General features: G+C 71.6%; 54 protein-coding genes (1 of these 54 cut by a window edge). 33 read left to right on the top strand and 21 right to left on the bottom strand.

Annotated elements, in window-relative coordinates; translation table 11 throughout:
- On the top strand, positions 1-844 hold the 3' portion of the coding sequence (gsmA, locus tag CHC05_RS28945) for a sporangiospore maturation cell wall hydrolase GsmA (RefSeq protein ID WP_089253770.1). Its footprint begins 260 nt before the window's first position; the window shows 844 of its 1104 coding nt (coding positions 261-1104); the start codon falls outside the window, past its left edge; it ends in the stop codon at positions 842-844.
- Here the strand turns inward: gsmA and rsgA are convergent.
- Positions 835-1896 (bottom strand): ribosome small subunit-dependent GTPase A, encoded by a 1062-nt coding sequence (gene rsgA / locus CHC05_RS28940; protein WP_089253769.1) that lies wholly within the window; start codon positions 1894-1896, stop codon positions 835-837. The genes gsmA and rsgA overlap by 10 nt on opposite strands.
- Positions 1897-2004: 108 nt before the next feature.
- On the opposite strand from rsgA, the gene CHC05_RS28935 reads away from it, so the two are divergent.
- Together CHC05_RS28935 and CHC05_RS28930 are read left to right on the top strand one after the other, a co-directional pair.
- Entirely contained in the window at positions 2005-2703 is a 699-nt protein-coding gene (locus tag CHC05_RS28935) for a maleylpyruvate isomerase family mycothiol-dependent enzyme (protein ID WP_089253768.1), read from the top strand.
- A gap of 11 nt (positions 2704-2714) precedes the next feature.
- Positions 2715-3371: an MBL fold metallo-hydrolase gene (locus CHC05_RS28930; protein WP_089253767.1), complete on the top strand. Its 657-nt coding sequence runs from the start codon at positions 2715-2717 to the stop codon at positions 3369-3371.
- 25 nt (positions 3372-3396) lie between these two features.
- On the opposite strand, the gene CHC05_RS28925 is transcribed toward CHC05_RS28930, so the two are convergent.
- Together CHC05_RS28925 and CHC05_RS28920 are read right to left on the bottom strand one after the other, a co-directional pair.
- Positions 3397-3903 (bottom strand): hypothetical protein, encoded by a 507-nt coding sequence (locus CHC05_RS28925; protein WP_144022819.1) that lies wholly within the window; start codon positions 3901-3903, stop codon positions 3397-3399.
- 97 nt (positions 3904-4000) lie between these two features.
- Positions 4001-4453 carry a hypothetical protein gene (locus tag CHC05_RS28920; RefSeq protein WP_089253765.1) on the bottom strand — a complete coding sequence of 151 codons (453 nt, stop codon included), beginning with the start codon at positions 4451-4453 and terminating at the stop codon, positions 4001-4003.
- Between the two features lie 97 nt (positions 4454-4550).
- Between CHC05_RS28920 and CHC05_RS28915 the strand changes: the two genes are divergently transcribed.
- On the top strand, positions 4551-5099 hold the full coding sequence (locus tag CHC05_RS28915) for a YciI family protein (RefSeq protein ID WP_089253764.1): 549 nt from the start codon (positions 4551-4553) through the stop codon (positions 5097-5099).
- Here CHC05_RS28915 and CHC05_RS28910 read toward each other — a convergent pair.
- Both CHC05_RS28910 and CHC05_RS28905 read right to left on the bottom strand, forming a co-directional pair.
- Entirely contained in the window at positions 5096-5842 is a 747-nt protein-coding gene (locus CHC05_RS28910; RefSeq protein WP_089253763.1) for an SDR family NAD(P)-dependent oxidoreductase, read from the bottom strand. The two genes, CHC05_RS28915 and CHC05_RS28910, sit on opposite strands and share 4 nt — an antisense overlap.
- 3 nt (positions 5843-5845) lie before the next feature.
- Positions 5846-7057, bottom strand: coding sequence for an MFS transporter (locus CHC05_RS28905; protein WP_089253762.1), 1212 nt, complete (start codon positions 7055-7057; stop codon positions 5846-5848).
- Between the two features lie 80 nt (positions 7058-7137).
- Here CHC05_RS28905 and CHC05_RS28900 point away from each other — a divergent pair, with 80 nt between their 5' ends.
- The 4 genes from CHC05_RS28900 (at position 7138) to CHC05_RS28885 (ending at position 9704) form a co-directional block, all read left to right on the top strand.
- Positions 7138-7719 carry a CGNR zinc finger domain-containing protein gene (locus CHC05_RS28900; protein ID WP_089253761.1) on the top strand — a complete coding sequence of 194 codons (582 nt, stop codon included), beginning with the start codon at positions 7138-7140 and terminating at the stop codon, positions 7717-7719.
- A gap of 73 nt (positions 7720-7792) precedes the next feature.
- Positions 7793-8554 (top strand): siderophore-interacting protein, encoded by a 762-nt coding sequence (locus tag CHC05_RS28895; RefSeq protein ID WP_089253760.1) that lies wholly within the window; start codon positions 7793-7795, stop codon positions 8552-8554.
- Positions 8551-8883: a YnfA family protein gene (locus tag CHC05_RS28890; protein ID WP_089253759.1), complete on the top strand. Its 333-nt coding sequence runs from the start codon at positions 8551-8553 to the stop codon at positions 8881-8883. Before CHC05_RS28895 ends, CHC05_RS28890 begins: the two co-directional genes overlap by 4 nt.
- Before the next feature lie 8 nt (positions 8884-8891).
- On the top strand, positions 8892-9704 hold the full coding sequence (locus CHC05_RS28885; RefSeq protein WP_089253758.1) for an SDR family oxidoreductase: 813 nt from the start codon (positions 8892-8894) through the stop codon (positions 9702-9704).
- On the opposite strand, the gene CHC05_RS28880 is transcribed toward CHC05_RS28885, so the two are convergent.
- Positions 9701-10564 (bottom strand): endonuclease/exonuclease/phosphatase family protein, encoded by an 864-nt coding sequence (locus CHC05_RS28880; RefSeq protein ID WP_089253757.1) that lies wholly within the window; start codon positions 10562-10564, stop codon positions 9701-9703. The genes CHC05_RS28885 and CHC05_RS28880 overlap by 4 nt on opposite strands.
- 143 nt (positions 10565-10707) lie before the next feature.
- Between CHC05_RS28880 and CHC05_RS28875 the strand changes: the two genes are divergently transcribed.
- Positions 10708-11448 (top strand): helix-turn-helix transcriptional regulator, encoded by a 741-nt coding sequence (locus CHC05_RS28875; RefSeq protein ID WP_089253756.1) that lies wholly within the window; start codon positions 10708-10710, stop codon positions 11446-11448.
- Here CHC05_RS28875 and CHC05_RS28870 read toward each other — a convergent pair.
- Complete coding sequence (locus CHC05_RS28870; protein ID WP_144022818.1) at positions 11441-11962, bottom strand: hypothetical protein; 522 nt, start codon at positions 11960-11962, stop codon at positions 11441-11443. The two genes, CHC05_RS28875 and CHC05_RS28870, sit on opposite strands and share 8 nt — an antisense overlap.
- Positions 11956-14193 (bottom strand): hypothetical protein, encoded by a 2238-nt coding sequence (locus CHC05_RS28865; protein WP_144022817.1) that lies wholly within the window; start codon positions 14191-14193, stop codon positions 11956-11958. Before CHC05_RS28865 ends, CHC05_RS28870 begins: the two co-directional genes overlap by 7 nt.
- Before the next feature lie 267 nt (positions 14194-14460).
- Here CHC05_RS28865 and CHC05_RS28860 point away from each other — a divergent pair, with 267 nt between their 5' ends.
- From CHC05_RS28860 to CHC05_RS28820, 9 genes are all read left to right on the top strand, one after another.
- Positions 14461-16158: a HEAT repeat domain-containing protein gene (locus tag CHC05_RS28860; RefSeq protein ID WP_179266425.1), complete on the top strand. Its 1698-nt coding sequence runs from the start codon at positions 14461-14463 to the stop codon at positions 16156-16158.
- 23 nt (positions 16159-16181) lie between these two features.
- Positions 16182-16559, top strand: coding sequence for a YccF domain-containing protein (locus tag CHC05_RS28855; RefSeq protein ID WP_089253752.1), 378 nt, complete (start codon positions 16182-16184; stop codon positions 16557-16559).
- 123 nt (positions 16560-16682) lie between these two features.
- Complete coding sequence (locus tag CHC05_RS28850) at positions 16683-17018, top strand: hypothetical protein (protein ID WP_089253751.1); 336 nt, start codon at positions 16683-16685, stop codon at positions 17016-17018.
- 84 nt (positions 17019-17102) lie between these two features.
- Positions 17103-18320 carry a poly(ethylene terephthalate) hydrolase family protein gene (locus CHC05_RS28845; protein WP_144022815.1) on the top strand — a complete coding sequence of 406 codons (1218 nt, stop codon included), beginning with the start codon at positions 17103-17105 and terminating at the stop codon, positions 18318-18320.
- A 92-nt stretch (positions 18321-18412) separates the two neighbouring features.
- Positions 18413-19285, top strand: coding sequence for a LysR family transcriptional regulator (locus CHC05_RS28840; protein WP_089253749.1), 873 nt, complete (start codon positions 18413-18415; stop codon positions 19283-19285).
- Positions 19282-20160, top strand: a complete 879-nt coding sequence (locus tag CHC05_RS28835) for a LysR family transcriptional regulator (RefSeq protein ID WP_089253748.1) — start codon at positions 19282-19284, stop codon at positions 20158-20160. Before CHC05_RS28840 ends, CHC05_RS28835 begins: the two co-directional genes overlap by 4 nt.
- 96 nt (positions 20161-20256) lie before the next feature.
- Complete coding sequence (locus CHC05_RS28830; RefSeq protein WP_089253958.1) at positions 20257-20472, top strand: DUF3311 domain-containing protein; 216 nt, start codon at positions 20257-20259, stop codon at positions 20470-20472.
- Complete coding sequence (locus tag CHC05_RS28825; protein WP_089253747.1) at positions 20463-22094, top strand: sodium:solute symporter family protein; 1632 nt, start codon at positions 20463-20465, stop codon at positions 22092-22094. Before CHC05_RS28830 ends, CHC05_RS28825 begins: the two co-directional genes overlap by 10 nt.
- A gap of 26 nt (positions 22095-22120) precedes the next feature.
- A complete protein-coding gene (locus CHC05_RS28820; protein ID WP_089253746.1) occupies positions 22121-23029 on the top strand; it encodes a phosphatase PAP2 family protein in 909 nt (302 codons plus the stop codon).
- Here the strand turns inward: CHC05_RS28820 and CHC05_RS28815 are convergent.
- A complete protein-coding gene (locus CHC05_RS28815) occupies positions 23026-23835 on the bottom strand; it encodes an SAM-dependent methyltransferase (RefSeq protein ID WP_089253745.1) in 810 nt (269 codons plus the stop codon). The two genes, CHC05_RS28820 and CHC05_RS28815, sit on opposite strands and share 4 nt — an antisense overlap.
- Positions 23832-24602 carry a class I SAM-dependent methyltransferase gene (locus CHC05_RS28810; protein WP_089253957.1) on the bottom strand — a complete coding sequence of 257 codons (771 nt, stop codon included), beginning with the start codon at positions 24600-24602 and terminating at the stop codon, positions 23832-23834. Before CHC05_RS28810 ends, CHC05_RS28815 begins: the two co-directional genes overlap by 4 nt.
- A 252-nt stretch (positions 24603-24854) precedes the next feature.
- Here CHC05_RS28810 and CHC05_RS28805 point away from each other — a divergent pair, with 252 nt between their 5' ends.
- The 3 genes from CHC05_RS28805 to CHC05_RS28795 are packed head-to-tail and all read left to right on the top strand — an operon-like array spanning position 24855 to position 28480.
- On the top strand, positions 24855-26834 hold the full coding sequence (locus tag CHC05_RS28805) for an ATP-binding protein (RefSeq protein WP_089253744.1): 1980 nt from the start codon (positions 24855-24857) through the stop codon (positions 26832-26834).
- Positions 26835-26856: 22 nt separating this feature from the next.
- Complete coding sequence (locus CHC05_RS28800) at positions 26857-28071, top strand: alpha-hydroxy acid oxidase (protein WP_089253743.1); 1215 nt, start codon at positions 26857-26859, stop codon at positions 28069-28071.
- Positions 28072-28087: 16 nt separating this feature from the next.
- Positions 28088-28480, top strand: a complete 393-nt coding sequence (locus CHC05_RS28795; RefSeq protein WP_089253742.1) for an OsmC family protein — start codon at positions 28088-28090, stop codon at positions 28478-28480.
- On the opposite strand, the gene CHC05_RS28790 is transcribed toward CHC05_RS28795, so the two are convergent.
- Together CHC05_RS28790 and typA are read right to left on the bottom strand one after the other, a co-directional pair.
- Positions 28477-29673 (bottom strand): NAD(P)/FAD-dependent oxidoreductase, encoded by a 1197-nt coding sequence (locus tag CHC05_RS28790; RefSeq protein ID WP_089253741.1) that lies wholly within the window; start codon positions 29671-29673, stop codon positions 28477-28479. The genes CHC05_RS28795 and CHC05_RS28790 overlap by 4 nt on opposite strands.
- A 108-nt stretch (positions 29674-29781) precedes the next feature.
- The gene (gene typA / locus CHC05_RS28785) at positions 29782-31650 is read right to left on the bottom strand and encodes a translational GTPase TypA (protein WP_089253740.1); all 1869 of its coding nucleotides are present in this window, start codon (positions 31648-31650) and stop codon (positions 29782-29784) included.
- Positions 31651-31779: 129 nt separating this feature from the next.
- On the opposite strand from typA, the gene CHC05_RS28780 reads away from it, so the two are divergent.
- Together CHC05_RS28780 and CHC05_RS28775 are read left to right on the top strand one after the other, a co-directional pair.
- Positions 31780-33243 carry a VTT domain-containing protein gene (locus tag CHC05_RS28780; protein ID WP_089253739.1) on the top strand — a complete coding sequence of 488 codons (1464 nt, stop codon included), beginning with the start codon at positions 31780-31782 and terminating at the stop codon, positions 33241-33243.
- A gap of 47 nt (positions 33244-33290) precedes the next feature.
- Complete coding sequence (locus tag CHC05_RS28775) at positions 33291-34157, top strand: lytic transglycosylase domain-containing protein (protein ID WP_089253738.1); 867 nt, start codon at positions 33291-33293, stop codon at positions 34155-34157.
- On the opposite strand, the gene CHC05_RS28770 is transcribed toward CHC05_RS28775, so the two are convergent.
- Entirely contained in the window at positions 34126-34815 is a 690-nt protein-coding gene (locus tag CHC05_RS28770) for a class I SAM-dependent methyltransferase (RefSeq protein WP_089253737.1), read from the bottom strand. The two genes, CHC05_RS28775 and CHC05_RS28770, sit on opposite strands and share 32 nt — an antisense overlap.
- A 73-nt stretch (positions 34816-34888) precedes the next feature.
- Between CHC05_RS28770 and CHC05_RS28765 the strand changes: the two genes are divergently transcribed.
- Positions 34889-35689, top strand: a complete 801-nt coding sequence (locus CHC05_RS28765) for a serine hydrolase (protein ID WP_089253736.1) — start codon at positions 34889-34891, stop codon at positions 35687-35689.
- 17 nt (positions 35690-35706) lie between these two features.
- On the opposite strand, the gene CHC05_RS28760 is transcribed toward CHC05_RS28765, so the two are convergent.
- Positions 35707-36501: a tyrosine-protein phosphatase gene (locus CHC05_RS28760; RefSeq protein WP_089253735.1), complete on the bottom strand. Its 795-nt coding sequence runs from the start codon at positions 36499-36501 to the stop codon at positions 35707-35709.
- 47 nt (positions 36502-36548) lie between these two features.
- Between CHC05_RS28760 and CHC05_RS28755 the strand changes: the two genes are divergently transcribed.
- Positions 36549-37622 (top strand): mandelate racemase/muconate lactonizing enzyme family protein, encoded by a 1074-nt coding sequence (locus CHC05_RS28755; RefSeq protein WP_089253956.1) that lies wholly within the window; start codon positions 36549-36551, stop codon positions 37620-37622.
- Positions 37623-37862: 240 nt separating this feature from the next.
- Positions 37863-38726, top strand: a complete 864-nt coding sequence (locus CHC05_RS28750; RefSeq protein WP_089253734.1) for a C40 family peptidase — start codon at positions 37863-37865, stop codon at positions 38724-38726.
- Positions 38727-39048: 322 nt separating this feature from the next.
- On the opposite strand, the gene CHC05_RS28745 is transcribed toward CHC05_RS28750, so the two are convergent.
- Positions 39049-40050 (bottom strand): TerC family protein, encoded by a 1002-nt coding sequence (locus tag CHC05_RS28745; RefSeq protein ID WP_425426861.1) that lies wholly within the window; start codon positions 40048-40050, stop codon positions 39049-39051.
- Between the two features lie 347 nt (positions 40051-40397).
- On the opposite strand from CHC05_RS28745, the gene CHC05_RS28740 reads away from it, so the two are divergent.
- Positions 40398-40697 carry an antibiotic biosynthesis monooxygenase family protein gene (locus CHC05_RS28740; RefSeq protein WP_089253733.1) on the top strand — a complete coding sequence of 100 codons (300 nt, stop codon included), beginning with the start codon at positions 40398-40400 and terminating at the stop codon, positions 40695-40697.
- Positions 40698-40806: 109 nt separating this feature from the next.
- Here CHC05_RS28740 and CHC05_RS28735 read toward each other — a convergent pair whose 3' ends face one another.
- Positions 40807-41319 carry a GNAT family N-acetyltransferase gene (locus CHC05_RS28735; RefSeq protein ID WP_089253732.1) on the bottom strand — a complete coding sequence of 171 codons (513 nt, stop codon included), beginning with the start codon at positions 41317-41319 and terminating at the stop codon, positions 40807-40809.
- Between the two features lie 51 nt (positions 41320-41370).
- On the opposite strand from CHC05_RS28735, the gene CHC05_RS28730 reads away from it, so the two are divergent.
- Positions 41371-42132: an SDR family oxidoreductase gene (locus CHC05_RS28730; protein WP_245871274.1), complete on the top strand. Its 762-nt coding sequence runs from the start codon at positions 41371-41373 to the stop codon at positions 42130-42132.
- Between the two features lie 337 nt (positions 42133-42469).
- On the opposite strand, the gene CHC05_RS28725 is transcribed toward CHC05_RS28730, so the two are convergent.
- Both CHC05_RS28725 and uvrB read right to left on the bottom strand, forming a co-directional pair.
- Positions 42470-43309 (bottom strand): helix-turn-helix domain-containing protein, encoded by an 840-nt coding sequence (locus CHC05_RS28725; RefSeq protein ID WP_089253730.1) that lies wholly within the window; start codon positions 43307-43309, stop codon positions 42470-42472.
- A complete protein-coding gene (gene uvrB, locus CHC05_RS28720) occupies positions 43306-45441 on the bottom strand; it encodes an excinuclease ABC subunit UvrB (protein ID WP_089253729.1) in 2136 nt (711 codons plus the stop codon). The genes CHC05_RS28725 and uvrB overlap by 4 nt, the downstream gene beginning before the upstream one ends.
- A 322-nt stretch (positions 45442-45763) precedes the next feature.
- On the opposite strand from uvrB, the gene CHC05_RS28715 reads away from it, so the two are divergent.
- Positions 45764-47353 (top strand): hypothetical protein, encoded by a 1590-nt coding sequence (locus CHC05_RS28715; protein WP_089253728.1) that lies wholly within the window; start codon positions 45764-45766, stop codon positions 47351-47353.
- Here CHC05_RS28715 and coaE read toward each other — a convergent pair.
- On the bottom strand, positions 47350-48522 hold the full coding sequence (gene coaE / locus CHC05_RS28710; protein WP_089253727.1) for a dephospho-CoA kinase: 1173 nt from the start codon (positions 48520-48522) through the stop codon (positions 47350-47352). The two genes, CHC05_RS28715 and coaE, sit on opposite strands and share 4 nt — an antisense overlap.
- Positions 48523-48697: 175 nt before the next feature.
- Positions 48698-50194, bottom strand: a complete 1497-nt coding sequence (rpsA, locus tag CHC05_RS28705; protein ID WP_089253726.1) for a 30S ribosomal protein S1 — start codon at positions 50192-50194, stop codon at positions 48698-48700.
- A gap of 261 nt (positions 50195-50455) precedes the next feature.
- Between rpsA and CHC05_RS28700 the strand changes: the two genes are divergently transcribed.
- Genes CHC05_RS28700 through CHC05_RS28685 form a run of 4 tightly spaced genes read left to right on the top strand, consistent with a single transcriptional unit; the run spans position 50456 to position 53369 of the window.
- A complete protein-coding gene (locus CHC05_RS28700; RefSeq protein ID WP_245871273.1) occupies positions 50456-51259 on the top strand; it encodes a class I SAM-dependent methyltransferase in 804 nt (267 codons plus the stop codon).
- A 52-nt stretch (positions 51260-51311) separates the two neighbouring features.
- Positions 51312-52814, top strand: a complete 1503-nt coding sequence (locus tag CHC05_RS28695; protein WP_089253724.1) for an amino acid permease — start codon at positions 51312-51314, stop codon at positions 52812-52814.
- Positions 52815-52849: 35 nt separating this feature from the next.
- Positions 52850-53053 carry a hypervirulence associated TUDOR domain-containing protein gene (locus CHC05_RS28690; protein ID WP_089253723.1) on the top strand — a complete coding sequence of 68 codons (204 nt, stop codon included), beginning with the start codon at positions 52850-52852 and terminating at the stop codon, positions 53051-53053.
- The gene (locus CHC05_RS28685) at positions 53046-53369 is read left to right on the top strand and encodes a DUF3140 domain-containing protein (protein WP_089253722.1); all 324 of its coding nucleotides are present in this window, start codon (positions 53046-53048) and stop codon (positions 53367-53369) included. Before CHC05_RS28690 ends, CHC05_RS28685 begins: the two co-directional genes overlap by 8 nt.
- Positions 53370-53437: 68 nt before the next feature.
- On the opposite strand, the gene polA is transcribed toward CHC05_RS28685, so the two are convergent.
- Positions 53438-56125: a DNA polymerase I gene (gene polA, locus CHC05_RS28680; RefSeq protein ID WP_089253721.1), complete on the bottom strand. Its 2688-nt coding sequence runs from the start codon at positions 56123-56125 to the stop codon at positions 53438-53440.
- Positions 56126-56380: the final 255 nt, after the last annotated feature.

Here is a 56380-nt window from a genome sequence, read left to right as displayed (position 1 = left end):
GTCCAACGGAAACTACGTCTCGGACGGCTACCTGCGCTGGTCGCCATCGCGTCCCTGGCTGCCCTGGTGCACCCCGAAGGGTGCCAGCGTCGCCACGGTCAGCAGCGGCGGCGGCTCGATCAACGTCCGCGAAGGCGCCACCACGAGCAGCGCCCGCATCGGCACCCTGACCAACGGCACCGGGCTGGCGATCAACTGCCAGGTGTGGGGCCAGAAGGTGGTCGGGCACGTCCGGACCACCTACGCCTGGGACCGGCTGACCGACGGCCGGTACGTGTCGGACGCACTCGTCTCGTACAGCAAGGGCATGCCGAACCTGCCCTGGTGCGGCCAGGCACCGCCGACCGTGCCGGCGTCGGGTGCGGCGCAGTTCCTCGCCCGGGTCGCCGAGCCGGCCAAGCTGGGCTTCCAGAAGTACAAGGTGCCGGCCTCGGTGACCATCGCGCAGTCGATCCTCGAGTCCGGCTGGGGCCGCTCCTACCTGACGCGGCGCGACCACAGCTACTTCGGCATCAAGTGCTTCGGCAACCCCGGGACGATCGCGTTGGGCTGCCGGACGTACGCGACGCAGGAGTGCGAGGGCAACAGCTGCTACGACACCTCGGCGACCTTCCGGGCGTACCGCAACGCGACCGCGTCCTTCGCCGACCACGGCTACTTCCTGACCGTGAACAGCCGCTACAAGCCGGCGTTCAAGTACAGCAACAACCCGAACCAGTTCGCGAAGGAGATCCACAAGGCCGGCTACGCGACCTCTCCCTCGTACGCGAGCGACCTGATCGAGATCATGAAGGCGTACAACCTCTACAAGTACGACCCGGTGGCCAAGAAGCCTCAGGTGTGACGGCTCGTGTCGCGGACCCGGTGTTGTTTGAGCCGGGCCCGCTCCACGGCCGCCTTGCGGGACTCGCGCCTGCGGGTCTCGTAGGCGATCTCCCGGGCCAGGCGCTGCCAGCTCTCCCATCGGCGGGGGCTCAGCTCGCCGGACTCCAGCGCCGCGCGGACCGCGCAGTTGGGCTCGGCCTGGTGGGTGCAGTCGGCGAAGCGGCAGGCCGCGATGAGCTCGGCCACGTCGGCGAACGCCTGGCCCAGACCTTCGGCGCCGTCGAGCAGGCCGACCTGGCGCATGCCGGGCGTGTCCAGCACGGCGCCGCCACCGGGGATCGGGATCAGGGCGCGGTAGGTAGTCATGTGTCGGCCCTTGCCGTCGCTCTCGCGGACGGCCCGGGTGCCCATCACGGCCGCCCCGGCGAGGGCGTTGACCAGCGTGGACTTGCCGGCGCCGGACGGACCGAGCAGGCCGAGCGTGCGGCCGGCCGCGACCAGCGGGCGCACCTGGTCGAGACCCGTGCCGCGCTGGGAGCTGACGCAGAGCACCTCGACGCCGGGCGCTGACCGGGCGAGGTCTTCTGCCACAGCGGCCGGATTGGGCACGGTGTCGCACTTCGTGAGCAGGACCAGCGGGCGGGCGCCGGAGTCCCAGGCGAGCGCCAGCAGCCGCTCGACGCGGCCCACGTCGGGCGCCGGCTCCAGCGGCTCGACCACGGCGGCGACGTCGAGGTTGGCCGCCAGCACCTGGCCGGACGAGTCCTTGTCGGCCGTGCGCCGGACGATCGCCGTGCGGCGGGGCAGCACCGCCTCGATGGTGACCCGGTCGTCGGGCCAGGCGCGCACCAGCACCCAGTCGCCCGCGCAGGGCAGCCGGGCGGGGTCGCGGGACGCCGCGGCCAGCACCGCGCCGGCCAGGCTGGCCCGCACCGGGCCGTCGGCGCACAGCACGGTGCAGACGCCGCGGTCGACCCGGGCCACCCGGCCCGGCACCACGTCGGCGTCGAACGCCGGCAGGCCGGCGGAGTACGCGGCGTCCCAACCGAGGGACGCGAGATCAAAGGTCATGGGTGCCTTTCGTCGTTGGCATCGACGGTAAGGCCGACCCGGTGGGGCCGAAACCGAATTTGGCGCCGGCCCGGATAGGGTTTGTCAGGCGAGGCGAAAGGGGCCGCTGTGAGCACGGATCCGCTGGCATTGATGGCCGAGGTCGACCGGGCCACCGAGCGCCTGATCACGACGGCCGCCGGGTTCGACGACGCGGCCGTCGCGGAGCCGTCCGCCCTGCCCGGGTGGACCCGCGGACACGTGCTGGCGCACGTCGCGCGCAACGCCGACGGCCTGCGCAACCTGCTGGTCTGGGCCCGCACCGGCGTGGTCACCCTGCAGTACCAACCCGGCCAGCGCGACCGCGAGATCGCCCGCGACGCCGACCGGCCGGCCGCGGTGCACCTCGCCGACCTGCGCGAGTCGACCCGGGCGTACGCGGAGGCGGCCGAGGCCCTCACCCCGGAGCAGTGGTCGACCATCCTGGACGTGCCCGGCCGGCCGCAGCCCACCCTCTACAGCACCTGGCGCCGGCTGCGCGAGGTGGAGCTGCACCACGTGGACCTGGCGGCCGGCTACGGCCCCGACGACTGGCCGGACGCCTTCGCCCACCGGCTGCTGCGCGACGTGGTGGGTGGCTTCGACGGCACCACGCCGCTGGTGCTGCGGCCCGCCGACATCGGCCACCCGCTCGAGGTGGGCACCGGCGGCCCGGTCGTGTCCGGCTCGGCGTGCGAGCTGGTCGCGTGGCTCACCGGCCGCTCCGCCGGAGTCGACCTCACCGTGACACCCGACGGTCCACTGCCCAACCCGCCCGACTGGATGTAAGGATTCCGCCCATGTCGTCGTACACCGGAAACGTCGAGACCGGCGGCGCGCCGGACGTCCGGGAGCTGCCCGGCCTGCGCATCACCAAGGTCTCGGTCGGCCCGATGGACAACAACGCGTACCTGCTGGAATGTCTGTCCACTGGAGACCTGCTGCTGATCGACGCCGCCAACGAGGCGCCGCGGTTGCTGGAGCTGGTCGGCGATCGCCCACTGTCCACGGTGGTCACCACGCACCAGCACATGGACCACTGGGTCGCGCTGGAGGAGGTCGTCGCGGCGACCGGCGCCCGCCCGCTGGCCCACCCCGACGACGCCGAGGGCCTGCCCATCAGCACCTCGCCGGTGGTCGACGGCGACCGGATCCCGGTGGGCGACTGCGAGATCGAGGTCATCCACCTGGTCGGCCACACGCCGGGCTCGATCGCGCTGCTCTACCGCGATCCGAAGGGCACGCCGCACCTGTTCACCGGCGACAGCCTCTTCCCGGGCGGCGTCGGCAACACCCACGACGACCCGGAGGCGTTCGCGTCGCTGATCGGCGACGTCGAGACCAAGCTGTTCGGCGCGCTGCCGGACGAGACGTGGTTCTACCCGGGCCACGGCAAGGACTCCACGCTGGGCGCCGAGCGCCCGTCGGTGCCGGAGTGGCGCGCCCGCGGCTGGTAGCCGGGTGGGGGCGCGCCCCCACCCCTCAGCTGGCCGGCCGGAAACAGACCGCCCAGACGGTGCCCTGACCGACCGTGTCGGTCGGGTTGGTGAAGCTCGCCCGCCAGGCGACGAGGCCACCCTGCGGTCCCACCACGGGCGCGCTGGCGACGACGGACAGGTTGCCCTGGTCGACCTCGAACCCGCCTCCGCTGAGCAGGGTCCCGTCCGGGCAGAACGCGAGGATCGACTCGTCGGACGTGTTCGCCGGGATCGGTGCCGTGTCCGCGATGACGCCGGGGGTCCCGAGCTCACCGGGCGGGCCCTGGACGTTCCAGCTCACCCGCTGCTCCCCCCGATCGCAGCCGCGGCCGGCCTCCCGCGCCTCCCGAGGCGGGTTCGGGATGCGCACGTCACCGGTCTTCCGGTTGACGCAGGCGTTGATGACGGAGGCCGCCTCGGGCTCGGCCTGGGCGAAACTGCCGAAGGCCAACAGCACCGTGGCGACCAGTCCGCTGACGGTCAGCACCCGGTTTCGGGTCGCAGCTTTCACGTTCGCTCCTCGATGACGTCGAGATCCCCCCGTGTGGGAGCTCAAAGCCGGTTATATCGAGGAGGCGGCCGCGCGTTAGGTCGCCACTCCGTGACCGTCAGTGCTCGTCGTAGTGACCCTCGTGGGCCGCGTGGCGGTGGTCCTCGTGCAGGTAGTCGACGTGGTCGCCGTGTGCCACCGACGGGTGTCCGCAGCCGTCGCCGTGCACGTGGGTGTGTGCTTCCGCTTCGACGTGGTCCTTGACGGAGCATTCGTCGTAGTGGTCGCCGTGCTTCGTGTGCGCGTGGCCGTCGTGCAGGTAGTCGACGTGCCCGTCGTGCTGCAGGCCGATGTGGCCGCAGCTCTTGCCGTGCTGGTGCTGGTGGCCCTCGGTGCTCGTGTGGTCCTGGGCCAGGCACTCGTCGTAGTGGCCGTCGTGGGAGTGGTGCCGGTGGCCGTCGTGCAGGTAGTCGATGTGGCCCACGTGTTCGAACGCCTCGTGGCCGCAGTCGATGCCGTGGATGTGCTCGTGGGTCGCGAGATGCGCCTGGTGTTCCGTGTCGACCGACATGGCTCCACCTCCGCTCGTCAGGGTTGTCCCCTACGCCGCAATTATCCTCCTGCCCGGCCGGTGATCATGGGCCTTGCGGGATGTCAGGATCGGTGGCATGGAGTTCCTCTGTTACCACCGTGACCGGCCGGGATCGATGCCGTTGCGCGCCGAGCTGACCGAGGCGCATTGGTCCTACATGGACGGTTACGCGGCCGAGCTGATCGCCCGCGGACCGACCCTGACCGACGACGGCGAGACGGCCACCGGCAGCGTGCACATCGTCGACCTGCCCGACCCCGCGGCCGCCCGGGCGTTCGCCTTCGACGAGCCGAACTACCAGGCCGGCGTCTACCGCGACGTGCTGCTGCGCCGGTGGCACAACGCCCTGGGGCGCACGATGTGGGACTTCCCGGGCGGCCGCACGGAGGAGGCCTGCTTCCTGGTGTTCGGCTTCGGCGCGGGAGAGGCCGTGGACCTGTCGGTGCCGCCCCGACCCGACGACCTGATCGCGTACGGGCCGCTGCTCTCCGACGACGGCACCGCCTGGTTGGGCACCGCCGCCCTGGTCCGGGCCGCGGACGAGGAGGACGCACGCACCGTCCTCACAGGGGACCGGTACGCCGCCGTCGAAGTCCACAACTGGACCTTCGGCGGGCGCCGCTAGACGAGGACCGCCCCGCCGGCCACGTCCACGATCACGCCGGTGATCCAGCTCGACTGCTCCGAGGCCAGGAACAGCGCGGTCTCGGCGACGTCGGCCGGGGTGCCGAGGCGGCGCAGCGGGTGGGCTTCCGCCAGCGCGCGCTGCGTCTCCTCCGGGATCCAGCCCCGGTTCGTCTCGGTCAGGATCGTCTCGGGTGCGATGCAGTTGGCCCGGATGCCGAACGGACCGACCTGCGCGGCCAGGTCCTGGGTGAAGAGCTGCACACCCGCCTTGGCCACGGCGTACGCCACGATGGTGCGCTCGCTGGGTTTGCGCCCCGCGGCCGACGACAGCGTGATGATGGTGCCCGCGCGGCGCTGCTTCATGCCCGGCAGGTACCGGCGCACGGTGAGGAAGGTGCCGGTCAGGTTCTGGTCGAGGTCGGCGCGCCAGCTCTCCTCGGTGATGTCCTCGATCGGCGCCGGCCGGCTCGTGGTGTTGCCCGCGTTGGCGACCAGGACGTCGACCCGGCCGTGCCGCTCCATGATCTGGTCGTGCATCCGGTCGAGGTCCGCGGCGACGGTGACGTCGCCGGTCACGACCAGGGCGTCACCACCGATCCGCTCCCGCACTTCGGCCAGCGCGCTCGCCGAACGGCCGTGCAGCACCACGTCGGCTCCCGCTGCGGCGAAGGTCTCCGCGATCGCGGCACCGATCCCGCGCGAGCTGCCCGTCACCAGGGCCACCTGATTCGAAAGGTCCATGCCTCACAGCGTGCGCGCGCCCCGCGGCACCGTCGTCGGTTCGGGAGCGACATCGGGCGTACGCGAATCCGCGTAGGGCAGGAGTCGTTCGGCGAGGGCCAGGGCCAGCGCGACGAGGCCGAGCAGGGCGCCGACCAGCACCGCTCCGCGCGGGCCGTGGCTCGGCAGCACGAGGCCACCGAGCCAGGCGCCGGCGGTGATGCCGACGTTGACCGCGGCGGAGAGGGTGGCCGCGGCCAGGTCTGAGCGGCCGGGCGCCACCCGCAGCACCAGGCCGCCGAGCGCCGCCGTGAACGCCGCGAACGCGAGCCCGGACAGCGCGAGCAGGGTGACGGCGGCGGCCGGCCACCCGCCCAGCGCGTAGAGGCCGACCAGGGCCACCGCCTGCAGCCCGACGGTGAGAACCAGGGCGGGCCACGGCCGGCGGTCGACGAACCCGCCGAAGGCCAGGATCCCGAGCACGCTGGCGACGCCGCGGACCAGGAGGACGGCTCCGAGCGACGCGGCGGCCAGCCCGCTGACCTCGGTGACGAACAGGGCGACATAGGTGTACGCGGCGATGGCGCCGGCGGTCGTCAGGACGGCGACACCGACGAGCAGCCAGAACCGCCGTGCGTCGGGGGTCGCGCCCCGGGCCGCGTGGCCCTCGTCGGGCCGGGTCGACGGCAACAGCGCGGCCACGGTGACCAGCACGATCGCCCCGAGCCCGGCCACCGCCAGGAACGACGCCTGCCAGCCGGCCCGCTCGCCGAGCCACGTGCCGGCGGGCACGCCCAGCACCAGGGCGACGTTGCCGCCGGCGAACACGACCGCGACCACCCGCCCGCGCACGCCGGGCCGGAACAGCTCGGCCGCGGCCGGCACCACGACGGCCCAGAACAGCGCATGGGTCGCGGCCGTCGCGAGCCGGGCCACCAGGACCAGGGCGAAGCCGCTCGCGAACACCGTGGTCACGGTGCTGACCACGAAGCCGGCCAGGAGAGCCGACAGCAGGCGCCGCCGGGGAATCCGCCTGGCCAGCGCGGTCAGCGGGATCGAGAGGGCGACGACCACCGCCCCGTACGCGGTGACGAGCGCACCCACCCGGGTCGGCGGGACCCCGAGGTCGGCGGCCATCGGCAGCAACAGGCCGATCGGCAGCGCCTCGGCGGTGGTGTAGAGGAACGTGCCGCCCGCCAGGCCGATCAGGGCTCCTACCGCGCGCCGGTTCCTCATGAGTTACCCCCAAACGACGTTATGGTGGAAACAGACTAACGGGCACGTTCGACGCGGCGCTACTGGTAAAGTTCGTTTTGATGGAAACAGTCGAGCGGATGCGTCTGGTGGGCGGCAACGTCGCCCTGGACTTCGTCAACACGCGCAGTGGGCCACCCACCGGCCCGCCGGACGACGACGTGCTCACGAGCTACCGCGACCTGGTCGCGTGGGCCGCGTACGCGGGCGTGGTGGAGGCCGCCGTGGACGAACCGGCCGGCGAGGCGGCCGCCCTCGAACGGGCGCTGCGCACCCGCGACTACCTCGACGAGCTGTTCCGGTCGCTGGCCGACGGCGGCACCCCGAGCGCCGCCGCACTGGACCGGCTCCGCGACGACGAGGCCGAGGCGATCGCCCACGCGCGCCTCGACGCCGGCTTCGCGTGGAGCTGGCACGACGACCACAGCGCTCTCCGGCCACTGTGGCCGGTGGTGCACGCGGCGGTCGACCTGCTCACCGCCGGGCCGCGCGAGCGGATCAAGGGCTGCGGCGGCTGTCGATTCCTGTTCGTCGACGAGAGCAAGAACCGCAGCCGCCGCTGGTGCAGCATGGAGGACTGCGGCACCACCGAGAAGATGCGGCGCTACGTAGCGGTGCGCCGCACCCGAGCAACAAGGGGTTAGGGTGGCCTTAGGGCCTGTCCTGCCGTTCAACGCGGCCTGCGACGGGCCCTAGCGATCCGACGGAAGGTACGGCATGACAGCGCCTACGCGGCAAGGCCGCCCGCAGCACGTGCTCGCGGTGGAGTCGACCGAGCAGGTCGGCCCGCACCTGGTGCGGGTGGTCCTCTCCGGCGAGTCCCTGGCCGACTTCGGCGGCAACGGGCACACCGACGCGTACGTGAAGCTGCGGTTCACCGACGCCGACGAGCGACCGGTGACCCGCACGTACACCGTCCGCTGGCATGATCGGGCCACCAAGCGGCTGGCCATCGACTTCGTGACGCACGGTGACACGGGCATCGCCGCGGTGTGGGCCATGCGGGCGGTGCCGGGCGACGAGCTCGTGCTGTCCGGCCCGGGCGGGGCGTACGCGCCGGACCCGGCGACCGCCTGGCACGTGTTCGCCGGCGACCTCTCCGCCCTGCCCGCCATCTCGGCGGCTCTGGAGGCGTTGCCCGCCGACGCGAAGGGCGCCGCCTATCTCGAGGTCGCCGCCGAGGCCGACATCCTCCACCTCAAATGCCCGGCCGGGGTGGCCCTGAACTGGCTGGTCAACCCCGACTTCGACGACGTGGCCTTCCTGGCGCGCGCGGTCGACGGCGGGCCGTGGCCGGACGCGAGCGGGGTCCAGGTCTTCGTCCACGGCGAGCGGGAGTCCGTCAAGGCGATCCGCGCGGTCCTGCGCACCCGCGCGGTCCCCCGCGAGGCCATCTCCATCTCCGGTTACTGGGCGCGCGGTCGCACCGAGGACGTGTTCCAGGCCGAGAAGCGGGAGCCGATCGGTCGCATCGAGTGACGATCGGCAAGTCCATCGCCCTGTACGTCGCTGCCGCCCTCGCCGAGATCGGTGGCGCCTGGCTGGTGTGGCAGGGCGTACGCGAGCACCGCGGGCTGCTGTGGGTCGGTGCCGGCGTCGCCGCGCTCGGCCTATACGGCTTCGTCGCCACCTTCCAGCCCGACGCGCACTTCGGCCGGGTCCTGGCCGCGTACGGCGGTGTCTTCGTGGCCGGCTCCCTCGCCTGGGGCGTGATCGTCGACAAGTTCCGGCCGGACCGCTACGACATCGCCGGCGCGATCCTGTGCCTGGCCGGCGTCGCGGTAATCATGTACGCGCCGCGGGTATAGCAACCCGCATGGCGAAGACCTGGCTGATCACCGGCGCCTCCCGCGGGATGGGCCGCGAGCTCGTGGAGCAGGCGCTGGACCGCGGCGACCGGGTGGCGGCAACGCTGCGCCGGCCCTCGCACCTCGACGACCTCGCGCGAAAACACGGCGACCGCCTGTGGCGCGCGGCGCTGGACGTCACCGACACGGCACGGCTGCGCGCCGTGGTGGCGGCCGCGTTCGCGGAGCACGAGCGGATCGACGTGGTCGTCTCGAACGCCGGGTACGGCGTGTTCGGCGTCGCCGAGGACCTGACGGACGAGCAGATCGACCAGATGATCGCCACGAACCTGACGGCGTCGATCCAGCTCGCCCGCGCGGTCGTCCCGGGCCTGCGGGCGCAGGGCGGCGGCCGGCTGATGCAGCTGTCCAGCATGGGCGGCCAGATCGCGTTCCCGGCCTTCGCGCTGTACCACGTCTCGAAGTGGGGCATCGAGGGCTTCTACGAGGCGCTGGCCACGGAGGTGGCCCCGTTCGGCATCGAGACCACCCTGATCGAGCCGGGCATGGTCCGCACGGGCTTCTTCGACGCGGCGACCCGGGTGCCGGTCAGCGAGCCGTACCGGGGTGGTCCCGCCGACCGGCCACCCGTACCCGAGGAGCAGTTGACCGACAGCCTGGAGAAGACGGTGGCAGCCATCATCGCGACCGCCGACTCCCCCGACCCACCCCGCCGGTTGGTGCTGGGCTCCGACGCGTGGCACCTGATGACCACGACGCTCCGCGAACGCCTGTCGGCCATCGAGGCCCAACAGGCGTCCGCGGCCACGGCCGATCTCTAGGCCTGCTCGACGGAGAAGGTCGCCACGACACCGTTGTGGTCGGACTTCGTGCCGCCGACGATGTCGTAGCCGGTCATCCACATCAGCTGGTACGCCGGCAGGCGCTTCCAGAAGTAGACGTAGTCGATGTGCCGGTTGCCGTGCGTGCCGGTGCCCTGCTCGCCGTACAGGTTGTAGTTGGAGCGCAGGTTGGGCAGCTCGTTGGCCTCGAAGACCTGCCATGGGAACTTCGCGTACCCGTACGCCCGGTCGGCACTGAAGTCGACGTTGAGGTCGCCGCTGACGATCACCTGGCCCTCGCGCTGCTTGTCGACCGCCAGGTCTTTGAGACCCTGGAACTGCGCCTCCGCACACTTCGTGCGGGGCAGGTCCTCCGGACGCCCGGCATTCTCGATGCTCGCCACGGCGTGCGCGTTGATGTGGACGACGTTGCGGCCGCTGGCCTTGTGCCGGTACTTGACCCAGTTGTTGTAGCGGGCCGGCGGCACCTCGCCCGGCCCGTTCGTGTCGCACACGAAGATCGAGCCCTGGTCGACCACGTCGAACGCGCTCTTCCGGGCGATCAGCGCCTCGCCCGCCTGGTTGGTGCCGCCCGGCGCGTACAACCACCAGCCGTTGTCGGTGGCCCAACTCTGCAGCAGCGCCTTGCGGTTGCCGACCTCGTTGAGGCCCACGAGGTCGGCCTTCCCCGCGATCAGGTTCAGGTCGTGGAGGAAGTCGGCCTGGTCAAGTCCGTTGTAGATGTTCAGGGTGGCGGCCTTGAACGTCACGCCCGCCGCGGCCGCCGGCGTGGCGGGCAGGAGGCCGACCACCAGCGCGAGCACGCCGGCCAGAGCGAACCATTGTCTCTTCTGTCGCATCGCGCCAAGCTATCGATCAAACTCGACGCGTCGGCGAACGGCTCACTGCCAGTTGATGTCCACACCATCGATCTTGTGACGCAAAGCCGACCGCTGTCCAATCGGTGACCGGGCGGGCGGCGCGCGGTTCTTATGGTCCGGCCGTGACCCAACACAGCGACCAGTCGTGGGTACGCGCCACCGCCGCGGAAGTCAGTGCGTTGCGCGGCCGGCCGCTCGCCGACGCCGCCATCGCCGCGATCGGCGGCCGGCTCGGCACCGACCTCGCCACCTACGCCGAGCTCGACCTGGCCACCCTGCGCCTGCCCGACCTCGCCGCCGACCGGCCCGTCGAGCGGGCGCTGCTTCGGCAGATGCACGACCGGCTCACCGCCCATCCGCTGTTCGCGGCCACCGTGCGCGGGTCACGCCCGTACCCTGGGCCGCCCTTGCAGGTCACCGACGTGCTTCCCGAACGCCAGTGGCGGCAGCACGCGGTCTACCGCGAGATCCATGCCCCGCAGGGCATCGGGGCGCACACGGTCGCGCTCGTGGTCGGGTCGCCGCCGTTGCTGAGCTGGTACCAGTTCAACCGCGACCGCGCCTTCGACGCCCGGGAGATGGACCTGCTGGAACGCATCCAGCCCGCGCTGATCGCCCTCCATCGGCCGAGGCCGGCTTCCGACAGCGCGCCCTTGACCGCGCGGGAGGTCGAGGTCGTCCGCGGCATCGCCGACGGGCTGACCGTGCCGGCCACCGCGCGCCGGTTGGGGCTCGCGGCCGGCACGGTGCGCAAACACCTGGAGAACGTGCACCGCAAGCTGGGCACCTCCGGGCCGGTCGCCACCGTGATGAGGGCGGTCGAGCTCGGCATCCTGGAGGTGCCCGGCCGGCGTCCTACATGACCGCGCAGGGCAACGGCTTGCCCTGGCATGCCTGGAGCAACGAGCCCACGTCGATCGTCCCGATCACCTTGCGCCCGAGGACCACGTCGACGGTCGCGGTGGTGTCGACGAACGGCAGGTCGACCACGACCTCCGCCTCCTCGAGCCGCCGCAGCCCGTGCGCGTTCTGCTTCGAGTCGTACGTGCGCACGGCGAGCGGGTCGTCCATCGTCAGGGTGTCCAGCACGGCACCGGCGCTGTCCCGCAGCCGCACCGAGAACGGCCCGGTCGAGCCACGCAGCGACGAGGTGAAGCCCCGGTCGATCTCCATGAGAGTCGGCGTCACCGCCGACGCCGAGACGCGCAGCCCGAGTCGCACGTGCGCGCCCTGAAGCGGGTCGGTGAAGTCGACCGACGGTGCCGGTTGGACCGGAGCGGCCCGCATCGGCGCGCCCTGGGCCGCGATGGCACCCATCCCCAGTGCCGCTGCGGCCAACACCACGACGGCGACCAATCGGGTACGTCGGCTCAGCATTGTGCCCTCCCACACTTCGCGAAGGCCGCCTCGGCCGCCCGCAGGTCGTCGGCGCGTTCCACGGTGTTGCTGATCATCACGTCGGACGTCGGCCCGTCGCTGCGCCACCAGCCGGTCCGGCCCGTACTGTCGGCGATCTCGTTGCAGGTGCTCGCGTTCGAACCGTCGCGTTGGCAGGCGGCCTGCGAGCTGTAGGTGTTGATCCCCGCTCCGAACGAGTAGCCGCCGTCGCAGCAGTACTCGTCGCCCTCGTGGTAGGCGTCGTGATGGAACTCGTGCCATCCCACGGTCGGCGAGTCGGCCGTGAAGATGTTGCCGGTGGCGTTGTCGCGGCAGTTGACCGTGTGCAGGATCCCGTTCGCCTCCGCGAAGCTCACCGGGCTGAACTGCCCGCGCTCGCACAGCGCGTCGGTGTCCGAGGTGACCTTCACCTCCACCGGGATGTTCTGCACCCAGATGCCCACCTGCGACCAGTGCGTGGCGACCGAGCTAGGGAAGATCCGCCCGCGTACGCCGAGCAACTGCCACGCGTTGTCCTCGACGGCGGCGCCGAGCTGCCGCGCGCCCACGAGCGTCGAGGTGTTGTAGCCGCTTCCCGGCGCGTACGCCACGTCGAGGGTCTGGTTCAAGGGTCTGTTGGCGAGTTGGCCGTTCTTGTTGACCGCGGCGGGCACGCTGGCCCGCCACAACGGCACCAGGGTGACCTCGGGGCCCTGCGACGGCTCGGGCGAGTTCAGGTCGGTGATGCGCCAGTCGGCCGTCGCGGTCGCCGGGTCCGGCACACCCTCGGCCTCGCTCGCCGTGATCCGGTAGGCCACGGCGTCGCCGGCGAGGATGTCGGACGGGATGACCGCCTGGCACTCGGCGGTCTGCACGCAGGTCTTGACCACCCGCGGTGCCAGGGGCAGCGGCCGGGTGATCCAGCCCGCCGGGCTCATCTCGACGGTGATCCGCGCCGCCGGCCGGGGGTTGTGGTCGCCCGCGACCACCTTCGCGCGGATGGAGGTGCCGGGCACGGCCTGCGGGTTGACCGCGGGGACGCCCGGCTCGGCCAGCGCGTACACCTCCAGGCCCGGAGGGGGGTCGACCGCGCTCGTCGTGAGCGAGACCGGCGGGAACGGCCGCCCGTCGTCGGCGTTGCCCTGCAGGGTGAACACGTACGAGCCGGGCAGCGCCCAGGTCCCGTCGGCGTGCCGGCCGTTCCAGAGGAACGAGATCGGTCCGGCGGCCCGGCGCTGGTCGCCGGTGCGGAAGACCTCCACGCCGGCCCGGAACACCACCATGCGGAAGGTGCCGGTGGCCGACGCGACCGCGCTGACGGTGATCGGCCCGCTGCGGTACTGCCACTGCGACACCGGCTGGCTGGCCATGTTGGTCAAGGTCAGCCCGGCCCGCTGGATCACCCGGGCATGGCCGACGCGCGCGGTGCTCGCGTCTATCGGGTCGACGACCGTGACGTCGTACGCCCCGACCGGTGCGAAGGAATAGTCCGGCATCCGCCCGTCCCAGGTGATGTTGAAGGCAGTGCCGTAGAACGGCGCCTCGTAGAGGACGAACGCGGCGCCGGTGCTCAGCGAGGTGACGACGAACCGCAGCCCTGAGGGCACCGACAGGTTGCCGCTGATCGTCAGCGTCTCCCCGAGCCGCGGGTCGAAGTCGCGGGGCACGCCCGCGGTGGGCGGCGAGTTGAGCGTGATGGTCGTCGGCCGGGCCGTCACCGTGACCGTGAACAGGGCCCACGACGGCCCGCCGCTGGTGCGCCACGTCGAGGTGTTGTTGCGCCCGCCGAGCAGGCTGTAGGTCGCCCAGTCCTTGGCCGTGCCGGGGTTGAGGTCGGCCTGCTCGCGACTGCCACCCTCGGTGGAGTCGTCCTCCCAGAGCTCGAAGTTGACCCGGAAGTCCCCGGTGACGGTCCGCGGGGTGGCACAGATCGTGTTGGGCGTGGTGATGTCGGTCCCGCCGGCGGCCGGAAGCGCCATCTCACACCGGAACTGCTGCCCGTTGTCCTGAGTGATGATCGCGACCCCGAAGAGCTCCGGAGTGTCACAGATGACGAGCCAGACCCGGTCGAGGCATTCCGTCGTATGCATCTCGTTGGCCGTGACGGAGACGGTCGAACCATAACTGGCCGCCGCCGGCGTGACCGGCAGACCAACCAGGACGGCCGCCCCCACGACCGTCGCCAGCGCGACCGCCAACAGCGACCGCACCCTCTTCCGCATGCGCTTCACGCACAATCCCCCCTCGAACCGAACCCACAGCGGGATCGGTGGGGATAACTGTGCGGAGCGGTCACGGGGTTAGCGATACGCGGATGCGCGTACCCGAATCGGGGTCGCCTATAGTGACCCGCCGTGCTTGAGGATCTCGACCGCTTCGACTGGAAAGGGCTTGGGCCCTACGGCGGGTACGCGGACATGCCGCGCGTCATTCGGGGCGTGGCGGCCGGAAGCGAAGAGGAGCTTGACGAGCTCACGAACCTTGTCTGGCATCAAGGTATGAGCACCGATGCCACCACGGCGGCGATTCCGTTTCTCGTGGAGACGCTGGACTCGCCTCGTGTCGACCGGGTCGCCGTGTTGGGGCTGCTCGCCAGGATCGCTGTCGGGAGTTACCACTCGCCGTTCCAACCCGAGGGCGACCAACAGCACGCCGTCGTCTGCGCCGGGCGGCCGGTGTTCCTGCGGTTGCTCCAGGAGGATCCCGGCCCGGAGGTGCGGCGCGCGGCGGCTCAGACGATCGGCCTGCTGTTCGCCGACGATCCTGACGCTGCCGGCACGACCGCGCGGCTGCGGCGGGCCGCGAAGTCCGACCCGAGCGACGAGGTGCGTGCCGACGCGGTCATCGCGCTCGGTGACCTCGGTGTGCCGGTGGACGGCTTCCTCGCCGACCCGGCCGACCTGGTGCGGCTCGCCGCCGCGCTGGTGCTCGTCTCGACGCGTGCCGACGACGCGGTCGTCGCCGTCATCGAGGGGACGAGGCCGGAGGCGATCCCGTGGGTCAAGTCCCGCCCCGGCGTCGGGCGGCTGCCGTTCCTCTGGCTGCTCGGCTGCGTCGAACCCCACTGGGACGTCCAGGTCCGACTGGTCACCTCGTGGCTGGGTCATCCGGACTTCCGGGTACGCGCGAGCGCCGCCCACGCCGCCATCGCGCCGATGTCCGCGTGGCGACCCGCCCCCGCGAAGCTGGCCCCGGCGTTGGCGGCCGCATTGTCGGACAGCTCCGAGATCGTGCGCTTCGCAGCGGCCTGCAGCCTCGCGGCCGCCGGCGTCGGGCCGATCTCCTCCGCGGCGGACGAGCTGTGGGCCACCGTGCTCGGTGGCGGGGGTGCCGCCACCTGGGCGCTGATCGCGCTGGCTCGGATCCGCGATCCGCGCGCCGACACATACCTCGCCGAACGGCTGTCCGGCCCTGGCGAGGCGGACCTCGGCGATCTGAAACACGCGGTCGACGCGTTGGGGTCCTGGGCAATCGCCTGTGCCGCGGTGATCGGCGGCACGATCGAGCGCACCGACGACCAGCACGAGCGCATCATCATGCTCGGGGCCGCGGGCCGGATGAAGTCGCCCGACCTGCTGCCGATGCTGCGGCGCGAAATCGTGCGGCAGACGCGCTTCGCGGTGCGGCCGGTCGGCAAGCTCGGGCCCGCGGCCGCACCCGCCCTCGCCGAGCTCACCGCACTGCGCGACACGGCGCGCGACGAGGTCGACCGGCTCAACGCGGCCTGGGCCATCTGGCGCATCACCGGCGACACACAGCAGCTCATCGAGGTCGCGCGGGTCGACCTCGAGAACGCGCGGGCATTGGACGCCCTGGCCGACGTCGAGACGGCGGCGGCCGATCTGGCTCCGTCGCTGGTCCCGTTGTTCGACGGGTCGCGTTACGAAAGCCTTCCGGTGCCTGAGCGCAACGGCATCGCCCGCAACGCCGCCATCGCGTACTGGTACCTGACCGGGAACGCCGAGCCCGTCGTGCCGTTCCTGGCGAGCCAGCTCGAGCGGGGGCAGGGCGACTTGGCCGTGGCCCGCTGCCTCGCGGAGATCGGCCCGGCCGCGGCGGCCGTGCTGCCGCAACTGCGCCGCATCGTCGCTGACGAGGAGCGCACGTTCCGCGCGATGGACGACGAGACCGCGGTCTTCCATGACGACCTGTTCGTGCACACGTGCCGGGAGGCGGTCGCCCGGATCAGCGGGTAGCGGGGGTCGGTCATGCTGGGGGTATGCGGTTGATCCTCAATGTCCTCTGGTTCGTCTTCGGCAGTGGGTTTCTGCTCGCGATCGGGTACGGCATCGCCGCCCTTCTCTGCTTCGCGCTCGTCATCACCATTCCGTTCGGCGTCGCGGCTATGCGGCTCGCCGCGTACTCCTTGTGGCCCTTCGGGCGCACGGTCGTCAGCAAGCCCGAGGCCGGCGTGGCCACCGGTGCCGCCAACATCGTGTGGGTCGTCGTCGCCGGCTGGTGGCTGGCGCTCGCCCACATCGTCGCCGGGGTCGCGCAGTGCGTCTCGATCATCGGGATTCCGTTCGGCATCGCCAACTTCAAGCTCGTCCCAGTCGCGTTCTGGCCCCTCGGTCGCGACATCGTCGACCTGGACTAGGCCCGATCGGGCGACCCCGCGCAGGTGGAACGCCCGAGGCCCGTCGGTCATCGGACAGAGCCGCCGCACCCGCCGACATAGCCTGCGGGACCGGGAACACAGGCGCGGCGTTGGGAGACGGCCATGGCTCGCTCGATCCGCTTCATCCTCCGCAACCGGCAGGGCCGGACCCGCCACAACCACAACTGGGACGCCATCTCGCAGGAGTCCGCCGTCCTCATGACGGCCGCGCAGTGGCAGTTCTCCGGCGGGATCTTCGGCGCCGCCGGTCGTCCCGTCCTCGGCGAGCCCGGGCAGGAGCCGAACGTCTACATCACCAACATCGGTCCGCACGGCCAGCCCGGCGGCGAAGCCGGCGGCGTCGAGTTCCTGCTCCACGCGGAGTCCACCACCCCGATCGACGTCATGATCACCATCACCGTCTTCGACCCGGTCGAGAGCTTCGACGTCTTCGGCTGACCGGTGATTTCGCCGATCCGCACCGGCGAGAGTCCCGCTTGAATCGATGGCTACAAATCTCATCGATGACGGAGGGATCTCGACATGTCTCGGACCCGAATACTCGGGGCGGCGGCCCTGAGCGTGGTGACACTGGCCGCACTGGCCACCCCGGCGTCGGCGGCGACCACGGTCTACAGCGAGACCTTCGCCGCCGGCCTCGGCACCTTCACCGCGTCCGGTTCCGTCGCTACCGGCAGCTACGGGGCCCGGTTGCGCGGATCGGCGGCGGCCATCACCTCCAGGACCATCGACCTGACCGGGTACGGCGACGCGACGCTCTCGTACACCCAGGCGACCTCGGGTCTGGATCTCGGTGAGTCGTTCACCGCCGCCTACTCCGTGGACGGCGGCGCGTTCACCACGCTGGAGTCCGCGCGGACCGCGAGCGGCGCGGCGTCGTTCGACCTGCCCCCGGCGGTCGACGGCCGCGCGCTGCGGCTGCGCTTCTCGCTCAACGCCAGCAGCGTGCTGGAGACCCTGACCGTCGACAACGTGCTCGTCGTGGCCGAGGACGGCGACGACCCGGACCCGCCGGGCGGCTCGCTGCCACCGGTCAGCGACGTCACCCGGCCCGGGCCGTACGCCGTGACCGTCGACCAGACCGCCGGTCCCGACGACGACGGATGGTTGGTGTATCCGACCAACGCCGGCCAGAACGGGGTCGACCACCCGATCCTCGTGTGGGGGCCGGGCGCGGGGTCCGGTCCCGCCGACTACTCGGACATGCTGCGGCAGTGGGCCTCGCACGGGTTCGTGGTCTACAGCGAGGTCTCGTCGAGCAGCGGCGCCTACATGGTCGCCGCGCTGGACTGGTTGGAGGACCAGAACGCCAGCCCGAGCAGCCCGCTCTACCAGGACCTCGACACGTCCGCGGTGGCGTTCGGCGGCCACTCCCGCGGGTCGATCGGCACGTTCGACGTGGCCGACGAGCCGCGCCTGACGACCACCATCCACGTGGCCGGCGGCTCCTTCGACGGCAACGGCCCGGACAACCTGCGCAAGCCGACCCTGTACATCGGCGGTGACGAGGACTTCGCCACCGCCAACATGGAACGCGACTACACGAACACCGACGTGCCGGTCTGGTTCACCGTCCTCGACGGCACCGACCACATCTACGCCACCCGCAATGGCCAGCACATCATCACCGCCTGGCTGCGGTGGCAGCTGGCCGGCGAGAGCTTCCGCCGCACCACGGACTTCCTGAGCCCCACCTGCACGTTCTGCGCCCTCGGCGACGTCCGGTTCAAGGGACTGTGACCGACCCGCCGCCCCGCCCGCGCCGTGCGACGGCGGGGCGGCACCCGGTCGGCCCTTCCGTGCGGCGACACACTGCCGTAACACTGGTCGCCATGGATCCGCGTCAGGTGCGCTACTTCCTGGCGGTGGTCGAGCACGGCGGGTTCGGTCGCGCCGCCGCCGCACTCGGTCTCGCGCAGCCGACGGTGTCGCAGTCGGTGAAGGCCCTGGAGCGCGAGCTCGGTGTCGCGTTGTTCCGCCGGGACTCCCACGGTGTCGTGCCCTCCGGCGCGGGACGCCGGTTCGTGGGACCGGCCCGGCAGCTCATGCACGACCTGGCGCGGCTGGGCGCCTCGGTGGGCGGGCACAGGCGTCCCGTGCTCCAGCTCGTCGCCGGTGCGCCGCTGGCCACCCATCCCGGCGCCGAGCTGGTCGGGTCCTTCGTCGCGGAACACCCGGACGTCCTCGTGCACATCGACCGCGTGCCGGACCGGTCGGCGGGCGACGACGACACGGTGCTGGCGAGAGTCCGCAGTGGAGCGAGCGAGCTCGGCCTGGCATACCTGTCCGGGCCGGCCGTCGAGCTCCGCACGGTCGAGCTCGGCCGGCACGCGTTCGTCCTGGCCTTCCCGCCCGGCACGCGGCTGCCCGACCGGCGGGTGCCGCTCAGCATCCTGGACGACGGACCCCTCATCGGCGTGCCGCCCGGGGCGAGCCAGCGGAGGCTGATCAAGGCCGCCCTGCACACCCGGGGTGTCCGGCCCCGCGTCGTGGTGGAGAACGGCCAGCGGGACCTGTCGGCGGCGCTGGTGCTCGCCGGGGTGGGTGCCGCGTTCCTGCCCGACGCCGCCGCGGCCGCCATCGCCGCGCGCGGAGCGGTCGTACGGGTCATCGACCCGCCACTGCACCTGGCGTACGGGCTCGTGCACCGGCCCGCCCCGCTCACCGCCATCGCCGAGGCCTTCGTCGACCACGTGCGCGGGTGAGCGTGGACATCCGTCGACTGGAACATTTCGTGGCCGTCGTCGAGCACGGCAGCGTGAGCGGTGCCGCGGCGGCCCTGCACGTGGCCCAACCGTCGCTGTCGCAGTCGATCCGTGCGCTCGAACGCGAGCTCGGTGTGACGCTGTTCGACCGGCGGCACCGCGGGCTCAGCCTCACCACCGACGGCAAGGCGCTGCTCGACCCCGCGCGGCGGGTGCTCGACGACGTCACCGCCGCGCGGGCGGCCGTACACGACCCGGATGTGCCGGCCCTCGGTGTGCTCAACCTGGCCGTGCACGACATGCTCGCCGTCGAGCTGACCGAGGTGCTGGCCGACCTCCGACACGCGCGGCCGGACCTGTCGACCCGGCTGTTCGCGGCCCGCGACGAGGACGACGTCGTCCGGCTTCTCGTCGACGGGCACTGCGACGTCGCCCTGACCTACCTGCCGGTGCGCCACCCCGACCTGCGCGGCCACGTGCTCGGCACGCGCGACGTCAGCCTGATCCTGCCGCCGGCCGACGCGGGCCGGCCCGACCCGCTGCCGCTGGCCGCGCTCTCCGGCCTGGCCCTCGTCGACACCCTGCGGGAGTTCACCGCCGCCCGGGCGACGATCCGCGCCACCCTGGCCGCGCACCAGGTGGTGATGCGTCCCGCGGTGCGCAGCGCCCACCGCGAGGCGATCGTGCCGCTCGTGCTCGCCGGCGCCGGCGCGGCCTTCGTGTCGGACCGCTACGCGCGGGAGGCGGCGGCCCGCGGCGCGGTGGTCCGGCGCCTCGATCCGCCGATCGACGTCACGTACGGCCTGCTGTTCCGCAAGGGCGCGCTCGCACCGGGCGCCCGCCTCCTGGTCGACAGGATGCATAGATCTATGTGATGCGCCTATGGGGACAGTGGAATTTGGTCTTTGCTTTCTCACTGCGCACCGTTTGTGATCGAGCGCGTCCCGTCGGTTGACATCGAGGAGGAGCCGATGGCGCGCCGCGCTCGCGCATCCCGGATCTGGTACCTGCTGTTGGTCCCGCCGACGGTGGCCCCGTTGCTGACGCCGCTGTACAACCGGATCGAGCCCACGCTGTGGGGCCTGCCCTTCTTCTACTGGTACCAGCTGATGTGCGCGGTCCTCGCGATGGTCTTGATCACCCTCGTGCACGTGGCGACCCGCGAGCGGCGGCACGGATGGCAGTAACGGTCTTCCTGACGCTGCTGGGCGCCATGCTGCTGCTGGGCTTCGCGGCGGCCCGGTGGCGCCGGCCCGACGACATCCACAGCCTGGAGGAGTGGGGCGTCGGCGGCCGGGCGTTCGGCAACTGGGTGAGCTGGTTCCTGCTCGGCGGCACCATGTACTCGGCCTACACCTTCGTGGCCGTGCCGGCGCTGACGTACGGCGTGGGCGCGGTCGGCTTCTTCGCCGTGCCCTTCGCGATCATCACGACGCCGCTGGCCTTCGTCTTCACGGCCCGGATCTGGTCCGTGGCCCACCGGCACGGGCTGCTGACCCCCGGTGAGTTCGCCCGCGCGCGGTTCGGCTCGACCAGCCTGGGCGCGCTCGTCGCGCTGACTGGCATCGTCGCCACCATGCCGTACGTGGCCGTGCAGCTCCTGGCCCTGAAGGCGGTTTTCAGCACGGTCGGGGTCAAGGGTGAGTGGCCGCTGCTGATCGCGGTCGCGATGGTCTCGCTCAGCACGTTCCGGTCCGGGCTGCGGGCACCCGCGCTGCTGTCCATCGCGAAGGACATCCTGCTGGCCTGGGTCGTGCTCTCCGCGCTGCTGGTCGTGACGATGTCGAGTGGCTGGGGCGAGATCTTCCGGCGGGCCGGGGGCTGGTTCGCCACCACGCCGTCGCCGAACGACGGGCTGATCCTCAGCGACACCGGCCAGCTCGGCTTCGTCACGCTGGTGCTGGGCTCGGTGCTGTCGGTCTTCGCGTACCCCCATGCCGTGACCGGGATGCTCGCGGCCAAGGACCGCGCGACGGTGCGCCGCAACATCGCCGCCTCACCGATCTACTGTCTGGTCCTCGGCCTGATGGCGCTGCTCGGCTTCTTCGCGCTGACCGAGGGGATCCGGCCGCTCGACGGTGACCTCAACACGGTCATGCCGCAGATGTTCCAGAAGCTCTTTCCGGCCTGGTCGGCCGGGATCGCGTACGCGGCCCTCGGGGTGGCCGCCCTGATCCCGGCGGCGGTCATGTCGATCTCGGCCGCGAACGCGTTCACCCGTTCGATCTACCGGACGTACCTGCGGCCGGCCGCGACACCGGCCGAGGAGGCCCGGGTCAGCCGCTGGGCGTCGCTCGTCGTCAAGTTCGGCGCGCTCGGCGTCATCCTGCTGCTCCAGCCGTCGTACGCCGTCGACCTCCAGCTCATCGGCGGGGTGATCATTCTGCAGACGATCCCGGCGGTGTTCGTCGGGCTCGCGACGGGCTGGTTCGACTGGCGGGCCCTGGTCGCGGGCATCGGCACGGGCCTGGTCACCAGCCTGGTGCTGCTCTGGGACATCCAGCAGGTCGGCCCCGGCGGCCAGGTCGTCAAGGCGCACTTCGGCGGGTCGAGCATGCCCGTCGGCGACACGGGGTCGACCGTCTACGTCGGAGTCGTCGCGCTCGCGGTGAACCTGCTCGTCGCCACGGTGCTGACGCTGCTGCTGCGGCTGCTGCGCGTCCCGCCGGGCCGCGACCGGACGATCCCGGCCGACTACGTCGCCGACGTCGACGACCCGATGATCAAACGGCTCGACGAGATCCTCGACGGGCTGCCGGCCAGACCGGGCGGCGCCCACGCCCGTACGGCCGGGTCCCGCTCGCCCTGAACCCCGGGTGGGCTAGGTTGCTGGCCATGCGTAGGTGGCCGATCGGGCTTGCCCTCTGGTTCCTCGTGCTGGCGGCGGCCGAGCTCGCCGGCCTGGTGGCGGTCGTCCGGTTCTTCGTGCTCTCCGAGCACGGGCAGCAACTGGACACCGTCGCCCTGAGCGGCAACTGGATCGGGCGGGCCCGGATCGGCGACGTGGTCGACACGATCCTCAACACCGTCTCCGCGGTCTCGCTGCTCGCCGCCACGGCCACCATCGGCTTCATCGCCCTGATCCGGCGGCGCGTGGCGGTCGCCGCTGGCGCGATCGTGCTCATCGTCGGCGCGAACGTCACGACGCAGGTGCTCAAGCGGCTCCTCGTGCGACCGGAGATCGGCGTCGACGTCGAGCGGGCCGCGGCCGGCAACAGCCTGCCGAGCGGGCACACGACGATCGCGGCGGCCGTGGCCGTCGGGCTGCTGCTGGTGCTGCCGGCCCGGCTGCGCGGCGTCGGCGCCGTGCTCGGTGCGGCCGCCGCCGCGATCGTCGGCGTCGCCACACTGTCGGCCGGCTGGCACCGGCCCAGCGACGTGGTGGCGGCACTGCTCGTCGTCGGCGTCTGGTCGTGCGTGGCGGGCCTGTTCATCGTGGTCGCGCAGCGCGGCCACGGTGACGTCGACTACGGGCGGGCGAACCGGGTCGCCCTGGTCACCCTCGGCCTGGCCGGGCTCGCGTTCCTCGCCGGCGCGGGGCTCGCGATCGGGCTGACGAACCAGGTGCTCTCGACACCGGTCGACGACCTGAGCCGGGCCCGGCTGCTGACCGCGTACGGCGGCGGCGCGCTGGGCATCGCCGGCACCGCGAGCCTCGTCGTGGCCTCGGTGCTGGCCACGGCGCACCGGGTGGTGCCGGCGGTGGTGCAGGCGCCGGCCGTGGTCGAGGAGCCCGCTACTTAGGGCTTGCGGGCCAGCCCGCCGTAGACGGACACCGCCGTGTCGGTCGGCGGCTCCCCCGCGTCGGCGTCGGGACGCCACGCCGGCAGCACCTGGACCCCCGGGTCGACCAGGTCGAGGCCGGTGAAGAACCGCTCGATGTCCGGCTTGGACCGCACCTGCATGGTCACACCGCTGCGCCGGTAGACCGCGGCCACGCCTTCCCAGGCGCCCGGGTCGAAGTCGCCGGTCAGGTGCGACAGCGCCAGGTAGCTGCCGGACGGCAACGCGTCGAGCAGGCGCCGGACGACGCCGTACGGGTCGTCGCCGTCACCGACGAAGTGCATGATCGCGATGAGCAGCAGGCCGACCGGCCGGTCGAGGTCGATGGTCGCGCGCAGGGCCGGCGAGGCGAGCAGGGCGTCGACGTCGCGCAGGTCGGCGTCCAGGTATTCCGTGCGCCCCTCCGCGCTGCTGGTCAACAGGGCCCGGGCGTGCACGAGCACCATCGGGTCGTTGTCCACATAGACGACGCGGGCGTCCGGGGCCACGGACTGGGCGACCTCGTGGACGTTGGGCGAGGTCGGAATGCCGGTGCCGATGTCGAGGAACTGCCGGATGCCGGCCTCGGCCGCGAGGTGGCGCACCACCCGGCGCAGGAAGGCGCGGTTCTCCCGGGGTGGGATCCGGCTGTTGGGGTTGGCCCGCAGACCCTGCGCGGCGGCGGCCCGGTCGGCTTCGAAGTTGTCCTTGCCGCCCAGCAGGTAGTCGTAGACCCGGGCCGGATGCGGCCGGTCCGCGTGCAGATGCGCCAACGCCTCGTCGGTCATCGCGCCATCGTATGCGGACTCCGGCGCGCGAGGTGGACCCAGATGTCGGCCGAGAGCTCCACTGTGGCCGGCAGGACCCGCAGAATCGCCGCCAAGACCTGCTCCCGCACCGCGACCGGCAGCTCCAGATAGGCCGACACGGTCGACAGATAGCCGACGTAGTCGCGCGCGCCCACGCTGAGCCGACGCTCCACAACGGACTGGCGCACGTCGGTGAAGAGCTCCGACGCCCGCAGCTCGGTGCCCGGCCACTGCATCTCGTGCTCGGGCGGTATGCCGTCGGGCGACGGGATCTCGTCGGTCTCCAGGAACGGCGCCCGGGCGACGTGCACGGCCTGGGCGACGGCGGGATCGGCCAGTTGGAACGGCCCGCCGCACGAGCAGACGACGCCGCCGGGCTCCAGCAGCGCGGCCACCTTCGCCCACCGCCCCGCCGGATCGGTCCAGTGGAGTGCGGCCGCGGCGTAGAACAGGTCGTAGGTGTCCCCCAGCGGCAGGTCCTCGAACGTGGCCCGCACGGTGCGGACGGTCACGTGCCGGCGAAGCTCGGCGAGCATGGCCTCGTCCGGGTCGGTCGCGGTGACCTCGATCCCGGCCCCTGCGAACAGCCGGGTCGCCTTGCCCGTCCCGGCACCGATCTCGAGCGCGGTGCGGACCGGCCGGGGCGCGTACGCCAGCACCAGGTCGAGCAGCTCGTCCGGATAGCCGGGCCGGAACCGTTCGTACGCCTCCGCCACGGACCCGAAGCTCAGCGCGCGCGAAGACATGGCGAGCATCCTGACATGGGCACCCGCCCGCCCGCGCGGTCTTTTCCCGCCGAACCGCCCGCGATCGGGACCCCGCGGGATTAAGCTCGAAAGTTGGACGGCCCTCATGACCGAGATCCGCACGCCCGACCAACGCCTTCGGGTCTTCGTCAGCTCGACGATGAACGAGCTGGCGGACGCCCGGGTCGCCGCGCGCCGGGCCATCGAGCAGCCACCAACAAGTTCGTCGGGCGCCGGCACGAGCTGCAAACCTTGCGGGCGCTGTCGACCGACCCGCAGACCCGGCTGGTCACGCTCGTCGGGCCCGGCGGGATCGGCAAGACGCGGCTGGCCGTGGAGCTCGTGGCGGCGGTCGCACCCGAGTTCGCCTCCGTCGCCACCGTCGACCTCGACCAGCTGTCCGCCGCGTCGCAGGTGCCACCGGCGATCGCCGCCGCGCTCGGCGTCCCCGAGACACCCGGGATCGCGCTGCTCGACGCGCTGGTCGGCGCCGTCGACGCGCACCGGGTCCTGCTCCTGCTCGACAGCTTCGAGCACGTCGTCGACGCGGCCCCGGTGATCGCCGAGCTCGTGACGCGTACCTCCGGCCTGACGGTGCTGGTGACCAGCCGGGAGCCCCTGCACCTCAGCGGGGAGCACGTGTTCGAGGTGCCGGCGCTCGGGTTGCCCGACTGGTCGGACAGCACCGACCACGCCAGGCACTGCGACGCGGTCGCGCTGTTCGCCGACCGGGCGGAGGCGGCGGGCGCGCACCTGCGCCTCGACGACGCCGAGGTGCGCACGATCGCGGAGATCTGCCGCCGCCTCGACGGCCTCCCGCTCGCCATCGAGCTGGCCGCGCCGCGCACCAGGATGCTGGAGCTCGACGACCTGCTGCGGCGGCTGGAGGACAGCTTCGACATGTTCGCGCCGGGCGCCCGCGACCTGCCCTCCCGGCAGCGCACGCTGCACTCGACCATCGCCTGGAGCTACGACCTGCTCGACCAGGCCGACCAGCTCCTGTTCACCCACCTCGGCGTGTTCGCCGGCAGCTTCCGGCTGGAGGCGGCGGAGGCGATCTGCGGCGCCGACCCGGCGGCCCCGGTGTTCGACGGCATCTCGTCCCTTGTGGACAAGGCGTTGCTGCGGCCGGACCACTCCGTGCACGGAGAGCCCCGCTTCGCGATGCTCCAGGTCGTGCGGGAGTTCGCGACCGGCCGCCTGACGGACGCGGGTGAGGCCGACGACCTGCGCCAGCGGCACGCCGAGTACTTCCGCCAGCAGACCCTCGACGTCGGCGCGGCGGTCGCGGGCCACCCTCGGATCCGGCCGCTCGTGCAGCTGTGCGTCGCCGACCACGACAACTTCCGCGCGGCGCTGCAGTGGTTCCTCGCCACCGGCGACACCGATTCGGCGGTACGGATGGGGCTGGCGATCTGGCCGGTGCTGTTCACCCAGGGCCTGGCCACCGACGTCGAGGACGCCATGGAGCGGGTCCTCGGGTCGGGACCGGGCCTGCCCGAGGGCACGCGCGCGCACGCCCGGCTGGTGTTGGGCATGATGGCCTTCCTGCGCGGGGACTACGCCCGCGCGGCGGACGTGCTGCCCGCCGCGCACGAGCGGTTCGCCCGGCAGGACGCCGAGCGGGAGGCGGCGACGGCATCGGTCGCGCTCGGTCTCATGCGGGTCCCCGCCGACCCGGCCGACGGCGAACGCCAGCTCTCCGGAGCGGTCGACACGTTCCGGCGGCTGGGCGACCCCTGGTATCTGAGCTTCGCCCTATGCGCGCTGGGCTCGGCCCGCGTCACCATGCACCGCGCCGACGACGCGATCGCCCCGCTGGAGGAGGGCGAGCGGTACGCGGCCGAGATGGAGGACGACGCCCTGCTGAGCAACGGCCTCGTCGCGCTCGGGCGGGCGCACCTCGGGCAGGGCGACTTCGCGGCGGCCGGCCGGGAGATCGGCGACGCGCTGCACCGGGCCGTACGGTTCGGCAGCCGGGAGACCATTCCGCGGGCGCTGGACGCCCTGGCCGCGGTCGCCGAGCGGACGGGCGACACCGACCGCGCCGCGACCCTGTTCGGTGCGGCCCTGGGCGTACGCGGCGTGCTGGGCAGTGACGTCTGGGGCATCGACCGCGAATCCCACGCCGAGACCGCCGAGCGCCTCCGGAGCGACCTGGGCGACGAGCCGTACCGCCGGCTCACCACCCAGGGCGCGAGCCTGGCCCTGGACGACGTGCTGGAGCTCTGACGCCGGGCGTAGGCTCTCGTCGATGGGTGAGCGGCACGTGCGGCGGCAGGTGCCACGCTGGTCCGAGCTTCGGCCGCTGGTGCGGGTCGAGGTGCCGGCGTGGCGGCGCCGCGCGCGGGTCCGGCGGGCGGCCAGCATCGCCGACCTGCGGTCGCTGGCCCGCCGGCACACCCCGCGCGCGGCGTTCGACTACGTCGACGGCGCCGCCGAGGGCGAGCTGAGCCACGCGCGCAGCCGGGCCGCGTTCGCGCGGGTCGAGTTCCGGCCCCGGGTGCTGCGGGACGTGTCCGACGTGGACACCGGCACCACCCTGCTGGGGCGGCCCGCCGCGCTCCCGCTGGTCCTCGCGCCGACCGGCTTCACCCGGATGATGCACCACGAGGGCGAGCACGCCGTCGCCGCAGCGGCCGCGGCCACCGGGGTCCCGTACACGCTGTCCACGATGGGCACCGTCGCTCCCGAGGAGCTGGCCGGGAGCGGCGAGCGCTGGTTCCAGCTCTACCTCTGGCGGGACCGGGCGGCCACCAAAGACCTCGTGGCCCGGGCCGCGGCCGCCGGCTTCCGCGCGCTCATGCTGACCGTGGACACCCCGGTGTCCGGCTCGCGCCTGCGGGACGTCCGCGACGGGCTGACCATCCCGCCGAACCTGACGCTGCGCACGCTGGTCGACATGGGCCGCCACCCCTCCTGGTGGTGGCACCTGCTGAGCACCCCGCCACTGCGGTTCGCCTCGCTGGACAGCACCGACGGCGCCCTCGCGGACCTGGTCGACCGCGTCTTCGACCCGTCGATCACGCTCGCCGACCTGGCCTGGCTGCGGGACGTCTGGACGGGGCCGCTGATCGTGAAGGGCGTCCTGGACGCCGCCGACGCCCGGACCGTCGTGGACGCGGGCGCCGACGCCGTCGTCGTGTCCAACCACGGCGGCCGCCAGCTCGACCGCGTCGCCACCCCGCTCGAGGTGCTCCCGGCCGTCGTCGAGGCGGTCGGTGGCCGGGCCGAGGTCTACCTCGACGGCGGGGTCCTCGACGGTGCCGACGTCGTGGCCGCGGTCGGGCTCGGTGCGCGGGCCTGCCTGGTCGGCCGGGCGTACCTGTACGGGCTGATGGCCGGCGGCCAGGACGGTGTCACCCGGGCACTCGACATCCTGCGCGCGGACGTGCGGCGTACGCTCGCCCTGCTCGGAGCTCGCACCATCGACCAGCTCGGACCGGATCGCGTACGCCTCCGGCCGTAGCCCAGGGGGAAAGCACGTGGAACAGTTCGCGGTCGCCGTCGGCGCCGGCTCGTTGCGGTCCGAGGACGGGTCGGTGGTCCACTTCCCGCACCGCTGGACGCCGGAGGGCGTGACGGTCGAGGCCGACTTCACCGGTGCCCACCTGCTGCACCTGGCCGCGGCGGGCTGCGTGCTCAACGACCTCTACCGCGAGGCCGCCACCCGCGGCCTCGTGCTGGACGGCGTGCGGGTCACCGCCCGGGGCGGCTTCGACGACGACACCTGGGCGTCGACCGGCATCACGTACACCGTCGAGGTGGACTCCGCCGAGGCCACCGAGGACCTCGCCCGCCTCGTGGTCCACGTGGACGAGATCGCCGAGATCCCCCGCGCCCTCCGCCTCGGTGCGCCGGTCCGCCGGGGGCGCTAGCCCACCAGCTTCCCGATGTTCTCCGGTGCGAAGAACTCCACCGGTGACGTGACGCCGGAGTTGAGGCGCATGAAGGCGTCCATCGCGTCCTGCTTGCCGGCGATCGCCGAGACGAGCTGGACCATCTGCTCGTCCGGCGGCTGGAGAGCGGCGATCTGCAGGGTCATCTGGTAGACCGGCATCGCGCGGGTGTCGCGGGCGGCGTGGTAGCCGGCCAGGGCCGAGTCGTAGGCCTCCTTGCCCGCCAGCGCCGCCTCCAGCGCCTCGGCGAGCCGCTCGGCGTCGAGGAACGCGTCGGTGATGCCCTGCGCCGTGATGAAGTCGCGGCAGTAGCCGGCGTCGCCGACCAGGGCCCAACCCGGCCCGTACGGCAGCCGGAAGTAGTTCGGCACCGAGGTGCCGACGATCCGCTCCTCGCGCTTGGCGCGGCGGATCCGCTCGGCGAACGCGGGCGACGTCTCGAACGTCGCCATCAGCTCGGCCTCGACGTCGTTGCGGTGCTCGGCGAGCTCCGCGTGCGGCCAGCCGCCGATCACCAGCGTCAGGTCGTCGTTCGTCGGGCAGACCGCCCAACCCCGGCCGGGCCGGCTGTACGCCTCGAACGTGTCGGTGGGCAGGCCGCTCCAGTAGGAGTAGTAGCCGACGGTCAGCGCGGGCCGGTCCTCGTAGACCGGTGGCGCCATCGTCTTGGCCACCACCGAGTTGCGGCCGTCGGCGCCGACCACCACGCGGGCCCGCTCCACAACGGACGCACCGCCGTGGTCGTGCCCGCGAATGCCGGTCACCTGGCCGTCGTCGACCAGCACCTCGTCGACGGTGAACCCTGCACGGACCTCGACGCCGGCGGCCGCGGCGGCATCCACCAGGATCTTGTCGAGCAGCTGGCGGCGCGGCGCGTACGCGTAGGGCGACTCGGCGTCGCCCGGCGCACCGGCCAGCGTGACCGGCCCGAAGTCGAACGAGTAGCGGCCCACGGGCGGGCAGCCGGTCGCCACGACCTGGTCGAGCAGGCCCCACCGGCCCAGCGCGGCCGCGCCCGGCGGGTGGATGACGTGGGTCGACACCGTGTCGCTCGGAAAGGTCGCGCGGTCCACCAGCAGGACCCGATGGCCCTGCCGGGCCAGCAGCATCGCCAACGGCGACCCCGCGCAACGCGCACCGACCACAATGACGTCGTACGACAGATCCGCCATGTCACCCCTTACTCGGTTCCCCGAGCCATGATGGAGCGATCATCGTCCACTGTGAAGGGGCCGCACGGTCGAACATCGACGGTGCGGCCCCGTTGAGCGTGCGGAAGGTCAGCCGGCGTGCTTGCGGCGGGCGGCGGCCCGGCCGCGGGCGGTCTGGTCCAGGACCACCTTGCGGATCCGGACCGAGGTCGGGGTGACCTCGACGCACTCGTCCTCGCGGCAGAACTCGAGGGCCTGCTCCAGGGAGAGCTTCCGCGGCGGGATGACCTTCTCGGTCTCGTCCGAGGTGGACGCCCGCATGTTGGTGAGCTTCTTCTCCTTGGTGATGTTGACGTCCATGTCGTCGGAGCGGGAGTTCTCGCCGACGATCATGCCCTCGTACACCTCGGTGCCAGGCTCGACGAACAACGTGCCGCGCTCCTGGATGTTGAGCATCGCGAAGCCGGTCACCGAACCGGACCGGTCGGCCACCAGGGAGCCGTTGCCCCGGGTACGCAGCTCGCCGAACCACGGCTCGTAGCTCTCGAACACGTGGTGCAGGATGCCCGTGCCGCGGGTGTCGGTGAGGAACTCCGTGCGGAAGCCGATCAGGCCGCGGGCCGGGACCAGCCACTCCATCCGGATCCAGCCGGTGCCGTGGTTGACCAGCTGCTCCATCCGGCCCTTGCGGGTGGCCAGGAGCTGCGTGATCGCGCCGAGGTATTCCTCCGGGGCGTCGATGGTCAGCCGCTCGACCGGCTCGCAGGTCTTCCCGTCGATCTCCCGGGTGACCACCTGCGGCTTGCCGACGGTCAGCTCGTAGTTCTCACGGCGCATCTGCTCGACCAGGATCGCCAGGGCGAGCTCGCCGCGGCCCTGGACCTCCCAGGCGTCCGGGCGGTCCGTCGGGAGCACCCGCAGCGACACGTTGCCGATCAGCTCGCGGTCGAGGCGGTCCTTGACCATCCGGGCCGTGACCTTGCCGCCCTTGACCTTGCCGACCAGCGGCGAGGTGTTGGTGCCGATGGTCATCGAGATCGCCGGCTCGTCGACGGTGATCAGCGGCAGCGGGCGCGGGTCCTCGGCGTCGGCCAGCGTCTCGCCGATCATGATCTCCGGGATGCCGGCGACGGCCATGATGTCGCCGGGGCCGGCGGACTCGGCCGGCTTGCGCTCCAGGCCCTCGGTCATCAGCAGCTCGGAGATCCGGACGCGCTCGGTGGTGCCGTCGATCTTGCACCAGGTGACCGTCTGACCCTTGCGGATCGTGCCCTCGCGGACCCGGCACAGGGCCAGCCGGCCGAGGAACGGCGACGCGTCGAGGTTGGTCACGTGCGCCTGGAGGGGTGCGCCCTCCTCGTAGGACGGCGCCGGGATGGTGTCGAGCAGCGTCTGGAACAGCGGCTCCAGCGAGTCGCTGTCGGTCGGCACCGTGCCGTCCACGGGCTGGCCGAGCGAGGCGATGCCGTCGCGGGCGCAGGCGTACACGATCGGGAAGTCGATCTGGCTGTCGTCGGCGTCGAGATCCAGGAACAGCTCGTACGTGTCGTCGACGACCTCTTTGATGCGGGCGTCCGGCCGGTCGACCTTGTTGATCACCAGGATGATCGGCAGGCGGGCCTTGAGCGCCTTGCGCAGCACGAACCGGGTCTGCGGCAGGGGGCCCTCGCTGGCGTCCACCAGCAGGACGACGCCGTCGACCATGGTCAGGCCGCGCTCGACCTCACCGCCGAAGTCGGCGTGGCCCGGGGTGTCGATGATGTTGATGACCACCGGGTCGCCTTCGGCAGGCGCGTACGTGATGGCGGTGTTCTTCGCGAGAATGGTGATGCCCTTCTCGCGCTCGAGATCCATCGAGTCCATCATGCGGTCGGTGGTGAGCTCGTTGCGGGCATGGAACTGGCCGCCCTGGCGCAGCATCGCGTCGACAAGAGTTGTCTTGCCGTGGTCGACGTGGGCCACGATGGCGACGTTGCGGAGATCGGAACGGGTCGGCATGCCTCCATCCTCCCGGGTGCGCGCGCGGCGACCCCGTCGGGGTATCCCGGAGGTGGCCCGGATCTCTGGTTATCCGCTATTTTCCGACATCCCGCGCTGGCATGCTGGACCGGTGGGCCGGGGGACGCAATGGTCGATCTACTGACACGGCTGGCAGATCTGCCGCCAGCCGTCATCTACGTGATCGCCTTCACATTGATCGCGGGCGAGACCGCGGTGCTGCTCGGGCTGGTCTTCCCGGCCGAGGCGACGCTGCTGCTCGTCGGGTTTCTCTCTTTCACGGGCACCCTCGACCTGCGGGTGACGCTGGGGCTGATGGTGGTCGCGGGGCTGCTCGGTGACTCGCTGGCCTTCCGGGCGGGCCGGCGCTACGGCACCCGGCTGCGCGAGGGGCGCTGGGGCGAGCGGGTCGGCGCCGAGCGCTGGGCCAAGGCCGAGGGCATGCTGCACCGCCTCGGCGGCCGCGGCGTCCTGGGTGCCCGGTTCGTCGCCTTCGGCCGCACGCTCGTGCCACGGCTGGCCGGTGCCGCCGGCATGCCGTACCGCCGGTTCGTGGTCTGGAACGTGCCCGGGGTCCTGCTCTTCGTCAGCACGTCGGTGCTGGTCGGCTACGTCGCCGGCGAGTCCTACGAGACGGTCTCCGAATACCTGGGCAAGGCCACCGGCGCGGTGGCGATCCTGCTCCTGACGATCGTGGTGATCGTGCTGGCCGGCCGCTGGCTGGGCCGCAACCCCGACCCGTGGCGGGCCCTGGTCGCCCGGGCCGGCGCCCTGCCGCCGCTGGGCTGGGTCAACCAGCGCTTCGGGGTGCTGTTCTTCCTGCTCACGATGCGGCTCGGCCGGGGCTGGGCGCTGCTGGCCAACCTGGTCGCCGGGGTCGCGCTGCTCTTCGGCATCGGGTTCGGGCTCGCGTTCGTGATGAAGTGGGCCGTCGACCAGAGCGGCCTGAGCGTGATCGACGACAACATCGCCGGCTGGTTCGCGCTGCGCCGCACCGACCCGGTCGTCGACGCCGCCCGCGACACCCTCGGCATCCTGCGCGGCTCCCTGCTGATCCTGGTGGTCGCGCTGGTCGCGGTCCTGCTCGCCTGGCGGCACCGGTCCCTGCGTGGCGACCTGGTCACCGTCGTCACCACCGCCGGCGCGTTCGTGCCGCTGGTGCTGCTCGCGGTGATCTCCGACCTGACCCGGGCCGGCGACCTGACCCCGGCCAGCTCCTCGGTGTCGGGCCTGTTCCCGAGCCAGAACGCGGTGATCACCGCCGGCTTCTGCACGCTGGCCTGGCTGCTGTCCCGGCGCCGGCGCTGGCCGCTGCGGGTGGCCCTCTGGACGGTGGCGGCCGCGGCCATCGTGAGCCTCAGCGGCGCCCGCCTCTATCTCGGGTGGAGCGTGGCCAGCGAGACGGCGACCTCGGTGCTGCTCGGGGTGATGTGGACCCTCTTCTTCATGGTGGCCTTCGCGAGCCGGGACGACGGGACGAGCGAGGAGCCGACGGGGTACGTGGAGGCGCCGCTCGACGCTCCCGACGCGGCGCCCGAACTGTCCGGTTCAGACGGTGGCGGGCTGGCTCCGGCGCCGCAACCGGGGCGATAGGAACGCACCGCGGCTGATAGCGTCCCCCCGTCACGCGGGGAGGTGCGATGCGACGGTCACGTCGTCTTTCGATCACGGTCTGTGCGGTGGCGCTGGCGCTGCTGGTGACCGGTTGCGACGAGCGGGGCAGCGGTGGCTCGGCCGCTGGAGGCGGTGGCGTCCAGCAGGTGGCCGCGGCCGGTTCGAGCGAGCAGGACGCCGGCGACTCCTCGTCCTCCTCCTCTTCCTCGGATGCCGAGGCCAAGACCGCGGCCGGCCTCGGTGCCGCGCCCGCTGCCACGACGACTCCGCCGTCGCCGCGCCCGAAGCCCACCAAGAAGAGCCCGCCGCGTCGTCCGACGACCGAGAAGCTCCCGTCGAAGGCGCCGCCGCCGGACCCGGGCTGCACGCGGCCCCGCTACCTGGGCGCGCGGCAGACCCAGGCCGACGTCAAGACCGCGCTGACCGATGCCGCCGCCATCACGTACTGGCCGAACAGCGCGCCGAGCATCAAGGTGCCGCTCGACCTGGTCAAGGCCACGGCCTGGCAGGAGAGTGGCTGGCAGTCCAACGTCATCGCCTGCGACGGCGGCGTCGGCCTGATGCAGGTCATGGCGCCGACGGCCGAGTTCGTCAACCAGCGCTTCGAGAAGAACTACGACCTCCACGCGTACCGGGACAACGCGCAGCTCGGCGCCAACTACCTGGCCTGGTTGATCAAGTACTTCGGCGACGCCTACTTCGAGAGCGACTACTCGGTCTCCGCCGCGGACTGTGCCGACCATTCGGACCTGTGCCTGCTCAACGTGGTGATCGCGGCGTACAACTTCGGGCCGGGCGCGGTCGACACCCCTGCGGGCCTGGTCATCCCGAACCCTGGCTACGTCGACAACGTGCGCTCGCTCATGACCAACTGTGAGTGCCTCGACTTCTGACCTTGACCGCCCGGAACGCGAAGGTGTCGGCGATCCCGTTCGGGCTCGACTCGGCCACCCGGTCGATCCGCAGCCCGGCGTCGGCGACGGCGTTGAGCAGGTCGGCCAGCGGCACGTGCCAGGCACCGACGCGGGCCCGCACGCCGTGCGGCGCCCAGGCGTCGAAGGTGCGCGCCGTCTCGGCGTAGCGGGTGTTGATCGTGATCAGGTCGGCGTCGGAGCGGTCGGCGAACGCACCCACGAAACAGGGGTGCACGCCCGCGTGCACGAACCGGCCGCCGGGCGCCAGCACCCGGGCCGCCTCGCGCAGCACCGCCGCGTAGTCGGGCAGATCGGTGTGCGCCAGCACGCAGGCGACGGCCGGCACGCTGCTGTCCCTGACCGGCAGCCGGGTGGCGTCGGCGGCGGCCACCGGGAGCCGGCCCTTCGCCCAGCGGAGCTGGCCCTGGGAGAGGTCCACGCCGACGGGGGTCCAGCCGAGCCCGCGGATGGTCGCGGCCTGCCCTCCCCCGCCGCAGCACAGGTCGAGGCAGCGCCCGTCGCCCCGGCCGAGGAGGTCGACCAGGTGTGCCTGGATGCGCTCCATATAGGACGAAGCGACCCGGGTGTAGTCCTCGTACCAGTCGGCATAGGCGTCGTACGCGGGAGGGGCGGTCATGCCGGCACGCTAACCCCGTGACCGGGCCGGGCGGGCCGATGTTCGCGGACAGCGCACACTATCGTCGGAGCCGATGACTAGCTGGGACAAGATCGACTCTGCGCTGGCCGCCGCGCCGGGCACCTCCTCCGCCTGGGTCGGGCCGGTCGGCGGGCCGCCGGTCTACGCACGGCTGGCCGACGCGACGCACTACGCCGCGAGCACGATGAAGGTGGGCGTGCTGGTCGCCCTGCACCGCGCGGGCCTCGACCTCGACGCGCCGGTGCCGGTCCACAACAGACACGAGTCGGCGCTGCCCGGCGCGGAGCCCTTCGCCAACGACCCGGCCGAGGACAGCGACACGGCCACGTGGGCGCTGCTCGGCGGCACCAGCACGCTGCGCGACCTGGCCCGCCAGATGATCGTGCGATCGGGCAACCTGGCCACCAACCTGTGCCTCGGCGCGGTCGGGGTGCCGGCGGTGAACTCGGTGTGGCGGCTGACCGGAGCCACCCACAGCGTCACGGCCCGCGGCATCGAGGACAGCGCCGCCCGCCTCGCGGGGATCGACAACCTGGTGACCGCCGGCGACCTGGCCGCGCTGTTCGGCGCGGTGGTGGCCGGCGACCTGGTCCCGCCCGCGGCGCGGCGCGAGGTGCTCGCGCTGCTGGAGGCCAACGAACACCGCGACGACCTGGTCGCCGGCCTGCCGGAAGGCACCCGGGTGGCCCACAAGAACGGCTGGATCACGGGGGTACGCCACGGCGCCGGCGTGGTCTTCCCGGACGACGCACCTCCGTACACGGTGGTGGTCTGCACGACGACGACGCTGCCCGACGACGAGGCCTGCGCCCTGGTCGCCTCGGTGTCGGCGGCAGCCTGGCAGGCCCGCTGACCGCGTAGCGCCCGGGCTCAGTCGAGGAGGCGGTCCCGGAGGTCGGTGCGTAGCGCATCGTCGATGCCGAGGGCATCGCGGAGGTACGTGTCCATGTCTCCGTGGCGTCGGGTGACCTCGTCGTACGCCGCGTCGAGGTAGGTCTCGCGTGCTTCCAGGACCGGGCGGATCGCGTCGAGGTCGAGACCGGGGCGGCGGCCCAGCATGGCGCTCATGATCAGTTCGTTGACGCCGTCGGCCAGGTCGTTGGTGCGCAGGTAGTCCGCGCGGATCGTCGCCGCGTCGACGCCCAGGGCCGTGAGCAGGATCACCGTCAGCCAGCCCGTGCGGTCCTTCCCGGCGCTGCAGTGGAACAGGAGGGGCAGGTTGTCCGCCTCGGCGACGGTCCGCACGGCGCGGCTGAACGCCTCGATCGCGATCGGGTCCGCGACGAACCAGCGGTAGATCGCCTCCATCGCGCCGACGGTGCCCTCGCGGGCCAGGGCCTCGTACGCGGACAGGTCGTGACCGAGCATCACCGCCGAGACGTACGTGAAGACCGGGTGCCTCGGGTCATGGATCGGGATGTGCACGATCCGCGGCTCGCCGGCCAGCCGGTCGGGCGGGGCGACCTCGATCTCGTTCGCGCTGCGCAGGTCGACCACGCACGCGAGGTCCAGCTTGGTCAGCGTCGGCAGGTCGTCGTCGACCAGCCGGCCCAGCCCGCTGGCCCGGATCAGCGCGCCGGCCCGCACCGGACGCCCGCCGGCTCCCACGAGACCACCGAGGTCACGGGCGTTCGGCGCACCCGACAACGACCATTCCACCGCCATGGACGATCCTTCCGTCACTCTCAGCCCCTCCGGATAGGGTGCCCTACGTGACGATCGAGGATGTCAGAACCCATCGGGTACGCGCCCCCTTGCACACGCCGTTCGTCACGGCGCTGCGCCGGGCGACGTCCGTGGAGACGCTGATCGTCGAGATCGTCGACGGGGACGGCCGGTCCGGCTTCGGCGAGGCACCGCAGGTCTGGCAGGTGACCGGGGCCTCGCTGGCCGGCTCGGAGGCGTGCGTCACGTCCATCCTGCGGCCGCTGCTGGTCGGGCGGGACCCGGACGATCTGGTCGCGCTCACCCGGTTGACCGCCGGAGCCGTCGCCGGCAACGAGGCGGCGAAGGCGGCCGTCGACGTCGCGCTGCACGACCTGGCCGCGCGGCGCCTCGGCGTACCCCTGGCGCGGTTGCTCGGAGGCACGGCCAGGCGGGTGCCGACCGACGTGACGCTGACCGCGGCCGACGAGATCGGCGTCGCGGACGCCGCCCGGGCCCGGGTCGCGGAGGGTTTCACGGTCCTGAAGGTCAAGGTCGGTGCCGACCCGGCGACCGACCTCGCCCGGATCCGCGACGTGCGCGCGGCGGCCGGCGCCGGGGCACGGATCCGGCTCGACGCCAACCAGGGCTGGGGCGCGAAGGAGGCGGTCCGGATCATCCGCGCCGCCCAGGACCTCGGCGCCGACCTCGAGCTGGTCGAGCAGCCGGTGCACCACCGCGACATCGAGGGGCTGCGCTGGGTCACCGACCGGGTCGACGTGCCGATCCTCGCCGACGAGTCGGTCTACGGGATCCGCGACCTGGTCACCGTGATCCGCAACCGCGCCGCCGACATGGTCAACGTCAAGCTGGCCAAATGCGGCGGACTCGGCCCGGCCCGCACCCTGCTCTCCCTGGCCGAGGCGCACGACATGGGCACGATCGTCGGCACGATGATGGAGAGCCCGGTCGGGGTGGGTGCCGCCGCGAGCCTGGTCGCGGCCTACGGCACCACCTCGGTCGCCGACCTGGATGCCGCCTGGTGGCTGGCGAGCTCGCCGGTGACGGGCGGCCTGACGTACGAGCCGGGCACGGTGATCCTGCCCTCCGAGCCCGGGCTCGGGCTGAGCCTGAATCCTTAGTACGCCGTCCAGGTTGTCGCCGAAACGCGTTTTTGTCTCACGGGATGGAACGACTGTCCAGTCGGGCGATCGGGGTCGGCCATGTGGGCAGAATGAAGGAGAGTTCCAGCAGGCGATTGAGTGACGGCGAAGACTTTCGTAGCCTGACTGACAGGGGTGGGGACCCCGTCGGCGGTGCGGACGGGGGGCGGGCGAGTGCTAACGGACAGGCAGCGCGAGGTGCGGGCAGGCAGCGACGCGATGGTTCGAGTGGCCGTCGCGACACTGTGGTCCACACCCGACGCGGTTCGTCCGATTGACAGTTGCGCGCTCGGGCGCACCGCCGACATCCCCTCCTGGGTGGCGTCGATGTCGGCCGAGCAGCAGATCGGCGACGGCGTGCTGAGCCAGCTCCTGCTGGGTGAGCGGGTCCGCGTCGACGAGGTACGCGACGACGGCTGGGCCCAGGTGGTCGCGTTGCAGCAGCCCGGCGCCCGCGACACGCGCGGCTACCCGGGCTGGATCCCGACCGAGCAGCTCCTGCTGGCCGGCGAAACCCCCGCGCGCGACGACACCACCCTTGTCGTCGACGCGACCTCGACCGACCTGCGCGCCACCCCCGGCGGCCCGGTGGTGCTGGCCAACGTCATGATCGGCACCCTTTTGGTGCCGCTCGGTGAGCTCGTGGACGGCTGGTGGCCGGTCGGCGCCGGCGACGGCCTGATGTGGGTGGCGGCCGCTGACGTGACCACTGTCGGCCAGCCGGCCGCAGCGCTCGACGTGGCATCCCGACTGCGCGGCGTGCCGTACGTGTGGGGCGGGCTCTCCGCGTACGGCATCGACTGCTCGGGTCTGGTGCACCTGTCCTGGCGCCGGTGCGGGGTGGTCCTCCCCCGCGACGCCGCCGACCAGGCCGAGGCGACGGAGTCGGTGGGGCTGGGCTCGGAGCGCCCGGGTGACCTGTACTTCTTCGCCCGCCCCGGCCGCCGCATCCACCACGTGGGCATCGTGACCGGCAACCGGCGGATGCTGCACGCCTGTTACACGCAGCGGCGGGTGGTGGAGGAGCCGCTCCCGGAGGCCCGCGAGGCGACCCTGGTCGCGGCGCACCGGGTGGCCGGCTGAGCTCGCCCGTACCCCCGGGAATGGTCCTGGCGGGTCCGTGGTTGTGATCAGTGTCGGTGTGTTCAGTGTCCCCGGGCCTCACCTAAATTGCCGTCGCGGAATACCGTCAGGCTGGAGCCGCGTCGCGCCACTCGCCGAGAGGCGACCTGCACACCGACACCTGAGAACGCCGCCCCGGCCAACACCGGGAGCGGCGTTTTCGGCATTCTGAGCGTTCGGCTTCCGGCGCGTCCGGCTTTCCGGCGGAGCCCGGGCCGATCGGCGACGAAGATGCGACGACCCCCGCCGGCCGGGGCTGGCGGGGGTCGTCGTTGTGGCTGGCTCAGCTGCCGACGGCGGTCAGCTCGCGTTCCTTGCGTTTGTCTCGGGCCGATTTGGCGAGGCTCGCGATGGTGGCTACCAGGAGCGTGCCCAGGATGACCGTCAGGGACAGCCAGATCGGGATGTGCGGTGCCCAGCTGATGTGCTCGCCGCCGTTGATGAACGGCAGGTTGTTGTCGGCCAGCGCCTCGAGCACCAGCTTCACGCCAATGAAGCCGAGCACGAAGGCCAGGCCGATGTTGAGGTAGACGAGCCGGTCGAGCAGGCCGCCGAGCAGGAAGTACAGCTGGCGGAGGCCCATCAGCGCGAAGACGTTGGCGGTGAAGACCAGGTAGGGCTCCTTGGTCACGCCGAAGATCGCGGGGATGGAGTCGAGCGCGAAGATCAGGTCCGTCGTGCCGATCGCGACCATCACGACCAGCATCGGCGTGAACAGGCGCTTGCCCATGGTGTCGGTGGTCGTGAGCTTGGCGCCGTCGAAGTCGCGGGAGAACGGGACGGCACGCCGTACCCATCGGATAACGATGTTCTCCTTGAAGTCGTCTTCCTCGGGCTCACCCTGCCGCGCGAAGTTGATCGCCGTGTAGACCAGGAACGCGCCGAAGATGTAGAAGACCCACGAGAACTGGCTGATCAGCGCCGAACCGGCGGCGATGAACCCGCCGCGCATCACCAGCGCCAGGATGATGCCGACCAGCAGCACTTCCTGTTGCAGATGTCTGGGCACGGCGAACCGCGACATGATGATCACGAACACGAACAGGTTGTCGACACTCAAGCTGTATTCGGTCAGCCAGCCGGCATAGAACTCACCGGCGAAGGTGGCGCCCGATGTGAACCACAACCCCAGCCCGAACAACAGGGCAAGGCCGACATAGATCGAAACCCAGATCGTCGACTCTTTGATGCTCGGCTCGTGTGGCCGTCGACCGATGATCAAAAGATCGGCCAGCAAGACCGCGACCATCACCACGAGGGTGATGGCCCAGACGAGCGGGGTTATGTGCAAGGACGGCGCGTTCAAATAGACCTCCGGCAGGCACACCACATCGCCGATTGACGAAGTGCTGGGTCGTGACTGTCGGGAGGTCTCTTCCATCGCCGGGCCTGGTTTGGCCCTGCGACCGACGGTGCCGGGTCGACGCCCGGCTCACGCCGGGCGACTGCCGTGCTGACGACAACGCCTGCGGGGGAATACTCCCCTCCTCGAGGGCCATTCTCCCCCATGGGACCCGGTTTTGACACATCGACCATCGCGACTCGCCTGTGATCTGGTGCGACATCACACCCCGCGTACGGCGTCCTAGGATGTTTCGGATGTCACCGCCGGGTCGTGGGAGGCTTCCGACCATGATCCTCGAGGTTGCGCTGATCGACATCCGGCCGGGCGAGGAGGAGGCGTTCGCCGCCGCCTACCGCAAGGCCCACCCGATCGTCCGGGGTACGCCCGGCTTCCGCTCCATCCGCATGACCCGCGGCGTGGAGTCACCGTCGCGCTTCGTCCTGCTCGTGGAATGGGACAGCGTCGAGGCCCACCTGGAGAACTTCCGGGCCTCGGACCGGTTCGGCGAATGGCGCGCGCTGATCGGTCCGTACTTCGCCGCTCCCCCACTGGTCGAACACTTCACGGACGTCCCGACCGACGCCTGACGGCGGGTCTCGGTCCGCCGGCGACCAGCGGACGTTTGGGTCGTCGGCGGCCGTTCGCGTCCGCGCAGTCGGACGTCGGGACGAGGTCGACCCTGGATCGTGCATTGCCTTAGGGGGTCACGGCCGGGGACGCGGCTGGTTGGAGGTCGCGGATGTGCCGTAGGCCTGGGCGGCCGGGCAGGTCGACCTCGCCGATCGGGGTGAAGCCGTTGCGCCGGAGGACCGTCAGCGAACCATGGTTGTCCAGCGCCGCGGAGGCGAACAGGCGCCGCAGGCCGTAGCTGTCCCGGGCCAGGTCGCACACCTGGCGGACCGTGTCGGTCGCGACGCCGCGGCCGGATGCGTGCTCTGCCACGCGGTAGCCGAGCTCCGCACTGCCGTCGGCCACGTCGACCAGGTTGAATCGGCCGAGCACCGTCTGACCGTCGTCGTCGATCAGCAGGTGGAGGTGGTCCGAGCCGGCGGCCTGGGCCGCGAGCAGGTCCGCGTGGCGCGCCGCGAACTCGGCGAAGTACGCGTCGCCGCGGTCGGAGATGAACCGCGTGAAGTAGGCCCGGTTCTCGCGCTCGAACCGGAGCAGAGCGTCGGCATGACCGGCGGCGAGCCGATGGAGTTCGGGCATCGCGCCATATTAGGCGCGCGCCAAGAGATCGACATGTGCTTTAGTCGCCCGATGACGGATCGCGTGGCGCTCGTGACCGGGGTCAGCAGGCGGGCGGGCATCGGCGCCGCGGTCGCGCGCCGGCTGGCCGATGACGGGCATCAGCTGCTGTTGAGTGGGTTCGCGTCCTACGACGACGACCAGCCTTATGGTGGCGACCCCGACGGCGTCCCAGCGATCATGGCCGACCTGACCGGCGGCCCGCACCACTACTCCCCCTGCGACCTGACGGACCCCGCCGCCCCGGCCGCGCTGGTGCGCACCGCCGTCGAACGGTTCGGCCGGGTGGACACGCTGGTCGCGGTGCACACGTACTCGACCAGCAACACCTTCGGCAACCTCGACGCTGGCGAGATCGACCGGCACCTGATCGTCAACGTGCGGGCAACGATGCTGCTGATCGAGGCGTACGCCGCCGCGCACGACCGCGGCGCCGGCCGGGTCGTGCTGTTCTCCAGCGGCCAGCGGCTGGGTCCGATGACGGGCGAGATCCCGTACGCGGTCAGCAAGGCCGCCGTGGAGAACCTGACCCAGCAGCTCGGCACCCTGCTGATGCACCGCGGCATCACGATCAACTGCCTGAACCCCGGACCGACCGACACAGGCTGGGCCACGCCCGACGACCAGGCCGCCGCGGCCCGACTCTTCCCCGGCGGCAGGTGGGGCACCCCCGACGACGCCGCGCGGCTGGTCGGATGGCTCTGTTCGCCCGACGCGTCCTGGGTCACCGGCCAGGTCATCGACTCGGAGGGCGGCTTCAACCGCTACGGCTGACGAACCGCGACCGCCGAGTCCGCCGCGCGCCACCGGGGCAGCCCACCCGCCAACGACCGGGCCACGCCCTGTCGATGCTCGCGAACCAAGCCGACATTGCCCATGAGGTCACGACCGCCGCGTGTTGATCGCCGCAGGCGTGTCGAATGCCGACGCGCATGCTCGCACCGCGGAGCAGTGCGAAACAGGCGGATGCTGGGCGTAAGACGCGCGGAGCGTGTCGCGCGCTCGACAGGTCCGGAACGCCTGAGGTAGGTGCCGGCCGTTCCGACGTGGCGGGTGGCCTGGTCGCGGACGAAGTCCGCAGCCAGCCCGGTGCACGACGCCGCAAAGGCGGTCAGGCCTGCGTCGCCGCCGTCTGGAGGGCCGGGCTGTCCGCCGGCGGGGGTGTCAGGCGCGACGGGGTCGAGCCGGTGAACGTGCGGAAGTCGCGGATCAGGTGCGCCTGGTCGTAATAGCCCGCGTCCGCCGCCACCGCGGCCCAACCATCGGACGCTGCCCGCCCCGCCGAGCCGTAGGCGCGTTCGAATCGGATCAGGCGCGCCAGGACCTTGGGTGGCAGGCCGAGCTCGCGCCGGAAGACCGCGCTCAGGTGGCGTCGGCTCCAACCCGTCAGGGTGGCCAGCCGGTCGACCGGGATCCCGCCGCCGCTGAGGCGTAGCTGTCGCCAGGCGCCGGCCAACCGGCGGTCCGGCTCAGGGGTGTCGGCCAGCCGCGCGCCGAACGCCCGGTCGAGCAACGCGAAGCGCTCGTCCCACCTCGTCGCCGCCCCGAGCCGGTCCGGCAAGGCCCGGAGGTCGCGCAGGCCGGCGCCGTCGAGCATGGAGACGGCGACCACCCGGTTGGCGACCTCGCCGAACGGCCGACCCAGGAGGCGGGCCGCGACCAGTGGGTCGAGCATCACCTGGATGCCCGCGGCGGTGCCCGGCGCCGTGAGCGTGTCGACGTAGCTGTCGGACAGGCCCGCGGCGAACGAGGCCACGCCGGTCGCGCCGCCGGACGGGCCGCGTGGGTCGCGGACGTCGAGCGGCACGCCCCAGCCGAGGACCAGGACGCATCGCGAGACGGCGACCTCGCGGCGGGCGAGCGGATACGCGGCCCGCTCCGTGTAGCCGACGTAGGGGCCGACGGCCCGTCGGAGCGCGCCCGCGGGCGCTCCGACGGTGTAGCCGATCATTTGACTCCGGCCACGTCCATGCCGCGTAGCTCCTTCTTGAGCTCGTGTACCTCGTCGCGGATGCGGGCCGCCAGCTCGAACTGGAGCTCGCGCGCCGCGGCCAGCATCTGGTCGTTGAGCTGCTGGATGAGCTGGGCCAGCTCGTGGCGGGCCATGCCCTCGGGAGAAGGCCGCGCTGCGGCCGCCTTGCCCTTGGACCTGGTCTCCGGCACCGGGCCCTTGCCTCGGGACATCTGCCGCCCGCCGCCACCGACGATCGCGCCGCCGGGGCCGTGGCCGCCCAGCGCACCCTCGGTGTCCTCGGCCTCGCGGTAGATGTCGTCGAGGATGTCGTGGATCTTCTTGCGGAGCGGCTCGGGCGAGATGCCGTTGGCCTCGTTGTGCGCGACCTGCTTGGCCCGCCGGCGGTTGGTCTCGTCGATCGCCTCGGCCATCGACGGGGTCATCTTGTCGGCGTACATGTGGACCTGGCCGGACACGTTTCGCGCGGCGCGGCCGATGGTCTGCACCAGCGAGCGGCCGCTGCGCAGGAAGCCCTCCTTGTCGGCGTCGAGGATCGACACCAGCGACACCTCGGGCAGGTCGAGACCCTCGCGCAGCAGGTTGATGCCGACGAGCACGTCGTAGTCGCCCTTGCGCAGCTCGCGCAGCAGCTCGACCCGGCGCAGCGTGTCGACCTCGGAGTGCAGGTAGCGCACCCGGATGCCGTGCTCCAGCAGGTAGTCGGTCAGGTCCTCGGCCATCTTCTTGGTCAGCGTGGTGACCAGCACCCGCTCGTCGCGTTCGGTGCGTACCCGGATCTCGTGCATCAGGTCGTCGATCTGGCCCTTGGTCGGCTTGACCACGACCTCGGGGTCGATCAGACCCGTCGGCCGGATGACCTGCTCGACGAACTCGCCGCCCGCCTCGCGCATCTCCCACGGCCCCGGCGTCGCCGATAGGAAGACCATCTGGCCGACCCGCTCGAGCACCTCGTCGAACCGCAACGGCCGGTTGTCGGCGGCGCTGGGCAGCCGGAAGCCGTGCTCGACCAGCAGGCGCTTGCGGGACGCGTCGCCCTCGTACATCGCGCCGATCTGCGGGACCGTCACGTGCGACTCGTCGATCACCGTGACGAAGTCGTCGGGGAAGTAGTCGAGGAGGCAGAACGGCGGGTCACCGTAGTCGCGCCCGTCGATGTGCATCGAGTAGTTCTCGATGCCGTTGCAGAAGCCGACCTGCCGCATCATCTCGACGTCGTAGGTCGTGCGCATCCGTAGTCGCTGGGCCTCGAGCAGCTTGTTCTGCCCCTCGAGCTCGGCCAGGCGGTCGGCCAGCTCGACCTCGATGCGGCCGATCGCCCGCTCCATCCGCTCGGCGCCGGCCGCGTAGTGCGACGCCGGGAAGATGAACAGGTCGTCGACCTCGCGGATCACGTCGCCGGTCAGCGGGTGCAGGTAGTAGAGCTTCTCGATCTCGTCGCCCCACAGCTCGACCCGGACGGCCAGCTCCTCGTAGGCCGGGATGATCTCGAGCGTGTCGCCGCGGACCCGGAACGTGCCACGGGTGAACGACATGTCGTTGCGCGTGTATTGGATGTCGACCAGCTGGCGGAGCACCTTGTCACGGTCGATCTCGGCACCGCGCTTGAGCCGGACCGCCTGGTCGAGGTATTCGGACGGGGTGCCCAGGCCGTAGATCGCCGACACGGTGGCGACCACCACCACGTCGCGCCGGGTGAGCAGCGACATCGTCGCCGAGTGCCGGAGCCGCTCGACCTCTTCGTTGATCGAGGAGTCCTTCTCGATGTAGGTGTCGGTCTGCGGGATGTAGGCCTCGGGCTGGTAGTAGTCGTAGTAGGAGACGAAGTATTCGACGGCGTTGTTGGGCAGCAGCTCGCGGAACTCCTTGGCCAGCTGTGCACAGAGTGTCTTGTTGGGCGCGAGCACCAGGGCGGGCCGCTGTAGTCGCTCGATCAGCCACGCGGTGGTCGCGCTCTTGCCGGTGCCGGTGGCGCCGAGAAGCACCGCATGCCGGTCACCCGCGCGCACCCGCCGCTCAAGCTCGTCAATGGCCGCCGGCTGGTCGCCGGCGGGCTTGAACTCGCTGACGACCTCGAACCGCCGGTCGGTGCGGGGGATGTCCAGGGTCATGCCTCTAAAACTACGTCGGGGGTACGACATCTTCCCGCGACGGGACGATGCGTGCGTGATCGGCTTCGATATTGCCATTGTGTGGGATAGGTCACCGCGTTACCGTTTGAGCGTAGGCCGCTCGCGGCGGCCGACCGGGAGCATGATCGGGCCTCCACACCGGCCGGTCGTCCCCGGCGCTGTGGTTGCAGCCCCGACTACATCAGTCGGCGTGCGCACCCGACGCGGTCGCGCGATGCGCAGACCGGCCGCCGCGAGCGCCCTTTCACGTGCACTCCTCCCCACACGTCACCTCTGCCACGCATCCGCCGTTCAACCACGCGTGACCCTTTCTCGTCGTCCCGCGGAGCGCCGGCGCGTCGTCGCGCTGGTCGTCCTCGTCTGCGTCTCCCTCGGATCGCTCGCCGGTCTGATCGGTGGCCTGGTGTCCTGCGCGCCGAACCAGACGGCCCCGCAGCCCCGCCCGCTGACGGCGGCCGAGGCGCAGCGGCTGTCCGAGATGCGGGTCACCAACTACCGCGACGAGCGCTCTGGCGTCAACGCGACCTGGGGCGAGGGCGACGCGCAGGTACGGGTCGCCGGCTGGGTCGACTGGAAGCGCGCCCTGGCGTACCTGCGGGTCGGTGGCCCGGGCGCCGGCGACCAGCGGGGGCTGCTCCAGGCCGTACCCGGCGTGGTGGCGACCCGGCCCGCGACGCCGGCCGAAGCGGCCGCGGAGGCCGAGGCCCCCCGACCGAGCGACGCCACGAAGCCGGCGCCACCGATCGCCGAACCGCCGGCCGATCCCCCGACCGACGGCTGGCAGCTGCGGGCCTGGACCCCCTCGGGGAAGACCGCGACGCCGCTGGACACGTTCCTGTCGCTGGTGTTCGTCGTCGCCAACACCAAGCCGGACCACGCCGACCTGCTGGCCAAGAGCGACGCGCGGTGGACGGGCCAGGACCGCATCGGGGGTACGACGGTCGACGTGCTGCTCGGCCCGGCGGTCCCGCCGCAGCCGCTGCCGACGGCCACCCCGACGGCCAAGACGAAGACGAAGACCAACGCGACGGCGAGCCCGAGCGCCAGCCCCAGCCCGTCGCGCACCGCCCCGCCGACCGCCCTCAACGAGCTCGGCGGCGCCCTGCGCTACTGGCTCGACCCGACCGCCAAGCTGCGCCGGTTCGAGGCGCTCCTGCCGGGCAACCTCCCGGCCCGGGTCGACCTCGACCGCACCAACCGCGCGGAGGTCAACGCGGTCGCGGCGTTCGGCGGCCGCGCGATCACGCCGCGCGCGCCGAGCAAGAAAGAGGCCGAACTGCTGGCCAAGATGCGGCAGCGCAACCAGGACCGCGCCGGTGCCAAGTTCACCGTCGACGTGCCCACCCTGCCGCTGGCCCACCTGCGCGGCACCGGCTGGCTGGACTGGAACAACACCGTCGCGTACGCGGCCGTGCACGACGTCCGCAAGCTCACCGACGTGGTGCTCCTGCGGGCCGACACCGACGGGGTGGCGTTCCAGTCGAAGACGGGCAAGGCGATCGACGAGCCGCCGGTGCCGGCGCCGGACGGTGGCTGGACGTTCCAGACCTGGGCGCAGCGCACGGACGCCCGCGGCGGCCTCGACATCGACCTGCTGCTCGGCGAGGCGCTCGCGGTGGCCGCGCCGACCCAGGACAGCGCGGACTACTTCGCGGACCACGCGTCGTTCCTGCGCAAGGACACGGTCGACGGGGTCACGGTGACCGTGTTCGAGATCGCCAAGCCGGCCGAGCAGGGCAATATCGGCCGGGGGCAGGCCCGCATGCGCTACTGGCTCGACAAGACGGGCGCGGTCAAGCGGGTGGAGGCGCGTACCCGGGCCGGCACCTTCGGCCAGATCGACATCGAGGACGCCACGGTGCCTACCCTGCCGACGGGGCGGCTTGGCTAAGGGCGCCAGCCGGTGCGCGCCGCCCAGGCGTCGGCGCGCACGTAGAGCTCGTCGAAAAACGGCTCCTTGGCGTCCAGGTAGTCGTCGATCGGCCGGCCGGCGTTGGCTCGCTTGATCGCGGCGTACGCGTCGCGGTCGGCGGCGTCGGCGCGCAGGTGGTCGCGCAGCAGCAGGGCCGTCCGCCAGCCCGGCGAACCCGCCACCCGGACGTGCAGGTTGACCCGGCGGCCGGGGTCGGCGTTGGCGTGCATCCGCTTCTCCCACGGCCCGGCGTCCGGCGGCTTCGGCCGATCCTGGTAGACGCCCGGTTTGCGCGGAAAGCCGGCCAGGGTCAGCGGTTCGGCGAGCGCGTCGGCCTCGGCCAGCGAGTCGACGGTCAGCATGATGTCGACGACGTCCTTGGCGGGGAGCCCGGGCACGGCGGTCGAGCCGATGTGGTCGATCCGGTGCGCGGGACCGACGCGGCGCAGGATCCGGGCCGCCAGCCGCTCGTACTGCTCCGGCCAGGTCGGGTCGTAGTCGACCAGCGTCGCCAGCGGATCCTTGTCGGCCCAGCGGCCGGCGCGTACGTTCGCCTCGAACTCGACGAGCCGGTCGGTCCACAGTGCGTCGACGGCCGCGGCCAGCGCTGCCGGCTCGCCGCCGTTGTCGAGCACGACGTCGGCGGCCGCGCGCCGGGTGGCGTCGTCGATCTGCGCCGCGATCCGGGCTGTCGCGTCCTCACGGGTCATCCCCCGGTCGCGGACCAGCCGCTCGATCCGCACCTCCGGCGCGGCGTCGACGACCACGACCAGGTGGTACGCGGGCCCGAGACCACCTTCGACCAGCAGCGGAACGTCGTTGACGACGATCGTGTCGGGCGGGGCAGCGGCGGCGAGCTCCGCGCTGCGCGCCCGGATCAGCGGGTGCAGGATGCCTTCGAGCCGCTTGCGAGCCGAGGGGTCGCCGAAGACCACCCGGCCGAGCGCCGCCCGGTCGAGTGCGCCGTCGACGGAGAGCACGTCCGGCCCGAACGCGGTGACCACCTCGGCGAGCCCAGGAGTGCCCGGCTCGACCACCTCACGCGCCAGCCGGTCAGAGTCGATCACCAGAGCACCGGCCGCCGCGAACCGCGCCGCCGCCGCACTCTTCCCCGCACCGATCCCGCCGGTCAACCCCACCTGCAACACGCCAGCCAGGCTACAAGAACAAACGTCCCGCCAAGCTGGTGCGGGACGGCCGCGCGCGACGAGGGGCGCGAAACCACCGCCGTGGGGGTGTCCGGGGGCTCGGCCCCCGGAGCAGGCATAAAGGAAGAGTCCCCCCGGTCCGCGCTTTCCGCGGACAGGGGGGACCCGTCAACTCTTACTTACCGGCCAGCTTCTCGCGAAGCGCGGCGAGCGCCTCGTCCGTGGCCAGCGTGCCAGCGGGCTCCTCGGCGGCGCGAGCCGGCGAAGAGGAGGACGACGAGGACGACGTCGCGCCACCCTGACCGGCCGGAGCCGGCGGGGCCGCGGCGGCCTCGGCGTCGGCGGCGCGGGACGACTGCACCTGCTTGGTGTGCGCCTCCCACCGCTGACGAGCCTCGGCGTACTGCGTCTCCCAGGTCTCGCGCTGCTTGTCGTAACCCTCGAGCCACTCACCCGTCTCCGGGTCGAAGCCCTCGGGGTAGATGTAGTTGCCCTCGTTGTCGTACGTCGCGGCCATGCCGTAGAGGGTCGGGTCGAAGTGCTCCTCGCCCTCGACGAAGCCCTCGTTGGCCTGCTTGAGCGACAGCGAGATCCGCCGGCGCTCGAGGTCGATGTCGATGACCTTGACCATGACGTCGGAGCCGACCTGGACGACCTGCTCCGGGATCTCCACGTGGCGCTCGGCCAGCTCGGAGATGTGCACCAGACCCTCGATGCCGTCGTCGACCCGGACGAACGCGCCGAACGGCACCAGCTTGGTGACCTTACCCGGCACGATCTGCTGGATCGCGTGCGTGCGAGCGAACTGGCGCCACGGGTCTTCCTGCGTCGCCTTCAGCGACAGCGAGACCCGCTCCCGGTCGAGGTCGACGTCGAGCACCTCGACCTCGACCTCCTGGCCCACCTCGACGACCTCGGACGGGTGGTCGATGTGCTTCCAGGAGAGCTCGGAGACGTGCACCAGACCGTCGACGCCGCCAAGGTCGACGAACGCGCCGAAGTTGACGATCGACGAGACCACACCCTTGCGGACCTGGCCCTTCTGGAGCTTGTTGAGGAACTCGGTGCGCACCTCGGACTGGGTCTGCTCGAGCCAGGCGCGGCGCGACAGAACCACGTTGTTGCGGTTCTTGTCGAGCTCTATGATCTTCGCCTCGAGCTCGCGGCCCACGTACGGCTGCAGGTCCCGGACCCGCCGCATCTCGACGAGGGACGCGGGCAGGAAGCCCCGCAGACCGATGTCGAGGATCAGACCACCCTTGACCACCTCGATGACCGAGCCGCGAACGACCCCGTCCTCTTCCTTGATCTTCTCGATGGTGCCCCACGCCCGCTCGTACTGCGCGCGCTTCTTCGAGAGGATCAGACGACCTTCCTTGTCCTCCTTCTGGAGGACGAGGGCCTCGATGTGGTCACCGACCGACACCACCTCGGCGGGGTCGACGTCGTGCTTGATCGACAACTCACGAGAGGGGATCACGCCCTCGGTCTTGTAGCCGATGTCGAGCAGGACCTCGTCCCGATCGACCTTGACGACGGTGCCTTCGACAATGTCGCCGTCGTTGAAGTACTTGATGGTCTCGTCGATCGCGGCGAGGAAAGCCTCTTCGGAACCGAGATCGTCGATGGTGACCTTGTTGGCGCTCGAGGTGGCCTCGATGCTGCTCGTCATGTGGGCGGTTGCTCCGGTCGGATGGTGTGTCACAGCTGCGGTGCGGGTAGCTAATGACCTGTGTGCGCCCGCGAATTGGTCGTAAGGCACACCGCAACGATCGCCCATGATCATTGATGGTGTCCGTGGACCGCGGACGCCTGCTCCCTGCCGAGGCACACAATCCGCGTGCGCATCGACTAGCTTACCGTGCGCATTACCACAGCGTGCAAGCCCTCCCCAAGCCGCGCCGTCAACGTACCGCGTGATGGGGTGGTCACCGTGTCTGACGACGATCCCGGAGTGGGCCGGCGCGCGGTGACCGACGCCGAGGCGCGGCGAGCCAGTCGTGGCTGGTGGGACAGGGATGCCGACGCCTACCAGGCCGAGCACGGGGCCTTCCTGGGCGAGGTCGAGTTCCGCTGGTGCCCGGAGGGGTTGCGGGAGGCGGACGCGCACCTGCTGGGCCCGGTCGCCGGTCGGCGGATCATCGAGGTCGGCGCGGGCGCCGCGGCCGCCTCGCGCTGGCTGGCCGCGGCCGGCGCGTCGGTGGTTGCGACTGATTTGTCCGCGGGGATGCTGCGGCACGCTGTGACCGGGAACACAGCGTCGGGTGTACGGATGCCGCTGGTCCAGGCCGACGCGCTGGCGCTGCCGTTCCGCGACGAATCGTTCGATATCGCCTTCACGGCCTTCGGTGCGGTGCCCTTCGTGGCCGACTCGGCGGCACTGATGCGCGAGGTGTTCCGGGTGGTGCGGCCGGGTGGGCGGTGGGTGTTCGCGGTGACGCACCCGATGCGGTGGATCTTCCTGGACGACCCGGGCGAGGGCGGGCTGGTGGCGGTGCACTCGTACTTCGACCGGCGGCCGTACGTGGAGACCACGCCGGCCGGGGTGCCGACGTACGTCGAGCAGCACCGGACCCTCGGCGACCGGATCCGCGAGCTCGTCGGCGCCGGGTTCGTGCTCGAGGACCTGATCGAGCCGGAGTGGCCCGAAGGGCACGAGGCGATCTGGGGGCAGTGGAGCCCGTTGCGGGGCCGGCTCTTCCCGGGCACGGCGATCTTCGTGGCGGCGCGGCCCTAGGGTCGCTTCACTCGCGCTGCGGTTCCCGGCCCGCGGGATCAGAATCGCATCCATGGCCCTCTCCGTCCTGCGCACCAAGAGCATCGAGCGGTCCATCGCGGAGACCGACGAGCCCGGTCACAAACTGCGGCGCGAGCTGAGCGCGCTCGACCTCACCGTCTTCGGGGTCGGGGTGATCGTGGGTACGGGCATCTTCGTGCTCACGGGCCAGCAGGCGGCCCGCAACGCCGGCCCGGCCATCGTTATCTCGTTCCTGCTCGCGGCGGTCGTCTGCGCGCTGGCGGCGTTGTGCTACGCCGAGTTCGCGTCGACGGTGCCGGTGGCCGGGAGCGCGTACACCTTCGGCTATGCGACCCTCGGTGAGCTCGTGGCCTGGATCATCGGCTGGGACCTGGTGCTGGAGCTCGGCCTCGGTGCGGCGGTGGTGGCGCGCGGCTGGAGCGCGTACCTGCAGACGCTCTTCGACCTGCCGCCCTGGCTCGCGGGTGACAACGCGACGCCGGACTGGGGCGCGATGTTCGTCGTGGCGCTGTTGACGGTCGTCGGCGTGGTGGGCACGAAGCTGTCTGGGCGCGTGACCGGCGTGCTGGTGGCGGTCAAGATCGCAGTGGTCGTGTTAGTGATCGGCCTCGGGCTGTTCTACGTCAAGGCTTCGAACTGGACCCCGTTCGTGCCGCCGGCGCAGCCCACGGAAGGGGCGTCCGGTGGCGAGGAGCCGCTGCTCCAGGCGCTGCTCGGGATCGTGCCGCAACAGTTCGGCTTCTTCGGCATCGTGGCGGCGGCGTCGATCGTGTTCTTCGCGTACATCGGCTTCGACGTGGTCGCCACCACCGCCGAGGAGACCCGCAACCCGCAACGCGACATGCCCCGCGGAATCCTGTGGTCCCTCGGCATCTGTGCGGTCCTCTATATGGCGGTCGCGCTGGTGGTGACCGGAATGGCGAAGTACTCGACTTTGGACACCGGGGCGCCGCTGGCGAAGGCGTTCAGCGACGTCGGCGTCGAATGGGCGTCCAAAGTGATCTCGCTGGGCGCGATCTGCGGCATCACCACCGTGATCCTGGTGCTGCTGCTCGGCCAGTCACGGGTGCTGTTCGCGATGTCCCGCGACAACCTGCTGCCGCCGACGCTGGCCCGGGTGCATCCGCGCTTCGGAACCCCGTGGCTGATCACCATCGGCACGGGAGTCGTGGTGATGCTGATGGCGGGCTTCGTGCCGCTGGCGAAGCTGTCGGAGCTGACGTCGATCGGTACCCTGTTCGCGTTCGTGGTGGTGGCGCTCGGGGTGATCGTGCTGCGCCGGACCCGACCGGACCTGCCGCGCGCGTTCCGTACCCCCTGGGTCCCGGTGATCCCGATCCTCGCGGTGGTCGCGTGCCTGTGGCTGATGATCAACCTGCCGGTCGACACATGGATCCGCTTCGTCATCTGGATGGCTCTCGGGTTCGTGCTCTATTTCGCGTACGGCATGCACGCGGCCGGCCGCCGCCGCTCTTCCGAGGCGTCGGCGCCGGTCTCCCCCGCGGGCCCCCGGGAACCCGACCGCACTCCGTGAGGTTTTGTCCGTTTTCTGCCGGGTAGGGGTCCGGCATGGGACTCCACAAGGGCGACAAGGTGAGCTGGCAGAGCCACGGCCAGCGGGTACGCGGAACAGTCGAGGAGCGGATCACGTCACGCCGGTCGGCGGCGGGCCGCACCGTGGACGCGTCGGCGGAGGAACCGCAGTACCGGGTCCGTAGCGACAAGACGGGCCGGGACGCGGTGCACACGGAAGAGGCGCTGCGCCGTGAGTGACGAGGTGACCGACTTCGGGTCGGCGGTCAACATGACGGCGGGCGAACTGGAGCGCTGGCTGGCGACGGACGACTCCCGCGCGGCGGGCCAGAAACCGTCGGGCGGCGGCGAGTCGACCGGCCACGAGTCGGGCCGGCGGATCGTGACCCTGCTGCGCACGAACAAGTCGGACCTCACCGACGACGACCGGGCCCACATGCGCAAGGTCGTGGGCTACGTGAAACGCCACGAGGCCCAACGTCCGAAGGGCGACGTCACCGACACAACGTGGCGACACTCCCTGATGAACTGGGGCCACGACCCCCTCAAGTCGTAAGGCCCTGGCCCCGCCACCAGCCAATGTCCACGGCCGGCTCGTCGCTACCCAGATCGGGACGCTGCGCGTCAGTGGTCGGCGCTGTTCCAGTCGCGGCCCAGGCCGACCGACACCTCCAGCGGCACCGCGAGCGGATAAGCCCCGCCCATCGCGTCGCGGACCAGGGCCTCGAGCTGCTCCCGCTCCCCCTCGGCGACCTCGAAGACGAGCTCGTCGTGGACCTGGAGCAGCATCCGCGACCGTAGGCCCGCTTCCTTGATCGCCTCGTCGACCCGGAGCATCGCGACCTTGATGATGTCGGCGGCCGAGCCCTGGATGGGCGCGTTGAGCGCCATCCGTTCCGCCATCTCGCGGCGTTGGCGGTTGTCGCTGACCAGGTCCGGCAGGTAGCGGCGGCGGCCGAGGATCGTCTCCGTGTAGCCGTCCTGGCGGGCCCGGTCGACGATCGCCCGCAGGTAGTCGCGGACGCCGCCGAAGCGGTCGAAGTATTCGTCCATGAGGCCGCGGGCCTCTTCGGTCGGGATGCCGAGCTGTTGGGACAGGCCGTAGACGCTGAGCCCGTACGCCAGGCCGTAGTTCATCGCCTTGATCTTGCGCCGGTGGTCGGCGGTGACGTCGGCGAGCGGCATGGCGAAGACCGAGGACGCGGTCGCGGCGTGGAAGTCGGCGCCCGAGTTGAACGCGTCGATCAGTGCCTGGTCCTTGGACATGTCGGCCATGATGCGCATTTCGATCTGGCTGTAGTCGGCCGTCAGCAGCGTCTCGTAGCCCTCCCCGACGACGAAGGCCCGCCGGATCCGCCGGCCCTCCTCGGTGCGGATCGGGATGTTCTGCAGGTTGGGGTCGGTCGACGAGAGCCGACCCGTGGCCGCGACGGTCTGGAAGTAGGTGGTGTGGATGCGGCCGTCATCCGACACCGACTTGAGCAGGCCGTCCACCGTGGACTTGAGCTTGGCGACGTCGCGGTGCCGCAGCAGGTGCTCCAGCAGCGGGTCGCCGGTCTGCGCGAACAGCCCCTGCAGCGCGTCGGCGTCGGTGGTGTAGCCGGACTTGATCCGCCGTGTCTTCGGCAGCTCGCGCTCGGTGAACAGGATCTCCTGGAGCTGCTTGGGCGAGCCGAGGTTGAACTCGCGACCGTGCACCGCGTAGGCCGCCTGGGCCGCCGCCTTCACCTCGGCCGCGAAGTGCGCCTCGATGTCGGTCAGGTATTCGGTGTCGGCCGCGATGCCGACCTGCTCCATGCGGGCCAGCACCTCGGAGAGCGGCAGCTCGACATCGGACATCAGGCGGATCGAGAGCTCACCGTCGCGGGACAGCTCGGCGTCGATCGCGTCGGCCAGGTCGAGCGTGGCGCGGGCGTGCAGCATCAGGTTCTGCTCGACAACGCCTTCGTCGTCGCCCAGGCCGTCGAGGGTGAGCTGGCCGGTCTCGGGGACGTCGACGCGTAGCTCGCGGTGCAGGTAGCGCAGCGCCAGGTCGGCCAGGTCGTAGGTGCGCTGGTCGGGACGGGCCAGGTAGGCCGCGATCGCCGTGTCGCGGGCGACGCCGCGCAGCCCCCAGCCGCGGGCGGAGAACGCCAGCCGGGCCGGCTTGCTGTCGTGCAGCACCTTGGGGTGCTCGGCGGAGTCGAGCCAGGCCGCGACCGCCTGCTCGTCGGCCGGCTCGAGCTGGGTCGGGTCGAACCAGGCGGCCGGCCCGTCGGCGGTGGCCAGCGCGATGCCGGTCAGCTCGCCGGTGCCCCGGCCGAACCGCCCCGCGACGGCCACGCCGGTCGCGACGCCCGGTCGCACGTGCTCGGCCAGCCAGGGAGCGACGCCGCCCGCCGCGAGGACCTCGCCGAACAGGTCGAAGCCGGCCTCGGCCTCGGGCTCGACCGCGTCGAGGTACTGGTAGAGGCGCTCGCGCAGCACCCGGAACTCGAGCGCGTCGAAGATCTCGTGGACGGCCTCGCGGTCCCAGCCGTGCCAGCGCGCGTCTTCGGGCCCCATCGGCAGCTCGAGGTCGCAGACCAGCGCGTTGAGCTCGTAGTTGCGGATGACGTTGGACAGGTTGGCGCGCAGGTTCTCGCCCGCCTTGCCCTTGATCTTGTCGGCGTTGGCGATCACGCCGTCGATGCCGCCGTATTCCTTGATCCATTTGGCCGCGGTCTTGTCGCCGACCCCGGGCACGCCCGGCAGGTTGTCGCTGGTCTCGCCGACCAGGGCGGCCTTGTCGCGGTAGCGCGCCGGCGGCACGAAGTATTTGGCCTCGACCGCCTCGGGGTTCATCCGCCACACCTCGGACACACCGCGCACGGGGTAGAGAACGGTGACATGCTCGTCGACCAGCTGGAACGCGTCACGGTCGCCCGACGAGATGATCACCTCCATGCCCGCCGCCCGCGCCTGCGTGGTCAACGTGCCGATGACGTCGTCGGCCTCGTAGCCGGGCTTCTCGACCACCGGGATCCGCAGCGCCGCGAGCACCTCTTTGACCAGGCTGACCTGCCCCTGGAACGGCTTGGGCGTCTCGGACCGCCCGGCCTTGTATTCGGCGTAGCGCTCGGTGCGGAACGACTGCCGAGACACGTCGAACGACACGATGATGTGCGTCGGCTTCTCGTCGCGCAGCATGTTGATCAGCATCGACGTGAACCCGAACACCGCGTTCGTCGACTGCCCGGTCGCGGTGGAGAAGTTCTCCACCGGCAGGGCGTGAAACGCACGGTAGGCCAACGAGTGGCCATCAAGCAGCAGGATCCGGGGCTGGTCGCTCACCCGAGCGATGCTAGTCGCCGGGTCCGACAAGACGCCGACCGGACCCGAGCAGTTTCGCCCCGGTTGTCCGGATCACCAGACCCTGCCGATAACGAACAGGCGGATGTCGCTGAAAACGCAGGGGCCAAGGCCAAGGCGCTCCCGGGTCCGCGGTGGTCCTGACCGTCGCTCCCGGCGCCCCTCTGTCAAGAGGGGGTTGGTTAGGGTGTGGTTTGGCGGGTCCGGGATGTGACTTGTCCGAAGTGTCGATCTTGG

It is taken from the genome of Asanoa hainanensis (assembly GCF_900188485.1).
Taxonomy (GTDB): Bacteria; Actinomycetota; Actinomycetes; order Mycobacteriales; family Micromonosporaceae; genus Asanoa; species Asanoa hainanensis.
Note: the sequence above shows the minus strand (reverse complement) of the source record. Positions and strands in the feature narration are given on the sequence as shown.

Coding starts and splice junctions, on each gene's coding strand:
- CHC05_RS28800 (WP_089253743.1), top strand. CDS start 26,857: ATGGGTGAGCGGCACGTGCGGCGGCAGGTGCCACGCTGGTCCGAGCTT.
- CHC05_RS28725 (WP_089253730.1), bottom strand. CDS start 43,309: ATGATCGGCTACACCGTCGGAGCGCCCGCGGGCGCGCTCCGACGGGCC.
- CHC05_RS28915 (WP_089253764.1), top strand. CDS start 4,551: ATGGAGTTCCTCTGTTACCACCGTGACCGGCCGGGATCGATGCCGTTG.
- CHC05_RS28780 (WP_089253739.1), top strand. CDS start 31,780: ATGGTCGATCTACTGACACGGCTGGCAGATCTGCCGCCAGCCGTCATC.
- CHC05_RS28830 (WP_089253958.1), top strand. CDS start 20,257: ATGGCGCGCCGCGCTCGCGCATCCCGGATCTGGTACCTGCTGTTGGTC.
- CHC05_RS28810 (WP_089253957.1), bottom strand. CDS start 24,602: ATGTCTTCGCGCGCGCTGAGCTTCGGGTCCGTGGCGGAGGCGTACGAA.
- CHC05_RS28735 (WP_089253732.1), bottom strand. CDS start 41,319: ATGCCCGAACTCCATCGGCTCGCCGCCGGTCATGCCGACGCTCTGCTC.
- uvrB (WP_089253729.1), bottom strand. CDS start 45,441: ATGACCCTGGACATCCCCCGCACCGACCGGCGGTTCGAGGTCGTCAGC.
- rpsA (WP_089253726.1), bottom strand. CDS start 50,194: ATGACGAGCAGCATCGAGGCCACCTCGAGCGCCAACAAGGTCACCATC.
- CHC05_RS28790 (WP_089253741.1), bottom strand. CDS start 29,673: ATGGCGGATCTGTCGTACGACGTCATTGTGGTCGGTGCGCGTTGCGCG.
- CHC05_RS28750 (WP_089253734.1), top strand. CDS start 37,863: ATGGTTCGAGTGGCCGTCGCGACACTGTGGTCCACACCCGACGCGGTT.
- CHC05_RS28765 (WP_089253736.1), top strand. CDS start 34,889: ATGACTAGCTGGGACAAGATCGACTCTGCGCTGGCCGCCGCGCCGGGC.
- CHC05_RS28760 (WP_089253735.1), bottom strand. CDS start 36,501: ATGGCGGTGGAATGGTCGTTGTCGGGTGCGCCGAACGCCCGTGACCTC.
- CHC05_RS28850 (WP_089253751.1), top strand. CDS start 16,683: ATGGCTCGCTCGATCCGCTTCATCCTCCGCAACCGGCAGGGCCGGACC.
- CHC05_RS28930 (WP_089253767.1), top strand. CDS start 2,715: ATGTCGTCGTACACCGGAAACGTCGAGACCGGCGGCGCGCCGGACGTC.
- CHC05_RS28775 (WP_089253738.1), top strand. CDS start 33,291: ATGCGACGGTCACGTCGTCTTTCGATCACGGTCTGTGCGGTGGCGCTG.
- CHC05_RS28905 (WP_089253762.1), bottom strand. CDS start 7,057: ATGAGGAACCGGCGCGCGGTAGGAGCCCTGATCGGCCTGGCGGGCGGC.
- CHC05_RS28770 (WP_089253737.1), bottom strand. CDS start 34,815: ATGACCGCCCCTCCCGCGTACGACGCCTATGCCGACTGGTACGAGGAC.
- CHC05_RS28910 (WP_089253763.1), bottom strand. CDS start 5,842: ATGGACCTTTCGAATCAGGTGGCCCTGGTGACGGGCAGCTCGCGCGGG.
- CHC05_RS28855 (WP_089253752.1), top strand. CDS start 16,182: ATGCGGTTGATCCTCAATGTCCTCTGGTTCGTCTTCGGCAGTGGGTTT.
- rsgA (WP_089253769.1), bottom strand. CDS start 1,896: ATGACCTTTGATCTCGCGTCCCTCGGTTGGGACGCCGCGTACTCCGCC.
- CHC05_RS28825 (WP_089253747.1), top strand. CDS start 20,463: ATGGCAGTAACGGTCTTCCTGACGCTGCTGGGCGCCATGCTGCTGCTG.
- CHC05_RS28880 (WP_089253757.1), bottom strand. CDS start 10,564: ATGCGACAGAAGAGACAATGGTTCGCTCTGGCCGGCGTGCTCGCGCTG.
- CHC05_RS28885 (WP_089253758.1), top strand. CDS start 8,892: ATGGCGAAGACCTGGCTGATCACCGGCGCCTCCCGCGGGATGGGCCGC.
- CHC05_RS28920 (WP_089253765.1), bottom strand. CDS start 4,453: ATGTCGGTCGACACGGAACACCAGGCGCATCTCGCGACCCACGAGCAC.
- CHC05_RS28845 (WP_144022815.1), top strand. CDS start 17,103: ATGTCTCGGACCCGAATACTCGGGGCGGCGGCCCTGAGCGTGGTGACA.
- CHC05_RS28730 (WP_245871274.1), top strand. CDS start 41,371: ATGACGGATCGCGTGGCGCTCGTGACCGGGGTCAGCAGGCGGGCGGGC.
- CHC05_RS28840 (WP_089253749.1), top strand. CDS start 18,413: ATGGATCCGCGTCAGGTGCGCTACTTCCTGGCGGTGGTCGAGCACGGC.
- CHC05_RS28870 (WP_144022818.1), bottom strand. CDS start 11,962: ATGCTGAGCCGACGTACCCGATTGGTCGCCGTCGTGGTGTTGGCCGCA.
- CHC05_RS28690 (WP_089253723.1), top strand. CDS start 52,850: ATGGGACTCCACAAGGGCGACAAGGTGAGCTGGCAGAGCCACGGCCAG.
- CHC05_RS28740 (WP_089253733.1), top strand. CDS start 40,398: ATGATCCTCGAGGTTGCGCTGATCGACATCCGGCCGGGCGAGGAGGAG.
- CHC05_RS28895 (WP_089253760.1), top strand. CDS start 7,793: ATGACAGCGCCTACGCGGCAAGGCCGCCCGCAGCACGTGCTCGCGGTG.
- typA (WP_089253740.1), bottom strand. CDS start 31,650: ATGCCGACCCGTTCCGATCTCCGCAACGTCGCCATCGTGGCCCACGTC.
- CHC05_RS28860 (WP_179266425.1), top strand. CDS start 14,461: ATGAGCACCGATGCCACCACGGCGGCGATTCCGTTTCTCGTGGAGACG.
- CHC05_RS28695 (WP_089253724.1), top strand. CDS start 51,312: ATGGCCCTCTCCGTCCTGCGCACCAAGAGCATCGAGCGGTCCATCGCG.
- CHC05_RS28820 (WP_089253746.1), top strand. CDS start 22,121: ATGCGTAGGTGGCCGATCGGGCTTGCCCTCTGGTTCCTCGTGCTGGCG.
- CHC05_RS28815 (WP_089253745.1), bottom strand. CDS start 23,835: ATGACCGACGAGGCGTTGGCGCATCTGCACGCGGACCGGCCGCATCCG.
- CHC05_RS28900 (WP_089253761.1), top strand. CDS start 7,138: ATGGAAACAGTCGAGCGGATGCGTCTGGTGGGCGGCAACGTCGCCCTG.